Source organism: Streptomyces sp. NPDC052687 (assembly GCF_040678395.1).
GTDB lineage: Bacteria > Actinomycetota > Actinomycetes > Streptomycetales > Streptomycetaceae > Streptomyces.
In genome coordinates, this window is record NZ_JBFATR010000021.1 from 1 (window position 1) to 57554 (window position 57554).

Genomic DNA, 57554 nt, shown 5'->3' on the forward strand with positions numbered 1-57554 from the left:
GGCCGGGGCCTCGGCGGCGGGCGCCGGAGCCGGGGCCGGGGCGGCGGCCGGAGCGGCACCCGGGGCGCCGATGACGGCCAGCTTGGCGCCGACCTCCGCGGTCTCGTCCTCGCCGACGACGATCTCCAGCAGCACGCCGGAGGCCGGGGCGGGGATCTCGGTGTCGACCTTGTCGGTGGAGACCTCGAGCAGCGGCTCGTCGGCCTCGACGGTGTCGCCGACCGACTTCAGCCAGCGGGTGACGGTGCCCTCGGTGACGGACTCGCCGAGCGCGGGCAGCACCACGTCGGTGCCCTCGGCGGAGCCGCCGCCGGAGGCGGCCTCGGCGGTCGGGGCCGGGGCGGGGGCGGACTGCTCGGTGGACGGCTGAGCGGCCGGGGCCGGCTCGGGGGCCGGCGGGGCGACCTGCTCGGCGGCGGGCGCCTGCTCGGCGGCCGGAGCCGGAGCCTCGGCGGGGGCGCCGGTGCCGTCGTCGATGATCGCCAGCTCGGCGCCCACCTCGACGGTCTCGTCCTCGGCGACCTTGATGGAGGCCAGGACACCGGAGGCCGGGGCCGGGATCTCGGTGTCGACCTTGTCGGTGGAGACCTCGAGCAGCGGCTCGTCGGCCTCGACGCGCTCACCCTCGGCCTTCAGCCAGCGGGTGACAGTGCCCTCGGTGACGCTCTCGCCGAGCGCCGGAAGGGTTACGGAAACCGCCATGGTTTCGGTTGCTCCTAACGAATTGCGGAAGTCTGTGTCGTCGCGCCCAGTGACCGAGGGGGTCAGTCGTGGGAGTGCAGCGGCTTGCCGGCCAGGGCCAGGTGGGCCTCGCCGAGGGCCTCGTTCTGCGTCGGGTGGGCGTGGATGAGCTGGGCCACCTCGGCCGGCAGCGCCTCCCAGTTGTAGATCAGCTGGGCCTCGCCGACCTGCTCGCCCATCCGGTCGCCGACCATGTGGACGCCGACCACGGCACCGTCCTTGACCTGGACGAGCTTGATCTCGCCCGCGGTCTTCAGGATCTTGCTCTTGCCGTTGCCCGCCAGGTTGTACTTCAGAGCGACGACCTTGTCCGCGCCGTAGATCTCCTTCGCCTTGGCCTCGGTGAGACCGACGGAGGCGACCTCCGGGTGGCAGTACGTCACCCGCGGGACACCGTCGTAGTCGATCGGGACGACCTTCAGACCGGCCAGCCGCTCCGCCACCAGGATGCCCTCGGCGAAGCCGACGTGCGCGAGCTGGAGGGTCGGGACCAGGTCGCCGACCGCGGAGATGGTCGGGACGTTGGTCCGCATGTACTCGTCGACGAGGACGTAACCGCGGTCCATGGCGACCCCGGCCTCCTCGTAGCCCAGGCCCTGCGAGACCGGGCCGCGGCCGACGGCCACCAGCAGCACCTCGGCCTCGAACTCCTTGCCGTCGGCCAGGGTGACCTTCACACCGTCCTGGGTGTACTCGGCCTTCTCGAAGAAGGTGCCCAGGTTGAACTTGATGCCACGCTTGCGGAAGGCGCGCTCCAGCAGCTTGGAGCTGTTCTCGTCCTCGACCGGGACGAGGTGCTTCATGCCCTCGATGATCGTGACGTCCGAGCCGAAGGACTTCCACGCGGAGGCGAACTCGACGCCGATGACGCCGCCGCCCAGGATGATCGCGGACTTCGGCACGCGGTCCAGGACGAGGGCGTGGTCGGAGGAGATGATCCGGTTGCCGTCGATCTCCAGGCCCGGCAGCGACTTCGGCACGGAGCCGGTCGCCAGCAGCACGTGGCGGCCCTGGATCCGCTGACCGTTGACGTCCACGGAGGTGGGGGAGGACAGCCGGCCCTCGCCCTCGATGTACGTCACCTTGCGCGAGGCGACCAGACCCTGCAGGCCCTTGTACAGGCCCGAGATGACCTCGTCCTTGTACTTGTGCACGCCCGCGATGTCGATGCCCTCGAAGGAGGCCTTGACACCGAACTGCTCGCTCTCGCGGGCCTGGTCGGCGATCTCGCCCGCGTGCAGCAGGGCCTTGGTGGGAATGCAACCCCGGTGCAGGCAGGTGCCGCCGACCTTGTCCTTCTCGATCAGGGCGACGTCCAGGCCCAGCTGCGCCCCGCGCAGGGCCGCGGCGTAACCACCGCTACCACCGCCGAGGATCACTAGGTCGAAAACGGTGCTGGCGTCGTTCGCCACGTCACGTCCTCCATGCATGTGCGCCACGCCGGTCAGCGGTGACCGGTCGGCGGCTGGTGTCCGGCCGCTCGTTCTTCGGCCCTTAGGTGGGGGCCCTGTCCTGCCGTGCCCCATCTTCGCACTAGTCCGCCCTTGACGAGACGCGGGGCCGGGGTGTGAGACGTAGCACGTTCACGTCTGGACGGGGGGAGGGGACTGACCCCAGGGGCGCGGGGCCGTGTCGATATGCGGCTCCGCCGCGTGGGCGCGACCAGCCCCCCACGCCCCTGAGGCCGCCCTGCAACGGACGCACCCCACTCAGTGGGCGAACGTCACCCGAGATCACCCGCGGCCGTCAGCTCCGCGAGCCGCACCAGCGTCCGCACACCGGACCCGGTGCCGCCCTTCGGCGTGTACCCGAAGGGTCCGCCCTCGTTGAACGCCGGCCCGGCGATGTCCAGGTGCGCCCAGGTGATCCCCTCGCCGACGAACTCGCGCAGGAACAGACCGGCGACCAGCCCGCCGCCCATCCGCTCACCCATGTTGGCGATGTCCGCGACCGGCGAGTCCATGCCCTTGCGCAGGTGCTCCGGCAGCGGCATCGGCCACGACTCCTCGCCGACCTCCTGAGCGGCCTCCACGATCGCCGCGCGGAACGCGTCGTCGTTGGCCATCACACCGAAGGTGCGGTTGCCCAGGGCCAGCACCATCGCGCCGGTCAGCGTCGCCACGTCCACGATCGCGTCCGGCTTCTCCTCGGACGCGGCCCACAGCGCGTCGCCCAGCACCAGCCGGCCCTCGGCGTCGGTGTTGAGCACCTCCACCGTCTTGCCGCTGTACATGCGCAGCACGTCACCGGGGCGCACCGCGGAGCCCGACGGCATGTTCTCGGCGAGCGCCAGCCAGCCGGTGACGTTCACCTCCAGGCCGAGGCGCGCGGCGGCGACGACCGCGGCGAAGACCGCCGCCGCGCCGCTCATGTCGCACTTCATCGTCTCGTTGTGGCCGGCCGGCTTCAGCGAGATGCCGCCCGAGTCGTAGGTGATGCCCTTGCCGACGAAGGCGAGGTGCTTCTTCGCCTTGGAGTGCTTGTACGTCAGCTTCACCAGGCGCGGCGCGGACGCGGAGCCGCCGCCGACGCCGAGGATGCCGCCGTAGCCGCCCTTGGCGAGCGCCTTCTCGTCGAGCACCTGCACCTTGATGCCGTGCTCCTTGGCCGCGGCCTGGGCGACGGCGGCGAAGGCCTCCGGGTTGAGGTCGTTGGGCGGGGTGTTGACCAGGTCGCGGGCACGGTTCAGCTCCTCGACGACGGCGGTGGCGCGCTCCAGGGCGGCCTTGTACGCCTTGTCGCGGGGCTTGCCGCCGAGGATCGCGGCCTCGGCGAGCGGCGCCTTGCCGTCCTTGTCCTTGGCGGCGCCGCCCGCCTGGCGGCCGCTGTCCTTGTAGGCGTCGAAGGTGTACGCGCCGAGCAGCACGCCCTCGGCGACGGCGCCGAGCGCGGCGGCGTCGGCGACCGGCAGGGCGAAGGCGGCCTTCTTCGTGCCGGTCAGGGCGCGGGCGGCCACACCGGCGGCGCGGCGCAGCGCCTCGGCGTCGTACTCGCCGTCCTCGTCCGGCTGCGTGCCCAGGCCGACCGCCACCACGAGCGGCGCCTTGAAGCCGTCGGGTGCGGGCAGCTTGGTCACCTCGCCCTCGGCGCCCGAGGCGCCGAGGGTCTCCAGGAGGCCGGCGAGCCGGCCGTCGTAGGCCTGGTCCACGGCCTCGGCGCCCGGCGCGACGGCGAGCCCCTTTCCGCCCCTCGGGCTCTTGGCGACACCGATCACGAGGGCGTCGGCGCGCAGGCCGGCCGCCGCGGCGGTGCTGAGAGTGAGAGCAGTCACGGTGGTGATTTCTCGCTTCCGATGTGAAGTTGCCTTGGCCGAACAGGGTGGGTCGGCCGGGCCCGACAGCCGACCTTAGATCCGGCCCTGTGTGGTGGTCTCAACCGGGTCCGCGTCACTGCGGCGCGCACCTGGGACGAGAGACTACGCGCGCGGGTTCGTTCGCTCACGCCTGCGGGCGTTCACCTGTGAGTGGCGTCGTGGCCATTTCCCGATCCTCGCACTCCATGAACTGGGTCACACTCGTCGGGTTCCGGTGAGCCCCGTGCTCGCCGCTTTGCATGATTTCCACATGATCCTCCGTGGCCGGTTCACCGGAGAGCCGCACCTTCCGCGCGGCACCGAGGGCATGGAGGATCTTCTGGGGGGAGGAACCACCATGGCGCCACGCGCGCGCACAAGGAGAGAAACGGTCGCCGTGACGGCGGCCGCCGCACTGATGACGCTCGGGCTGGGGGCACCCGGCGCGTCGGCGGCCGGCGAGCCGCGGATCGACCTGCGGGTGCTGGTGGTGGACAACGGGGACAGCCCCGTCAGGGCCATCACCGCGCAGCTGCGGGCCACCGGCGTCCCGTACACCACGATCGACCTGACCGACCCGGGCCGGCCCACCGTCACCCCCGCGTTCCTCAGCGACACGGTGAACGGCACACCCCGCGCCAGGTTCCAGGGCGTCGTCCTGCCGAACGAGGCCCCGTTCGGCGCGGGCTCCGCCGAGCAGACCGCGCTGGAGAGCTACGAGCGGACGTACGGCATCCCGCAGGTCGACGCCTACACCTGGGCCCACCCCGGAGTCGGCCTCGACTACACCAGCGAGGGCGGCTGGGCGGGCGCCCTCGACGGGCGCGAGGCGACCGTCACCGCGGCCGGCAGGGCACGCTGGTTCGGCTACCTCGACGGCGCCCTCGCCTTCGAGGACAACGACCCGGCAGTCCAGGAGAGCTACGGATACGTGGCCCGGCCACGGGAGGGCTTCACCAGCTACGTCGACATCCCCGTGCCCGGCGCCACCGGCCGCGGCAGCCTCGTCGGCGAGTACGCCCACGACGGGCGGCGCGAACTGGTGGTGACGTTCGCCTACAACGCGCACCAGCGGCAGTTCCGGGTGCTGGCCCGCGGCGTCGTCGAATGGCTGACCCAGGGCGTCCACCTGGGCCGGGACCGCAACCACTTCGCGGTCCACGTGGACGACGTCTTCGCCCCCGACGCCCGCTGGGACACCGAGCGCAACTGCACCCCGGGCGACATCGACTGCGCGGGCGGCGGCGAGGACACCACCACGCCGATCCGGATGACCGCCGCCGACGCGGCCTACGCCGCCCAGTGGCAGCGCGAGCGCGGCTTCACCCTCGACATGGTCTACAACGCCGGCTCCGGCGAGCGGTGGAAGGCCGAGCACGGCGGCACCGACCCGCTCACCGACCGGCTGCTCGCCGACAGGGCGCAGTACCGCTGGATCAACCACACCTACACCCACCCCTTCCTGGGCTGTGTGCAGGACACCTCGACCGTGCCGTGGAGCTGCGCGAAGAACGCCGACGGCAGCACCCGGTACATGAGCCGCGCCGAGATCGCCGCGCAGATCCGCGACAACCACCAGTGGGCCCTGGCCAAGGGCCTCCCGGTCGACCGCACCGAGCTGGTCACCGGCGAGCACTCCGGCCTGAAGACCCTGCCGCAGCAGCCCGAGGACAACCCGAACCTGGCCGGCGCCCTCGCCGACACCGGCGTCAAGTGGATCGCCTCGGACAACTCCCGCGAGCCGGAACAGCGCCCGGTGGGCGCCGCGCAGACCGTCCCGCGCCACCCGATGAACGTTTACTACAACGTCGGCACCGAGGCCGAGATGACCGACGAGTACAACTGGGTCTACACCTCGAAGGCGGACGGCGGCAGCGGCGTCTGCGAGAACAACCCCACCTCCACCTGCCTCGACGAGCCGCTGGACGTCTCCACCGGCTACGACACCCACATCGTCCCGCAGGAGGCCCGTATCGCCCTGGGCCACGCCCTCGGCAACGACCCGCGCCCGCACTACGTGCACCAGTCCAACCTGGCCGAGGAACGCATCCTCTACCCCGTCCTGGACAAGGTCCTCGCCGACTACCGGGCCCTGTTCGCCGACAACACCCCGCTGGAGAACCCGCGGCACAGTGCGATCGGCACCGAACTGACGCGCCGCGCCGCCTGGCGGACGGCCATCGCGAACAACCAGGTCACCGCCTACCGCATCGGCGACACCGTGACCGTCAGGGCACCGTCCGGCACCCGGATCCCGGTGACCGCCCCCGAGGGCACGAGGAAGCAACTTCCCCTCGGCACCACACCGTTCGGCACCCCGTACGCGGGCGCCCGCTCGGCATGGACGGCACCCGAGGCCCTGCAATCCGCGGTCACGCTGAAACTGCCGTAAGAGGAATCTCCTAACGAGCGCGGGGAACTGCGCGACCGGACCGCGACGGCCCGCGGCCGGACGACGAGCAGCAGTTCCCCGCACGGATTCCGCACAACAGGGGGGAAGCCGCGCAGCGATGCGTACCGGACGTCACGTCACCATGCTCACCGAAGGCACCTACCCGCATGTCCACGGCGGCGTCAGCACCTGGTGCGACCAGCTCGTCAAGGGCATGCCCGAGGTCGACTTCCACCTCGTCTCGCTCACCGGCAGCGGCCGGGAACCCGTGACCTGGGAACTGCCGCCCAACGTCCGCCGGCACACCACCGTGCCGACCTGGGGCCCGCGCCCCGGCAGCCGCCGCCCGCCGCACGGCAGGGCCCGCCGCCGCTTCGTCGACGCCTACGAACAGCTCCTGCTGTCCTTCCTCGACCCGGAATCGCCCTGCGACTTCGGCGAGGCCCTCACCGAGCTGGCCCGCCTCGCCCGCGCCGGCCGCCTGTCCGCCGCGCTGCGCACCGAGACCGCGCTGCGCTCGCTGATGTGGATATGGACGATGCCGCACCTGCCGACCGCGGCCGCCCGCCCCACCGTGCACGACGCGCTCACCGCCACCGACCTGCTGGAACACGCGCTGCGCCCGCTGGGGACCCGGATCCAGGAGAACTCGGTGGCGCACGCCGTGAGCAGCGGCCTCGCCACCCTCCCCGCGCTCGCCGCCCGCCACCTCGACGGTGTGCCGTTCCTCCTCACCGAACACGGCATCTACCTGCGCGAGCGCTATCTCGGCTACCGCCAGGAGCCCCAGCGCTGGCCCGTGAAGGCCTTCATGCTCGGCTTCTGGCGCGCGCTCACCTCGCACGGCTACCGCTCCGCCGACCTGATCACCCCGTGCAACCAGTACAACCGCCGCTGGGAGGAGCGCGGCGGCGCCGACGCGGGCAAGATCCGCACCGTCTACAACGGCGTCGACCCGGCCGCCTTCCCGCACGCCGGACCCGAACCCGGCGTCCCCACCCTCACCTGGTGCGGCCGCGTCGACCCGATCAAGGACCTGGAGACCCTGATCCGCGCCTACGCCCTGGTCCGCGCCGAGATCCCGCGGACCAGGCTGCGCCTGTTCGGCCCGGTCCCGCCCGGCTGCGAGGACTACCGGACCGGGCTGGAGAAGCTCGCCGCCGAACTCGGCGTCAGCGACGGCCTCACCTTCGAAGGCCGCGTCAGCGAGGTCTGGCGCGCCTACGCCGCCGGTCACATCGTCATGCTGTCCTCCATCTCGGAGGGTTTCCCGTTCTCCCTCATCGAGGCCATGTCCTGCGGCCGCACGACCGTCTCCACGGACGTCGGCGGCGTCCGCGAGGCGGTCGGCGACACCGGGCTGGTGGTGCCGCCGCGCGAACCGGAGAAGATGGCCGCCGCCGCGCTCACCCTGCTCCACGACCACGAACGCCGCCGCCGCCTCGGCGAACTGGGCCGCCAGCGGGTCATCGACCGCTTCACCCTGCGCCGCTCCGTGGACAACTTCCGCACCGTCTACCGGGAACTGGCGGGCGCCCCCGAGGTGTACGAGCCGACGGTCGAGACGGTCGCCGACTGGACCCTGGAGCTGCGCGACCCCTGGTACGCCGCCGTCGCGACGGACGGGGCCGGCTGGTGAGCGGCAGCGTCTGGCTGCCCCCGGGCGCGCGCCCCGACAGCCTGCCCGCGGTCCCCCGGCAGCGCGCCATCCCCAGCTGGGCGGAGCCCGACCCGGTCGACGAACTCGCCGGACGCCTGGAGGACTTCATAGCGGCGGCCGTCCACCCCGACGAGATCGCCGCGCTGCTGGAGTCCGACGGCCTGTCCGACGACCGGATACGCGAGCGGTACGGCGTGAAGGACTCCTTCGCGCTCGCCGAGGAGCTGTACGCGCGCGTGGAGCGCGGCCACCCCGAACCCGACGGCCCCGCCCACGACCCCTGGCGGGCCGGCCTGGCGGGCTGTCTGCTGCGCGGCGTGGTCTTCGCCCTGCCGGGCCTCGCCTACGTCCTCGGCGGGCCCTTCCTCGCCGGCCCGGACGGCGACTTCGGGCTCCCGGCCGGCACGGTCCCGCTGCTCGCGGGCGCCCTCACCGGCTGGACGTGGAACCAGGGTCTCGCCCACCGCGCCTACTCCTGGCTCGGCCTCGGCGACCGCTCGGCCGCCCGCCGCTGCCTCCTGGTGGGCGCACCCCTCGGCGCGCTGCTCGGCGCGCTGACCGCGCTCGCCGTCGCGGGCACCGCGCACCCGGCCGCCGTCGGGTTCGCCGCGGGCCAGTCCTGCTATCTCGGCGCGGCCACCGCCCTGCTGGTCATGGGCCGCGAACGGGCCCTGCTCCTCGCGCTGCTGCCGATGGCGGCCGGAGCGGTGGCGGCCCTGGTCACCGAGGTTCCCGAGCCCACCCGGATCACCCTGCTGCTCGGCTCGCTCGGCGTGGTCGCGGCGCTCGGCCTGCTGGAGGTGGCGCCCGCGCTGCGCGAGCTGGGCGAGGGCAACTGGACGGCCGGCCTGACGGCGCTGCTCCCCTTCGGGCCGCTGGGCCCGCTCGAACACCGCGCCGGCGGCCCCCGGCTCACCGCGTCGCTGCCGTACGCCCTGTTCGGCCTCGGCAGCGGGGTCCTCGTGCTGTACGCGGCGCTCGGCGACGTACTGGCCGGCGAGGCGCACAGCGCGGTCGCCGCGCCCGCCGCGGTGGCGCTCACCCTCAGCATGGGCCCCGCCGAATGGCTGCTGTACCGCTTCCGCAGCGGCAGCCTCGCCGGACTGCGCTCCACCGGCACCCCGCGCGCCTTCCGGCGGGCGACCGCGCTGGTCGTCGCCCGCTGCCTGGCCGGCTATCTCGCCGCCCTGTCCGCCCTGGCCCTCACCGCCGCGGCCCTGTGGCCGCACCCCCAGGGCTCGCCCGGGTCCGCGGCCTTCCTCGACCAGGGCGGTGCCCTCCTCGGCGTCCGTCTGGCCGGGCTCCTGCTGCTCGGGGTGGTGCTGTGGACCGGGCTGCTGCTCCAGTCGTTCGGCGCGATCCACGGCGCGGCGGCGGTGTGCTGCGCGGCCGCCCTCGTCCAGACCCTCGCGCTGGTCACCCACACCGGTGCGCCGCACTGGGTCGCCGTGACCGTCCACGGCGTGGCCGCCGCCGTCCAGGCGGCGCTGGTCTGCGCCCTGCTGGGGAGGGCGACCGCGCACCGATGAGCACCCTGCTGGTCCCGTACTACGAGCACCCGTCCGTCCGGCCCGCCGAGTGGGACGCGATCGTCGCCGCCGCGCCCCGCCTGTACGGGGTGGTCCTCAACCCGGCCAGCGGCCCCGGCGAGGCGCCCGACCCGGCGTTCGCCGAGGTCGCCGCCCGGCTGCGGGCGGCCGGCACCCGGGTGCTCGGCTACGCCGACACCGACTACGGCCGCCGACCGCACGCCGACGTGGCCCGCGACCTCGGCCGCCACCGCGCCTGGTACGGCACGGACGGCGCCTTCCTCGACCAAGTGGCCGCCGGAGTCGAGGAGTTCGCCCACTACCGCCACCTGGCGAGCGCCGCCTGGGCGGCCGGGTACACCACGATCACCCTCAACCACGGCACCGAACCCCACCCCTGCTACGCCCGCGTCGCCGACCTCCTCGTCACCTTCGAGGGCGACTGGACGGCGTACCGCGCGGGGCCCCGGCGGCCCTGGCCCGGCACCGGCGCCCGCGTCTGCCACCTCGTCCACGGCGTCCCGGCGGGCGTCGACCTGGCCGCGACCGCCCGCGAGCGGGGCGCGAGCGTGCACTGCGCGGTGCCCGGCACGGGGGATCATCCCTGGGGAACACTGCCGCACACCCTGGAGCCCCGCCGGTGAGACGTCCGATCCTGCTGCTCGCCCTGCTGCTGCTCGTCGCGGGCTGCACCTCCGCCCCCGACGACAAACCGGACCGGCCGTCCGGGGAGCGCTGGCAGCCGCGCCCCGGCACCCCCTGGCAGTGGCAGCTCAGCGGCCGCCTCGACCCGACGGTCGACGTGCCGGTGTACGACATCGACGGCTTCGACCACGACGCGGACGCCGTCGCGGACCTGCACCGCCGGGGCCGCAAGGTGATCTGCTACCTGTCCACCGGCGCCTGGGAGGAGTTCCGCCCGGACGCAGACAAGTTCCCGAAGGCGGTGCTGGGCAAGGGCAACGGCTGGCCGGGCGAGCGCTGGCTCGACATCCGCCGCACCGACGTCCTGGAGCCGCTGATGGCGGCCCGGCTCGACATGTGCCGCGACAAGGGCTTCGACGCGGTCGAGCCGGACAACATGGACGGCTACCGCAACCGCACCGGCTTCCCCCTCACCGCCGCCGACCAGCTCCGCTACAACCGGCTCCTCGCCCGCCTCGCCCACGAGCGGGGCCTCGCGGTGGGCCTGAAGAACGACCTCGACCAGATCCCGGAGCTGGTCGGCGACTTCGACTTCGCGGTGAACGAGCAGTGCGCCCAGTACCGCGAGTGCGACGCCCTCACCCCGTTCATCGAGGCGGACAAGGCCGTCTTCCACGTGGAGTACGAGCTGTCCACGCGCAGCTTCTGCCCCGAGGCGCGGCGGCTGCGGCTCAGCTCGATGCTGAAGCGGTACGAGCTGGGGGTGTGGCGCCGGGCCTGCTGACCCCCGGTGTCAGCCGAGGGCGAGGACGACCAGCGCCGTCGTCGCCGCCGTCTCGGCGAGCCCGCCGAACACATCACCGGTCACCCCGCCGAACCGGCGCGTACAGTGCCGCAGCAGCAGCTCCGACGCGGCGACGGCCAGCACCACCGCCAGCACCGCGCGGCCGGCGTCGTACGCCCCGAGCAGCGCGCCGCCGCCCGCCGCCGCCCCGAGCACCAGCAGCGCGACGAGCGCGGCCCCCGCCCGCGGCACGACCCCGGCGACCGCCGCGCCCAGCCCTTCCGGGCGCGCGGCCGGCACCCCGGTGCGGGCGGCCAGGGTCAGCGCGAGCCGGGCGGCGGCCGCCGACACGACCGCGGCGAGCGCGCCGCGCGCCCACGAGCCGCCGTAGGCCTCGGCGAGCGCGGCCACCTGGGCGAGCAGCACGAAGAGGAGGGTGATCACGCCGAACGGCCCGATGTCCGACTGCTTCATGATCCGCAGCGCGTCCTCGGCGGGCTTGCCGCTGCCCAGCCCGTCCGCGGTGTCGGCCAGCCCGTCCAGGTGCAGCCCCCGGGTCAGCACGGCCGGTACGGCGGCGGAGGCCACGGCGGCGAGCAGGGGACCGGCGCCCAGCAGCAGGAGCGCCACCCCGGCCGCCGCGGCGAGGGCGCCGACGACCAGCCCGGCGACCGGCGCGCACAGCATCCCGCCCCGGGCGGCCGCCCGGTCCCAGCGGGTCACCCGCACCGGCAGGACGGTGAGCGTGCCGAAGGCGAAACGGAGGCCGTGCAGGGACGGAACCGGAGAGATCGAGGACACGCCGGAAGGCTACGCGACGGCCCGCACGGCATTCCGGGGCCCGGGCTTCCCCGGACGGCGCCCGAGGGAGAACCGGGTCAGACTGGGACGCATGGGGCAGTGGCTGCAACGGAACATCATCGAGCCCGGCAAGCTCCCCCTCCTGCTCGCCCTCGCCGCCTTCGTGCTGACCTTCCTGATCACCCGGCTGATCACCCGCCTGATCCGGGCGGGCAAGGGGCCCTTCGGCAACGTCCAGGGGGCGGGCGGCCTGCACATCCACCATGCCGTCCCCGGCGTCGTGCTCACGGTCGTCGGCGGCTTCGGCGCGGTGGCCAGCGGACGGGAGGGGCTCGGGCCGGTCCTGTGGGCGGTGACCTTCGGGGTCGGCGCGGGGCTGGTCCTCGACGAGTTCGCGCTGATCCTCCACCTCGACGACGTGTACTGGAGCGAGGCGGGCCGCAAGAGCGTCGAGGTCGTGGTGGTGACGGTGGCCCTCGTCGGCCTGGTCCTGTCCGGCTTCTCCCCGTTCGGGGTCGACGGCGTCGACGAGGAGGAACGCCAGGGCCGCGGCACCGTCATCTCCACCGTCGCCGGGAACTTCGTCTTCTCCCTGGTCGCCCTCTACAAGGGCAAGCTGCGCATGGCCCTGTTCGGCACGATCGTGCCGCTGCTCGCCCTGATCGGCGCGGTCCGCCTGGCCCGCCCCGGCTCCCCGTGGGCCCGCCGCTTCTACGCCCGCCGCCCGCGCGCCCGCGCGCGCTCCGCGCTGCGCGCCTACCGTCACGACCGCCGCTGGACGGGCCCCGCCCGCAAGGTGCAGGACTGGATCGGCGGCGCGCCCGACGAGCCCGTCCGCGCCCTCGACCACCGCTGACGTCCCGCCTCCAGCGCGCACAGCGCCGACACCGCCGCGATCGCCGCGAGATGCTCCTTGCCGGCCAGGTTCTCCTTCACGATCACCTCCGCCACCATCGCCGCGGTCACCGCGCCCGCCGTCGCGTACGCGCGGTACCGGCAGCCCACGTACACCGCGAGCCCCACCACCGCCGCCGACGGCCCGGTGTCCACGACCCACGCGTCCGACGCGGGCAGCCCCACCGGGGTGTGCGGGCCGAGCGCGATGCCCAGCCGGGCGTACAGCGTCCCGGCGAGCGTCGCGGCGTAGGCCAGCGCGAGCGTGCGGCGGCGGCCGAGACAGATCTCCGCGACACCGAAGACGACCAGGATCTGCGCCAGCGCGCCCCACACCGGCAGGTCGAGGGCCGGGACGAAGAGGGACAGGGGCGTGCGCAGCAGCGCGAGCCACAGCGGATCCGCGGCGCGCACGGTGCCGGTGGCCTGCACGAAGCCGTAGCCCGACGAGGTGCCGTGCACGGCGTGCAGGACGGCGGTCAGGCAGACCGCACCGGCGGTCAGCGGGACGGCCGCGAACCGCCGCCGCGGCAGCGGTTCGCGCAGGGCCGCGCAGAGCGGTCCCCATTCGGCGCGGGCGAGGCGGGCGAGCGTGTTCATCGCCCGGGAAGACCGCGCCGACGGGGAAGACGTTGCGCGAAACCGACGTGAGCCGGGTCCCTCACTCCGCGGCGGCTTCGGCCTTCTGCCTCGCGGCTGCCTCGGCCGCTCGCTGTCCGGCCTTCACTGTGCGGCGGCCTCGGCGTCCTGCCTCGCGGCGGCCTCGGCCGCTGGCTGTCCGGTTTTCACTCCGCGGCGGCTTCGGCGTCGTCCCTCGCGGTGGCCTCGGCCGCTGGCTGTCCGGTTTTCACTCCGCAGCGGCTTCGGCGTCGTCCCTCGTGGCTGCTTCGGCCGCTCGCTGTCCGGCCTTCACTGTGCGGCGGCCTCGGCGTCCTGCCTCGCGGCGGCCTCGGCCGCTGGCTGTCCGGCCTTCTCCGCGCTCGCCTCGGCGGCCTCGGCCTCCTGCTGCCCCGTCTTCACTCCGCGGCGGCCTCGGCGTCCTCCTTCTCGGCGGCCCCGGCCGCTGGCTGCCCGGTCTTCTCCGTGCCCGTCTCGGCGGGCTCGGCCTCCTGCTGCCCGGCCTTCTCGGCGGGCTTCTCGGGCAGCTCGGCCGCCAGCGCCGCCGCGGCCTGCACCAGCGGCAGCGCGAGCACACCGCCCGCGCCCTCGCCGACCGTCAGCCCGTGGCTCAGCAGCGGCTCCAGCGCCATCCGGTCCAGCGCCTTCGCCTGCCCCGGCTCCCCGCTGTCGTGCGCGGCCAGCCACCAGTCCGGCGCCCGGAACGCGACCCGCTGACCCACCAGGGCGCACGCGGCGGCCACCACCCCGTCCAGGACGACCGGCAGCTTCCGTACGGCGCTCTGCAGCAGGAACCCGGTCATCGCGGCCAGGTCCGCGCCGCCGACCGTCGCCAAGAGCTTGAGCTGGTCCCCGAGCACCGGCCGGGCGCGGCGCAGCGCGTCCCGGATCGCGGCGCACTTGCGCATCCACGCCAGGTCGTCGATGGCGAGGCCGCCGCGCCCGGTGACCACCGAGGCGTCGGTGCCGCACAGCGCGGCCACGAGCACCGCCGCGGCCGTGGTGCCGCCGACGCTGACGTCGCCGAGGACCACCAGGTCCGTCCCCGAGTCGGCCTCCTCGTCGGCCACCGCCACCCCGGCGCGGAACGCGGCCTCCGCCTCCTCGGTGGTGAGCGCGTCCTCGATGTCGATCCGCCCGCTGCCGCGCCGCACCCGGTGCCGCACCACGTCCTCGGGGAACAGCCCCGGGTCGCAGTCCAGCGCCATGTCCACCACCCGCACCGGCACCCCGAGCCGCCGGGCCAGCACCGCCACCGGGCGGGCGCCCTCCAGCACCTCGCGGACCAGCTCGTGCGCGCTGCCCGCGGGCCGCGCCGAGACGCCCAGCGCGGCGACCCCGTGGTCACCGGCGAACAGCACCACCCGCGGCCGTTCGACCGGCCGTACCACCGCGGTTCCCTGCGCCGCGGCCAGCCACTCACCCAGGTCGTCGAGGCGGCCCAGCGATCCGGGCGGCACGATCCGGCGCTCCCGGCGCGCCTCGGCGTCCCGGCGCAGCCCACCGTCGGGGCGCTCGATCAGATCGGTGAAGTCGTCGAGATTAAGCGAGCTCATTCGCCGAACAGTACCGGCACCGGCCGAACGGGGCGGGGCCGCCGGGGCACCACGCGGTCACCACGTCGTTGCACCCTAGATCGCCATCCCATACGTTCCCTTTGCCTGTGTACACGCATGTGTCCGGGTATGCATGCGTGCGTACGTGTATGTACCTGTGATGCCCGCGTCCATGTACCTGGATGCCCGCGTCCGTCCCGGGAGCCGCCGATGCCGTCCACGCCCTCCGCCCCGCACGTGGGCGCCCGCCGCCGGGCCGCCTGCCTCGCCGAACTCGCCCATGGCACCGAACGGTTCCACGAACCGCGCCGCGAGGACTGCCCCTGGTGCGGGTCCCGTGACCTGCGGACCCGGTTCACCGCCTCCGACCCCCTGCAGGGCAGACCCGGCACCTTCACCGTCGACCGGTGCGAGGCGTGCGGGCACGTCTTCCAGAACCCCCGCCTCACCCCCGAGGGCATGGCGTTCCACTTCCGCTACGCGCAGCCCGGCCCCGCCCGCGTCCGCCGTACCCGGCGCCGGCTGCGGGCCACCGCCCGCGTGATGCTGCCGTACGGCGAACCGGAGGGCTGGCTCGACGTCGGCACCGGCAACGCCGACTTCCCGGCGGCGGCCCGCGCGTTCTTCCCGTACACCGCGTTCGACGGGCTCGACCCCAGCCCGCGCGTCCTGAAGGCCGCCGAGGCGGAACGCCTGGACGAGGCCTACGTCGGCCGGCTGACCACCCGCGCCGTGACCGGCCGGCTGCGCGCCCGCTACGACGTCGTCAGCCTCCTGCACCAGCTGCACCGCAGCCCCGACCCGCGCGCCGACCTGCACGCGGCCCTCGGCCTGCTCCGCCCCGGCGGCCGGATCCTGATCGAGCTGCCCGACCCGACCAGCCTCTTCGCCCCCTTCCTCGGCCGCTGGTGGCTGCCCCACACCCAGCCCCGCCACCTGCACCTCATCCCCCCGGCCAACCTCCGCGCGGAACTGGAGCAGCACGGCTGCCGGATCCTGCGCACCGACCGCCTGCACGCCCCCTACGACCTGTCCGTGGCGACGACCCTGCTCCTCGCCCACCTGCTGCCGTGCCCCGACGCCCCGTGGCGCCCCCTCCCTCCGACCGAGGCCCAGCGCGCGCTGCGCGCCGCCCTGTCCGCGGCGACGGCCCCGATGACCGTGGCGGCCGCCGCGGCGGACCACGCGCTGGCCCCGCTGCTCCGCCACACGGGCTTCTCCAACACCTACCGGGTGATCGCCCAGGCCCCGTACCGGCCACGGACCTGAGCCCCACGGGCCTGAGCCCCCACGGGCCTGAGCCCCCACGGGCCTGAGCCGCGGTCCCCGGGGGGCGGTCCCGGGGCACGGGTGGCGCCCGGCCGCACGCGTCACCCCGCCGCACGCGTCACGCCGCGTCCGCGCTCAGCCGCGCAGCACCAGGGCCTGCCCCGCCACCACCAGCAGCACCTGCTCGCACTCGGCGGCCACCGCCGCGTTCAGCCGCCCCAGCTCGTCCCGGTACCGCCGCCCCGACGCGGTCGCCGGCACGATCCCCGACCCGACCTCGTTCGACACCGCGACCACCACCCGCCGTGCCTCCCGCACCGCCCCGGCCAGCTCCCGCACCCGCTCCCGCAGCGCCCGCTCGCCCCCGCCGGCCCACTCCGCGTCGTCCCACGCCCCGACCGCGTCCATCGCGTCGGTCAGCCACAGCGACAGACAGTCGACCAGCAGCGGCGGCCCGTCGTCCTTCAGCAGCGGCACCAGGTCGCACGTCTCCACCGTCCGCCACGACCCCGGCCGCCGCTCCCGGTGCGCCGCCACCCGCGCCGCCCACTCACCGTCCCCGCCGCGCGTCCCGCCCGTGGCGACGTACACGACGTCCGGGAACGCCTCCAGCCGCCGCTCCGCCTCCACCGACTTCCCGGACCGCGCCCCGCCCAGCACCAGGGTCCGCCGCGGCACGTCGGGCACGTCCTCGTACGCCCCCACGATCAGCGTCGTCCCGTCCGGCACCGCCCGCGCCCCCGCCGCCGCCAGCCGGCGCGCCAGCTCGGCCCCCGGCGGCACATCGTGGTCGAGGTGGACGGCGACCACGTCCGTCGTCGGCCCCACCGCCCCGACCGCCCGCAGCCGCGCCAGCGCGTCCGGCCGCCCCACCACATCCGCCAGCACCATGTCGTACGGCTCCGCGTGCGCGGTGCCCTCCTCCAGACCGGCCGGCGCGCCCCCGGGCGGCAGATACAGCAGCCGGTGCCCGTCCGGCCCGGTCACCGCGTAACCGGTGCCCGGCGCGTCCAGCGCCACCGCCCGCACCCGATGCCCCGTCAGCAGCGCCAACTCCCGCCCGTCCGGCACCCGGCCGGGCTGCGGCAGCCCCGCCGGCACCTCTATGGCGGGCCCGTCGTGCGGATGGGAGAGCAGCACCTGCCGCACCCCGCCCAGCGACCGGCCCGCCCGCGCCGCCGCGAACGCCGCCCCCGGCGTCAGGTCCAGCAGCAGCGCCCCGTCCAGGAGCAGCGCGGTCGCCGCCCGCGCGTCGGGCCCCAGCGCGGTCGCGCAGACCGCGCAGGGACAGTCGGGGCGGGGCAGTCCCGCGGGGGCACCGGTGCCGAGCAGAGTGAGTTCCACGGACCCGATTTTCCCGGCTCCCCGCAGGTCTTGCGCGTCCGGCTAGGCTCAGGGCAGGAGCCGGACCAAGATCCGGGCCCACTGCTCAGCTGGTGCCGACACCTGGGAGGCGTACATGGCGGCATGGACGTGGCGGTTCGAGAAGGCCGACGGGACGGAGGTCCAGCCCGCGGTGCAGCCCGAGGAGTTCACCACGCAGGGCGACGCCGAGTCGTGGATCGGGGAGCACTGGAAGGACCTGCTCGACGGGGGAGCGGACCAGGTACGGCTGTTCGAGGACGGCGCGGAGATCTACGGCCCGATGAGCCTGCACGCCGAAGAGGCCGCGCAGGAGTCGTAGCCGCGGGCCATCGCGCCAGAGGCGGGCGGGGCGGTCCGCGCCGGGCCGCCCGTCTCACTGCTCGCCCAGCGTCACGTCCACCGTCTTCTCGGCCCCGTCGCGGCTGTACGTCACGGTGGTCCGCTCGCCCGGCCGCAGCTCGGCCAGGGCCTCCTGCAGCGAGGTGATGGTGGTGATGTCCGCGTCGCCCAGCCGTACGATGACGTCCGAGGGCCGCAGGCCCGCCCGGTCGGCCGCCCCGCCGTCGCGCACCTCCACGATGGCCACCCCGACCGGCCGATAGGCGCGGTTGACGACGGTGCGCCCGGTGATGCCGAGCGCCGCCCGCCCCGAGTCGGTGACCCGGCCCTCCCGGACGATCTGGTCGGCGACCGTGCGCACCATCGACGACGGGATCGCGAACCCGATGCCGGGCGCGGCGCCCTCGCCGAGGCCGGGATCGGTCGCGGCGAGCGTCGGGATGCCGATGACCTGCCCGTCGAGGTCGACCAGCGCGCCGCCGCTGTTGCCCGGGTTGATCGCCGCCGACGTCTGCACCATGTTCGCGAGGGTCGCGCCGGTGCCGCCGCCGTCGCCGGGCTCGGTGACGGTCCGTCCGGTCGCCGACACGATGCCCTGCGTCACGCTCGACGACAGCCCGAGCGGCGACCCCATCGCCAGCACGATCTGGCCCACCTCCACCTCGGCGGAGTCCCCGAAGACCGCCGGGCGCAGCCCCTGCGGGGGCCGGTCCAGCTTCACCACGGCCAGGTCCTGCTCGGGATAGGAGAAGACCAGCCGGGCGGCGAGCCGCTCCTCGCTGTTGGCGGTGGTCACCTGGAAGTCGCGCTGGTCACCGACGACATGCGCGTTCGTGACGATGTGGCCGTCGTCGTCGTAGACCACCCCGGAGCCCAGGTCCTCGCGGCCCTGGATCTGCACGACCGACGGCAGGACGTCGCGGATCACCCGCTGGTAGTCGTTCTGCAGATCGCCCGCGGCGGCCGGCGCCGCGGCCCGCGCGGTCGTCCGCCCGGCCGTTCCCCCGGCCCGGACGGCCGCCCCGCCGTCACCGGTGCATCCGGCGAGCAGGACCCCGACCACGCCGACGACACCGACGACCCGGCCGAGACCGACGACCCGGCCGAGACCGACGACCCGGTCAACGCCGACGACCCGGTCAACCCCGACGACCCGGTCAACCCCGAGACCACCGAGCACACCGAGCGGTCCGCGCGGCGGGCCCGCGGCCCGGCGCGGCGCCCGCAGAGGATCAGCTTCCATGCCCCGAGTCTGGCGCCGGGGCCGGGGCAGCGGCCCGCGCTGTACGCCCGAACGGGCTCAGCCGCGCACGCCGCACAGATGCAGCAGCGCCGCGACCCCCCGGTACGGGTCCGTCCGGCCCGCGCGTTCCTCCACCGCCAGGAGTGTCTCCAGATCGGCCGGCGCCTGCGCGCCGTCGGCCGCCGTGTCCGTGAACACCCGCACCCCGTACCAGGCGTGCAGCGGCGCCCCGATCCCGGCGAGCGTGTCGGTCAGCGTGCTCAGCCGGTCGGCCCGCACGTCGAGCCCCAGCCGGTTGCGGTAGGCGGTGGTGTCGAAGGCGGCCAGCGCACCCGCCCAGTCCCCGGACAGCCCCGGCCGCATCGCCAGCGCGTCCCCGTTGCGCACCAGCAGCGACAGCAGCCCGCCCGGCGCCAGCACCCGGGCCAGCCCCGCCAGCAGCGGATCCGGCTCCTCGACGTACATCAGCACCCCGTGGCAGAGCACCACGTCGAAGCTGCCCGGCACGAAGTGGACGCCCGTGTCCCGGCCGTCGCCCTGGATGATCCGCATCCGCTCCCGGATGCCCTCGGGCTCGCCGGCCAGCGCCTCACGCGCCGCGGCGATCATCGTCGGGTCCTGCTCCAGGCCGGTGATCTGGTGCCCGGCGCGGGCCAGCCGCAGCGCCTGGGTGCCCTGGCCCATCCCCACGTCGAGCACCCGCAGCCGCTGCCCGACCGGGAACCGCCCGGCTATCTGCTCCTCGAGCTGCCGGGCGACCAGCTCCTGTCGTACGACATCACGCAGGCCGCCCACCTTGCTGAGCCAGGCGTCGGCCGCACCCCCGGTGAACGGCGCAGCGCTCAGGGTCGCTCCCCGCGCTTGACCTGCGGCTTCGGCAGCCGAAGCCGGCGCATCTGGAGGGAGCGCATCAGCGCGTAGGCGACGGCGCCGCGCTTGTTGTCGTCCGGGAAGCGCTCGGCGAGCCGCTTCTTCAGGCGGAAGCCGGTGACGAACGAGTCCAGCACGATCAGCACGATCACCACGAGCCACAGCAGCAGCGCGATGTTCTGCAGCGCCGCCACCCGCACCATGCTCAGCACCAGGATGACCACGGCCATCGGCAGGAAGAACTCCGCGATGTTGAACCGCGCGTCGATAAAGTCGCGGGCGAAGCGGCGGACCGGGCCCTTGTCACGGGCCGGCAGATACCGCTCGTCACCGCCGGCCAGCGCCTGGCGCTGCCGCTCCAGCGCGGCACGGCGCTCCTCGCGGGCCCGCTTGGCGGCCTCCTTGCGCGTCAACGACGTGTTGGCCACACTGCGGCGCTGCGACTGGGCCTCGCTGCGCTTGGGCGTGGGGCGGCCCTTGGGGGCCTGCGGGTCACGGGGCTGCTTGGAGACGGTCACCTGCGCCTTGTCGGCGACGGTGGCCTTCTCTTCCTTGGCACGGCTACGGAACACAAAAGCCAAGGGTACGGGGTGCCCGGGGTTGGACCCCAGCCCCACGGGGAACGATCCGGCAACACCGGACGTCTGTAAGGGGACAGAGGGGACGATGCGTACGCCTCGGAACCCTGAGGGACCCCTGGGGCGCATCCGGGGATCACCTCCTCCCTACGCCGGAGCGGGTGGCTCCTCAGTCGTCCTCGGGGATGAGCGCATCCGCGCCCGAACAGTGCGGTAATGGAAGCAGGGCCCGTACTGTGGGTTCTGTCGCAGAGCTGGAGCCGGAGTCGGTCAGAAGGGGGCGCGCGAAGCCCATGAGCGGTGTCATGAAGCGTATGGGGATGATCTTCCGCGCGAAGGCGAACAAGGCCCTGGACCGGGCCGAGGACCCGCGCGAGACCCTCGATTACTCGTACCAGAAGCAGCTGGAGCTGCTCCAGAAGGTCCGCCGCGGCGTCGCGGACGTGGCCACCTCCCGCAAGCGCCTGGAACTCCAGCTGAACCAGCTGCAGCAGCAGTCCGCCAAGCTGGAGGACCAGGGCCGCAAGGCGCTCGCGCTGGGCCGCGAGGACCTGGCCCGCGAGGCGCTCTCCCGCCGCGCCGCGCTCCAGCAGCAGGTCACCGACCTGGAGACGCAGCACGCCACCCTCCAGGGCGAGGAGGAGAAACTCACTCTGGCGGCCCAGCGGCTCCAGGCCAAGGTCGACGCCTTCCGCACCAAGAAGGAGACGATCAAGGCGACGTACACCGCGGCCCAGGCGCAGACCCGGATCGGCGAGGCGTTCACCGGCATCTCCGAGGAGATGGGCGACGTCGGCCTGGCCATCCAGCGCGCCGAGGACAAGACCGCCCAGCTCCAGGCCCGCGCCGGTGCCATCGACGAACTGCTCGCCTCCGGCGCCCTCGACGACCCCACCGGCATGGCCAAGGACGACATCCAGGCCGAGCTGGACCGGCTCTCCGGTGGTACGGATGTAGAGCTGGAGCTGCAGCGCATGAAGGCCGAGCTGGCCGGAGGCACGTCGGGTGACCGGCAGGCCATCGAGGGCGGCGACGCCCAGCAGCAGCCCCGGCAGCAGCCGCAGGACACCCCGCGGTTCGACAAGCAGTAGGGGCCCACGCCGAGGAGGGCGTCATGATCGTACGGATCATGGGGGAGGGGCAGGTGGAGCTGGCCGACAGCCACCTCGCCGAGCTGAACGGGCTGGACGAGGAGCTGCTGGCCGAGATGCAGCAGGGCGACGGCCCCGGCTTCCGCCGCACTCTGCACGCCCTCCTGGACCGCGTCCGGGAACTGGGGACGCCCCTGCCCGACGACTCCCTCGAACCGTCCCAGCTGATCCTGCCGTCCCCCGACGCGACCCTGGACGACGTCCGCGAACTCCTCTCCGAGGACGGCCTCATCCCCTAGGGGGTGTCTCGCCGATCATGCCGGATCAGCGAGACACCCCTAGTGACCCGCCGGGCCGGGACGGCAGCCCCGGCGTCCGGCCCGGCTCGGGAGGGTCGCGGGACGGCAGCCCCGGCGTCCGGACCGGCTCGGGAGGGTCGCGGGACGGCCGGCCCGGCCGGATCCGGGCCGTGCCCGGCTACCGTGGACCACCGTGAGCACCCTGGAGCGCGTCCGGCACGGACTCAAGGCCCACCCCATGGCGCTGGACGCCATCCTGGCCGCCGGAGTGCTGGCCTGCATGGTGGCAGGGTCCTTCGTGGACCCGCACGGCAAGGACGGCGTCACCTGGGGACTGCGCTCCCCGGACGCGCTGAGCCTGCTCCTGATGGCCCTCGGCGCCGCCGCGCTGGTGCTGCGCCGCCGCCTCCCCCGCACCGTCCTCGCCCTCACCGGCTGCGTCTCCCTCGTCGAGTCCGTCACCGGCGACCCCCGCGCGCCCGTCGCGATGTCCGCCGTGATCGCCCTCTACACCGTCGCCTCCACCACCGACCGCCCCACCACCTGGCGCATCGGCCTGCTCACCATGACCGTGCTCACCGGCGCCGCCATGCTCGCCGGCCCGCTGCCCTGGTACGCCCAGGAGAACCTGGCGATCTTCGCCTGGACCGGCATCGGCGCCACCGCGGGTGACGCCGTCCGCAGCCGCCGCGCCTTCGTCCAGGCCATCCGGGAACGCGCCGAGCGCGCCGAACGCACCCGCGAGGAGGAGGCCCGTCGCCGGGTCGCCGAGGAACGCCTGCGCATCGCCCGCGACCTGCACGACGTCGTCGCCCACCACATCGCCCTGGTCAACGTGCAGGCCGGAGTCGCCGCCCACGTCATGGACAAGCGCCCCGACCAGGCCAAGGAAGCCCTCGCCCACGTCCGCGAGGCCAGCCGCTCCGCCCTGAACGAGCTGCGCGCCACCGTCGGCCTGCTCCGCCAGTCCGGCGACCCCGAGGCCCCCACCGAACCCGCCCCCGGCCTCGACCGGCTCGACGAACTCGTCGGCACCTTCCGCAACGCCGGGCTGCGCGTCGAGGTCGCCCGCGCCGACCACGGCACCACCCTGCCCGCCGCCGTCGACCTCGCCGCCTACCGGCTCATCCAGGAAGCCCTCACCAACGTCCGCAAACACGCCGGTACGGAGGCGAAGGCCGAGGTCAGCGTGGTGCGGGTGGGCCCGCGCATCGAGATCACCGTCCTCGACGACGGGGCCGGCGAACACCCCCCGCCGGAAGGCGGCGGCCACGGCCTGCTCGGCATGCGCGAACGCGTCACCGCGCTGCGCGGCACCCTCACCACCGGTCCCCGCTACGGCGGCGGCTTCCGCGTCCATGCGATCCTGCCGGTCGACAACCGCTCCGGCACCGAGGGGGAGGCCGGATGACCCGCGCCGACCGGCGCGGGCCCAGCGCCGAGGGGGAGCCCGTATGACCGTCCGCGTCCTGCTCGCCGACGACCAGGCCCTGCTGCGCAGCGCCTTCCGCGTGCTCGTCGACTCCGAGCCGGACATGGAGGTGGTCGGCGAGGCCTCCGACGGGGCCGAGGCGGTGCGGCTGGCCCGGGAGCACCGCCCGGACGTCGTGCTGATGGACATCCGTATGCCCGGCACCGACGGGCTGGCCGCCACCCGCCTGATCACCGCGGACCCGGCGCTCGCCCACGTCCGGATCGTCATCCTGACGACCTTCGAGGTCGACGACTACGTCGTGCGGTCCCTGCGGGCCGGCGCCTCCGGCTTCCTCGGCAAGGGCAGCGAGCCGGAGGAACTGCTGAACGCGATCCGCGTCGCGGCCGGCGGCGAGGCCCTGCTCTCCCCGGCCGCCACCAAGGGCCTGATCGCCCGCTTCCTCGCCCAGGGCGGCGACGGCGCCGACGGCGACCCGGACCCGGCCCGCTCCGACCGGCTCGACGCGCTCACCGTCCGCGAGCGCGAGGTGCTCGTCCAGGTCGCCGGCGGCCACTCCAACGACGAGATCGCCGAACGCCTGCAGGTCAGCCCGCTCACCGTGAAGACCCACGTCAACCGGGCCATGGCCAAGCTGGGCGCCCGCGACCGGGCCCAGCTCGTGGTGATCGCCTACGAGTCCGGTCTGGTCCGTCCAAGGGTGGACTGACCGCCGTACGGCGCTACTCCAGCCGCAGTATGCGCGGGATAAGGAAATGGACCTGGGGGCGACGGCCGGGCCGCCGGCCATGGACCAGGGTGGTGGCGTGGGCGCTCGCATGCGCCCACTGCTCCGCTCAGGCCACGGAAGAGAGACGCTGACCCATGTCCTGGCTGTCCAGATTCAGCCTCGCGCAACGGGCCCTGACAGGGCTGATGTCGATCATCGCGCTCGCCTTCGGGGCGATAGCGATCCCGCAGCTCAAGCAGCAGCTGCTGCCCACCATCGAACTGCCCATGGTGTCGGTGATCGCGCCGTACCAGGGCGCGTCCCCGGACGTGGTCGAGAAGCAGGTCGTCGAACCGATCGAGAGCAACCTCGAGGCGGTCGACGGCATCACCGGCGTCACCTCCACCGCCGGCGAGGGCAACGCCGTGATCATGGCGTCCTTCGACTACGGCAACGACACCGACCAGCTCGTCGCGGGTGTCCAGCAGGCCGTCAACCGGGCCCGCGTCCAGCTCCCCGACGACGTCGACCCGCAGGTCGTCGCCGGGTCCACGGACGACATCCCGACCGTCGTGCTCGCCGTCACCTCCGACCGCGACCAGCAGGCCCTCGCCGACCAGCTCGACAGGACCGTCGTACCCGCCCTCAAGGACATCGACGGCGTCGGCCAGGTCACCGTGGACGGCGTCCGCGACCTCCAGGTCACCGTCACCCCCGACGACGCGAAGCTCGCCAAGGCGGGCCTTACCACCCAGTCCCTCGCCCAGGCGCTCCAGGCGGGCGGCGCGACCGTCCCGGCCGGCTCCTTCGACGAGGACGGCGCCAACCGCACCGTGCAGGTCGGCGGCGGCTTCACCTCGCTGCGGCAGATCGAGGACCTGATGATCACCGGGGAGGGCGTCGAGCGCCCGGTCCGCCTCGGTGCCGTCGCCGAGGTCGCGCAGCAGCCCGCCCGCGCCGACTCCCTCACCCGCACCAACGGCGAGCCCAGCCTCGCCGTGATGGTCACCATGGACCGCGACGGCAGCGCGGTCGCCATCTCCGACGCCGTCCGCGACAAGCTGCCCGAGATGCGCGCCGACCTCGGAGCCGGCGCCACCGTCACGGTCGTCAGCGACCAGGGCCCGGCCGTGTCGAAGTCCATCGAGGGCCTGACGACGGAGGGCGCCCTCGGCCTCCTCTTCGCCGTCCTCGTCATCCTCGTCTTCCTGGCCTCGCTGCGCTCCACGCTGGTCACGGCGGTCTCCATCCCCCTGTCGGTGGTCCTCGCCCTGATCGTCCTGTGGACCCGCGACCTCTCCCTGAACGTCCTCACCCTCGGCGCGCTCACCATCGCCATCGGCCGCGTCGTCGACGACTCGATCGTCGTCCTGGAGAACATCAAGCGGCACCTCGGCTACGGCGAGGAGCGCCAGGAGGCGATCCTCAAGGCGGTGCGCGAGGTCGCGGGCGCGGTGACGTCCTCCACGCTCACCACGGTCGCCGTGTTCCTGCCGATCGGCCTGGTCGGCGGCATGGTGGGCGAGCTGTTCGGCTCGTTCTCGCTGACGGTGACCGCCGCCCTGCTGGCGTCCCTACTGGTCTCCCTGACGGTCGTCCCGGTCCTCTCCTACTGGTTCCTGCGCCCCCCGAAGGGCACCCCCGAGGACGCCGGCGAGGCCCGCCGCCTCGCCGAGGAGAAGGAGGCGAGGAGCAGGCTCCAGCGCCTCTACGTCCCGGTCCTGCGCTTCGCCACGCGCCGCCGCCTGACCAGCGTGGCCATCGCGGTGGTGGTCCTGATCGGCACCTTCGGCATGGCCCCCCTCCTGAAGACCAACTTCTTCGACCAGGGCGAGCAGGAAGTCCTCACCGTCAAGCAGGAGCTGGAGCCCGGCACCAGCCTCGCGGCGACCGACGCCCAGGCGAAGAAGATCGAGAAGATGCTCGACGGCATCGAGGGCGTCAAGGACTACCAGGTCACCGTCGGCTCCTCCGGCTTCATGGCCGCCTTCGGCGGCGGCACGGACACCAACCAGGCGTCGTACTCGGTGATGCTGGAGGACTCCGCGTCCTACGAGGACGTCGAGCACCGCATCGAGCAGGGCCTGGCGAAGCTGGACGGCATCGGCACGACGACGATCGCCGCCGGCGACGGCTTCGGCAGCCAGGACCTCTCCGTGGTCGTGAAGGCGGCCGACGCGAAGGTGCTGCGCGACGCCGCGGAGGAGGTCCGTAAGGCCGTGGCCGGCCTGGACGACGTCACCGACGTCACCAGCGACCTCGCCCAGAGCGTCCCGCGGATCTCCGTCGAGGCCAACGAGAAGGCCGCCGCGGCCGGCTTCACCGACCAGACGCTCGGCGCGGCCGTCGCCCAGGCGGTCCGCGGCACGACCGCCGCCAAGGCCACCCTCGACGACACCGAACGCGACGTCGTCATCCGCTCGGCGCGCCCCGCCGACACGCTCGCGGAACTGAGGCGGCTGCCGCTCGGCCCGGTGAAGCTCGGCGACATCGCGGAGGTGAAGCTGGTCGACGGCCCGGTCTCCATGACCCGCATCGACGGCCAGCGCGCCGCCACCATCACCGCCAAGCCGACCGGTGACAACACCGGCGCGGTCAGCGCCGACCTCCAGTCGAAGATCAACTCGCTCGACCTCCCGGCCGGCGCGACCGCCGAGATCGGCGGTGTCTCCGAGGACCAGGACGAGGCGTTCGCCAACCTCGGCCTCGCCATGCTGGCGGCCATCGCGATCGTCTTCATGCTGCTGGTCGCGACCTTCCGCTCGCTGGTCCAGCCGCTGATCCTGCTGGTCTCCATCCCCTTCGCGGCCACCGGCGCGATCGGCCTGCTGGTCGCCACCGGCACCCCCATGGGCGTCCCCGCGATGATCGGCATGCTGATGCTCATCGGCATCGTGGTGACGAACGCGATCGTCCTGATCGACCTCATCAACCAGTACCGGGCGCAGGGCTACGGCGTCGTGGAAGCCGTCGTCGAGGGCGGCCGCCACCGCCTGCGCCCCATCCTGATGACCGCCCTGGCGACCATCTTCGCCCTCCTGCCGATGGCCCTGGGCATCACCGGCGAGGGCGGCTTCATCGCCCAGCCCCTGGCGGTGGTCGTCATCGGCGGCCTGGTCACCTCCACCCTGCTGACCCTCCTCCTCGTCCCGACCCTCTACGCGATGCTCGAACTGCGCAAGGAGCGCCGCGCGAAGAAGCGCGCGGCGAAGCGGGCGGCGAAGGCCGGAGCGGAGAAGACGCCGGAGCCGGCGAGCGCGTGACGCGCCTGCCCTGACAACGGCCGGGTCTCCCCGCGGGACCCGGCCGTTGCGCTCGCGCGCGCCGTCGGGGAAACCGGCGGAGGGGAGCGGACCGCACCGGGCCGCGACCGCCCGGTTACGTATCCTGTGCCCGCTAACTGCTCAACGGGGGAAGGGAAACGGGCGGTGCCACTGCACAGGGACGATCCGCGGTCGCTCGGCGGGTACAGGCTGCTGGACCGGCTCGGGGCCGGCGGCATGGGGGTCGTCTACCGGGGCAGATCCCGGTCCGGGCGCGAGGTCGCCGTGAAGGTGGTGCACGCGCAGTACGCGCAGGACCCCGTCTTCCGCACCCGGTTCCGGCAGGAGATCGAGGCCGTCCGCAAGGTCAGCGGCGCGTTCACCGCACCGGTCGTGGACGCCGACCCGGAGGCGGACCGGCCGTGGATGGCCACCCAGTACGTGCCCGGCCGCTCCCTCGCCGAGCGGATCCGCGAGCAGGGACCGCTGCGCGGCGCCGCGTTGCGGCGCCTCGCGCTGGGACTGGTGGAGGCGCTGCGGGACATCCACCGGGCCGGGGTCGTGCACCGGGACCTGAAACCGGCCAATGTGCTGATGGCCGAGGACGGACCCCGCGTCATCGACTTCGGCATCTCCCGCGCCACCGAGAACCTCACCCTGACCGAGACCGGGCAGATGATCGGCACCCCGCCGTTCATGTCCCCCGAGCAGTTCACCGACGCCCGCTCGGTGGGCCCGGCCTCCGACGTCTTCTCCCTCGGCGCGCTGCTCGCGTACGCCACCACGGGACGCGGCCCGTTCGACGCGGAGAGCCCCTACCTGACGGCGTACCGGGTCATCAACGACCCACCCGTCCTCGACGGGGTGCCGCAGCAACTGCGGGCCATCCTGGAGCGCTGCCTGACGAAGGAACGGGACGGGCGGCCCGACCTCGGCACACTGGCCGGCGAGTTCGCCGGGGCCCTGCCCGAACCGGACCCCGGCGATCCGCCCACGGTCACGCTGCGCCTCGGCCCTCCCGACCGGACGGCCACCCATCCCGGCACGGTCACCGACCGGGAGACGGAGCGGTCCGCCCGCCGCCGCGGCCGGATCCGGCCCCTGCTGCTCGTCACGGGCACGGTCGGCGCGCTGGTGCTCGGCCTGACCGCGTACCTGCTGGGACCGGGCGCGTCCGCGGACCGCCCGGACTCCCGCTGGGGTGCCCCGCCCGACGGGTGGCGGCCCTGGCAGACGACTCTGCCGCACACCGAGTCGCTGATCGCCGTCGGCGGAAGCGGCTCCATGAGCGAGTCGGGCCGGTGCGCGAGGTACGAGGCCGCCGTCTACTGCGCGGGCCAGTCGGCGCCGCCGGTGCGGGTGGACGCGGTCACGGGAGAGATCGTCTGGCGGGCCGGCCTGCTGCCGAAGGGGAGTCCCCGGGACCGGTCCGCGTACGGTGAGATCCTCGGGGTGGACGAGGAGAGGGTGCTGGTGCGCCGGACCGTCTCCGACGCCTCGCTCGAGAACGAGACGATCAGCGTCGTCGCGCTGGACGCCGGTTCGGGGCGTCAGGTGTGGAGCCGTACGGTCGACGAGGAGAGCACCTTCGCGTTCTTCGCCCGCGGCCTGGTGCTGGCCCCGGAGGGCGAGGGCGGCCGCACGCTGACCGCCCGCTCCGTGCGCACCGGGGCGAAGGAGTGGGCCGCGAAGCTGCCCGAGCAGTACTCCTGCACGTTCCTGACCGAGTCCGGGCCGGACATCTACGCGGACTGCCTCCACGACGACTCCGGGAAGTCCTTCCTGCTGGCCGTCGATCCGTCCGACGGCTCCACCCGCCGGCTCACCGCGTCCGAGGGCGGGTTCGCGGGCGCCCTGGACGGCCGGCTGCTCTTCCTGGAGTGGGCGGCGGAGCCCTCCGGCGAGGACGAGCTGTACCACGCGGTGGTCCTGATGGACCCCGGCACCGGCCGGCGCGAGCGGGTGTCCCTGGCGAAGACGCTGCGCGGAAGGATCGTGCTGGCGGACGGCACGCTGTGGTCGGCCAGCTCCAACGGCGTCGTCCAGGCGGTCTCGCCGAGGACGGGCAAGGAGCTGTGGCGCACGCAGACCACGCTGGAACAGCCGGGCGCGCCCGTGCTGCACAAGGCGGGCGGCACCGTGTTCGTGGCCAGCCCCAGCGGCCGGGTGGCGGCCCTGGACGCCGGCGACGGGACGACGCTGTGGGAGACCAGCCCGCGCGCCCGGGAGGTGCTGGACGACGGCTGGTCCCGGTCGGAGCTGTTCCTGCACCAGGGCTCCGTGATCGTGTCGACCCCGGACGGCACCCTCTTCGGCATCGACCCCGCCCACCCCGACAGGAAGCCCGCGTCGGGGTGAGCGGGGGGGACGGCCAGGGGCTACGGCAGCGCCAGCATCCGCTCCAGCGCCAGCTTCGCGAACGCCTCGGTCTCCTTGTCGACCTCGATGCGGTTGACGAGCTTGCCCTCGGCCAGGGACTCCAGGGCCCAGACGAGGTGGGGCAGGTCGATGCGGTTCATGGTGGAGCAGAAGCAGACCGTCTTGTCGAGGAAGACGATCTCCTTGCCCTCGGGAGCGAAACGGTTCGCCAGGCGGCGGACCAGGTTCAGCTCCGTGCCGATGGCCCACTTGGAACCGGCCGGGGCCGCCTCCAGCATCTTGATGATGTACTCGGTGGAGCCGACGTAGTCCGCCGCCGCCACGACCTCGTGCCGGCACTCGGGGTGGACGAGCACGTTCACATCCGGGATGCGCTCGCGGACGTCGTTCACCGAGTCCAGGCTGAAGCGGCCGTGCACCGAGCAGTGGCCGCGCCACAGGATCATCTTCGCGCCGCGCAGCTCCTCGGCGGTCAGACCGCCGTTCGGCTTGTGCGGGTTGTAGACCACGCAGTCGTCCAGGGACATGCCCATGTCGCGCACGGCGGTGTTGCGGCCCAGGTGCTGGTCGGGCAGGAAGAGGACCTTCTCGCCCTGCTCGAACGCCCAGTCCAGCGCCCGCTTGGCGTTGGAGGAGGTGCAGATCGTGCCGCCGTGCTTGCCGGTGAAGGCCTTGATGTCGGCGGACGAGTTCATGTACGAGACGGGCACGACCTGCTCGGCGATGCCGGCCTCGGTCAGCACGTCCCAGCACTCGGCGACCTGCTCGGCCGTCGCCATGTCGGCCATCGAGCAGCCGGCGGCGAGGTCGGGCAGGACGACCTTCTGGTCGTCGGAGGTCAGGATGTCGGCGGACTCCGCCATGAAGTGGACACCGCAGAAGACGATGTACTCGGCCTCGGGGCGGGCGGCCGCGTCGCGGGCCAGCTTGAAGGAGTCACCCGTGACGTCGGCGAACTGGATCACCTCGTCGCGCTGGTAGTGGTGGCCCAGCACGAAGACCTTGTCGCCCAGCTTCTCCTTGGCCGCGCGGGCGCGCTCGACCAGGTCCGGGTCGGACGGCGAGGGCAGGTCGCCGGGGCACTCCACGCCGCGCTCGCTCCTCGGGTCGGCCTCGCGGCCGAGGAGCAGCAGGGCGAGGGGCGTCGGCTGTACGTCGAGCTCCTGGGTCTGGGCGGTGGTCACGACACGCACCCTTTCTTTTCTGCGGCTCGCCGGTCCGAGGGGCCGGACCGGCGGGGTAGCGGGGGACAGCGTTTCGACCTTTTCGTCGAAATGACGCTATCTATCATAACCGCTTCATGTCACTTTGACGATGGCCATCGTGTCGATGTGACGTGAATCCCGATGTCCGGTACGTCACCTTGCCCGCACCCCGCACCCCGCACCCCGCACCCCGCACCCCGCACCCCGCACCCGGCACCCCGCACCCCGCACCCGCGGCCCTCTCGCCCACAGGGCGCTGTCCGCCCGCCCGCGCATGTGCGAGCATGAAAAACGAGCCGAGGAGAAAAGAGTCGGGCACGTCCCGGAATGAATCCGCGGTCCCGCCGGTTGCAACCGTCGGCAAGCAGTCTCCGTACAACCCGGGAGAGATGTAGATGTCCGTATCGGACGAGACCACCACCGTCACCGACGGCATCATCCTGACCGACGCCGCCGCGTCCAAGGTCAAGGCGCTGCTCGACCAGGAAGGCCGCGACGACCTCGCGCTGCGCGTCGCCGTCCAGCCCGGCGGCTGCTCCGGCCTGCGCTACCAGCTGTTCTTCGACGAGCGTTCCCTCGACGGCGACGTGGAGAAGGACTTCGGCGGGGTCAAGGTCGTCACCGACCGGATGAGCGCCCCGTACCTGGGCGGCGCGACCATCGACTTCGTGGACACGATCGAGAAGCAGGGCTTCACGATCGACAACCCGAACGCGACGGGCTCCTGCGCCTGCGGCGACTCCTTCAGCTGAGCCGCGAGCCGAGTGAAGTGAGAGGCGGCGGTCCCTCCTGACGAGGGCCGCCGCCTTTCGCGTACGCGCGTGCCTCAGCCCCGGGGCAGCCGCGCCCCCGGCTTCTCCAGCGGGATCGCCTCCCCGTCCGAGCCGACGACCTTCCGCTCGCCGAGCGGCTCGTCCAGCTCGACCGTGCGGTGGTGCGTCTTGGCGATCATGATGCAGACCTTGTCCGGCCAGGGCGTCTCGGTGACCGTGACCGTCACCTCGTCCGCGCTCTCCGACGCCTTTGCCTCGTAGTCCGCGCAGACCCCGCCGGTGAAGGCGACCGTCAGCTCCCTGCCCTCGGCGGTGTAGCCCTCCACCTTCACGTTCCGGCTCTCCGCGGGCGCGTCCGGTCCCGTCGGCCGCGGACTCGGGTTCCCGCTCGGCTCCCCGGAGGGCGCGGGCGACGTCAGATAGCGCGGGTCGACGGCCGGGTACGTCACCGTGAAGCCCTCCTTCGCACCCGGTGCCCGCACCTCGAACAGCCAGGACGGCACCAGTGTCGGCCGCGCCTGCACGAAGTGCGAGGCCAGCCCGAACACCGCGTCCTCCACCACGATCGTCTCCCGCGGAGCGACCGTCGCACCCGAGGTCTCGCACGGCGCCTGCTCCCGGCCCTCCTCCAGCGGCACCGGAGTGGCACAGCCGCCGATCCCGGCACGGTGGCCGGGCTCCTGCGCCGCGTTCAGCCGGTCCAGCGTCGCGCGCGCGTCCAGCACCGGATACGTGTGTCCCTTCACCGGCGTCTTCAGCTGCCCGCTGCCCGCGACCACGTCACCCCGCGCACCGACCGTCAGCCCGGTCGGCCAGCCGTACGTCGGCAGCCCGCCGATCACCGGATCGGCGTTCACCACCCGCTGCGCGCCCGTCACCTGCGAGGCGTCCGCCCGCGCGGCGTCCTGCCCGAGCGCCCTCAGCACCGGCGCCGCCGCCTCGCGCGCCGCCGCCTCGCTCACCGGGTCGCCGGACCCGGACGCGGGCGGCTTGGAGCAGACGGTGACGCTCTCGCAGTCGTCGGTGCCGGGCGCGTACCGGTGGAACGTCCACGTGCCGGGCGCCTGCCGGTTCACCTGGAGGCTCGGCCCCTGGCCGTCCTTGCCGGACCCGACCTTCCAGGCCTGACCCTCGGCCACCGGCGTCCCGTTCACCCCGAGCGCCGCCGCCAGCCGCGCGACCTCCGCCCGCGTGACCTCGCCCTTCGCCCAGTACACCGGCGCCGAGCCGGGGCCCTTCGGCAGATCGCCCGAGGCCCGGTAGGTCACCCCGTTCGGGTCGGGCTCGCCGGGCGCGATGCCGTTCCCGGCGCCCTCCGCGTAACCGTCCAGGGCCAGCGGCGGGGGAGTACCGCCCCCGGCCGGCGCACCGGCCCCGGACCCCCCGCCCGCGCCGCCCCCCGCGGAGCCCGCGAGATACGCCCCACCGCCCCCGGCCAGCAGCACGGCGGCGACCATGGCGGCGACGAGCACGGGGGAGCGCCGCCGGGAGGAACGCTCATCGCAGTCACGCCCGGCCCCGGACACGGCGGACGCGACCAACTCACCGTCACCCGCCCGCACCCCACCCGCCGCCGCGCCACCCGCGACCGCCTCCGACCGACCACCACCGTCCACTTCGGCGACCGCCTCCGGCGAGGCGTCAGCCGCTCCCGCAACTCCCGCGCCCTCGGCATGCCCGGCTGCCTCGGACCGACCGCCGTCCGCTCCGGCGGCCCCGGCGACGGCGTCCGGCCGGGCACCGGCCGCTCCCGCGGACGCACCCTCGGCCGACCCCGCGGACGCACCCTCGGCCGGCCCGGCGGGTCCCGCATGCTCAGCCCGCGCCGGCCCTTCGGACCCCGCCTCCCCGCCCGACCCAGCGGCCGCCGCACCCGCGTCAGGTCCGGCGGCAGCCGATCCCTCGGCAGCCGCCCCCGCGCCGACCGCCCCAGCGGAAGCGGCACCGCCCGAAGCGGTCCCAGCAGAAACGTCCCCGCCGGAAGCAGCCCCAGCGGAAGCGGCACCGCCCGAAGCGGTCCCAGCAGAAACGTCCCCGCCGGAAGCAGCCCCAGCGGAAGCAGCCCCAGCGGAAGCAGCTCCAGCGGAAGCGGCCCCAGCAGGAGCAGCCCCGACGGAAGCGTCCCCGCCGGACCCCGTCCCCGCATCCGCCTCCGCCTCCGCGCCCGGCGCACTCGCCCTCGCCGCTCCCGCAGCGCCGTCCGCGCGGGAGGGCAGGTCCTCGGAGCCGGCGTTCCTCTCGGCGGCGCCGGACTCGCCCACGACCTCGTCGTCGTTGTCGGGTCGCTCGGTGTTCACCGCATCGCTCCTTCGGCCGCACAGCTGTTACGGGGGACAGCGATGGGACGCGGCGGAGGAGCGCACGGTTCCCCGACTACGGCTCAGTCGCCGTAGTCGGACATCGCGTCCAGCAGCCGCGCGGAGGCGACCGGCACCGACACGCCGTGGATCAGGGAGGGGGAGACCGGCCGCGGCGCGTGCCGGTCGGGCACCGACCAGTGCGGCACCATCCGGGCGCAGTCGCCGCGCAGCGACGCCAGGTCGCCTTCGGGATCGGCCGGGGCCGGGGCGGGGGCGGACACCTTGAGGTTCGTCATAGCGGCACCGTAGGCATGGGGCGGCTCACGAAGAAAGATCTACTATCGGGTAGTTTTGTCGCCTTCAGGCCGGGCCCCGCACCGGGTAGCGTGAATTGTCATTACCCCTCCACTCAGGAGCGTCCACGCCGTGCGCATCGCAGTCACCGGCTCCATCGCCACCGACCACCTCATGACCTTCCCCGGCCGCTTCGCCGACCAGCTCGTCGCGGACCGGCTGCACACGGTCTCGCTCTCCTTCCTGGTCGACAACCTCGACGTCCGCCGCGGCGGCGTCGGCGCGAACATCGCCTTCGGCATGGGCCAGCTGGGCACGGAGCCGATCCTGGTCGGCGCGGCCGGCTTCGACTTCGACGAGTACCGCGCCTGGCTGGACCGGCACGGCGTCGACACCGGCTCGGTGCGGATCTCCGAGACCCTGCACACCGCCCGTTTCGTCTGCACCACCGACGCCGACCACAACCAGATCGGCTCCTTCTACACCGGCGCGATGAGCGAGGCCCGGCTGATCGAGCTGAAGACGGTCGCGGACCGCGTCGGCGGCCTCGACCTGGTGCTGATCGGCGCCGACGACCCGGAGGCGATGCTCCGCCACACCGAGGAGTGCCGCTCCCGGAACATCCCCTTCGCCGCCGACTTCTCCCAGCAGATCGCCCGGATGAACGGCGAGGAGATCCGGATACTGCTGGAGGGCGCCACGTACCTGTTCTCCAACGAGTACGAGAAGGGCCTCATCGAGACCAAGACCGGCTGGACCGACGAGGAGATCCTGGCCAGGGTCGGCCACCGCGTCACCACCCTCGGCTCGCGCGGCGTGCGGATCGAGCGGGCCGGCGAGGACCCGATCGAGGTCGGCTGCCCGGACGAGGAGCGCAAGGCCGACCCCACGGGCGTCGGCGACGCCTTCCGCGCCGGCTTCCTCTCCGGCCTCGCCTGGGGCGTCTCCCTTGAGCGCGCCGCCCAGGTCGGCTGCATGCTCGCGACGCTGGTCATCGAGACGGTCGGCACCCAGGAGTACCAGCTGCGCCGGGCGCACTTCATGGAGCGCTTCACCAAGGCGTACGGCGACGAGGCCGCGGCGGAGGTCCAGCAGCACCTGAGCTGATCCCCGCCCGCGGGCGAGAGGAGGGCCCCTCAGCCGGAGCGGCGCACCAGGTACGCCGCTCCCCGCTCCGCCGGCTCCTCGCCCACGTACTCCTGCCCGCGCATCTCGCACCACGCCGGGATGTCCAGGCGCGCGGCCTCGTCGTCCGACAGGACCCGGACGAGGCCGCCCACCGGCACCTCGCCGATGACCTTGGCCAGCTCGATGACCGGGATCGGGCAGCGCTTGCCGAGGGAGTCCACGACCAGGACGTCGTCGCGCACGGCGGTCTCGGCCACCGGCGCGCCCAGCTTCTCCCGCACCCCGGCCACGGCCCGCGGCAGCACCTCCAGGAACCCGTCGACGTCCTCGGAGACCGCCCCGAAGGGCAGCGACACCCGCACATTGCCCTCGCTCAGCACCCCCATCGCCTTCAGCACATGGCTGGGCGTCAGGGTGCTGCTGGTGCAGGACGACCCGGACGAGACCGAGAAGCCCTCCCGGTCCAGCTCGTGCAGCAGCGCCTCGCCGTCGACATAGAGACACGAGAAGGTGACGATCCCCGGCAGCCGCCGCTCCGGGTCGCCCACCACCTCGACATCCGGCACCAGTTCCGGCACCCGCGCCCGGATCCGGTGCGTCAGCTCCCGCAGCCGTACCGCCTCGGCGTCCGCCTCCGCCCGTACGGCCCGCAGCGAGGCCGCGGCGGCCACGATCGCGGGGATGTTCTCGAAGCCGGGGGCCCGGCCCGACTCCCGCTCGTCCGCCGGTCCCTGCGGCGCGAACCGCACGCCCTTGCGGACGACGAGCAGTCCGACCCCGGACGGCCCGCCCCACTTGTGGGCGCTCGCCGTCAGCACGGACCAGTCGCCCGCGACCGGGCCCCAGGCCAGCGACTGCGCCGCGTCCACCAGCAGCGGCACCCCGGCCGCCCGGCAGATCTCGGCCACCTCGGCCACCGGCTGCACGGTGCCCACCTCGTGGTTGGCCGACTGGAGACAGGCCAGCGCGGTGTCCGCGCGCAGGGCACCGGCGTACGCCGCGGGGCTGACGGCGCCGGTGCGGTCCACCGCGACCCGCGTGACCGTGCCGCCGTCCGCCTCGTGGGACTCCGCCGAATGCAGTACCGAGGAATGTTCGACGGCTGACACGATCAGGTGGCGCCCCACCCGCCGCCGGCCCGCCAACACGCCCGAGACGCCCGCGTGCACGGCGCGGGTGCCGGAGGAGGTGAACACCAGCTCGTCGGGCCGGCAGCCGACCGCCTCGGCGGCCGCATCCCGCGCCGCGTCCAGCAGCATCCGGGCCTTGCGCCCTTCCCGGTACAACCGGGCCGGATCCGCCCATCCCTCATCCAGGGAGGCCGCCAACGCCTGCCGGGCGACGGGGTGCAGGGGAGCGGCGGAAGCGGCATCGAAGTAGGCCATACGGCAACGCTAAACCCCCCGGCCGGCCATCACCCGCAAGGGGCACGGGGCCGGGCCTGCGGCGGCTCCGCCACGGGGTGCGACCAGCCCGGACGACCCCCCAGCCGCCAATCCAGCGAACCCACCGAGTGACTAGGCACCCCTCCCCGCGAAGCCCCGAAGAGGGTGGGCTAGGGTTTGGTCCGCATAAACATCCAAACCCCTGCCCGACGCAGGGCGGCGACCGACCAGCGAGAAGGCCAGGCCGCAGCCGATCCGCGCGGGCGAGACTCTCGGGAAGGCGCTACGTGAGTCCCAACGGCTCCGACCGCTCGCCGCGGCGCCCGATGCGGCGGAAGCTGCTGCAGGCACTGACCGCGGGCCTGGTCCTGGCGACCGCCACCGGTTGCACATGGGAGGACTTCCCCCGCCTTGGCATGCCCACCCCCACCACGGAAGAGGCGCCGATCGTCCTCTCCCTGTGGCAGGGCTCCTGGGCTGCCGCGCTCGCCGTCGGCGTGCTGGTGTGGGGCTTGATCCTCTGGAGTGCCATCTTCCACCGGCGCAGCCGCACCAAGGTGGAGATCCCTCCGCAGACCCGGTACAACGTGCCGATCGAGGCGCTGTACACGGTCGTACCGATCATCATCGTGTCGGTCCTCTTCTACTTCACGGCTCGCGACGAGTCGAAGCTGCTCTCCATGGACAAGAAGCCCGACGTCACGGTCAACGTGGTCGGCTTCCAGTGGAGCTGGTGCTTCAACTACATCGAGAACGTCGAGGGTTCCACCGGCGACGCCAAGACCGCCAAGGAACTGGACGCGGTCCCCGACCGCTACAAGAAGGACTTCCCGGCGAACGCCGGCGGCGTCTACACCTGCGGTGTCCCCGGTGACCGCAACCCGCAGACCGGCAACCCCGGCCCCACCCTGTGGCTGCCGAAGGGCAAGACGGTCCGCTTCGTCCTGACCTCCCGGGACGTCATCCACTCGTTCTGGGTGGTGCCGTTCCTGATGAAGCAGGACGTCATCCCGGGCCACCCGAACGCCTTCCAGGTGACCCCGAACCGTGAGGGCACGTTCCTGGGCAAGTGCGCCGAGCTGTGCGGCAACGACCACTCCCGGATGCTGTTCAACGTGAAGGTCGTCTCGCCGGAGCGTTACGAGCAGCACCTGAAGGAGCTGGCCGAGAAGGGCCAGACCGGTTACGTGCCCGCCGGTATCGAGCAGTCCGAGCACGCGAAGGACCGGGAGGCGAACGTCCTGTGAGTATCGTCAACGAACCCGCAGGTGCCCCCGAGGCAGGCACCTACGAGAACGAACTGCCGGTCCGGCGCAAGCAGCCCGGCAACATCGTGGTGAAGTGGCTGACGACCACCGACCACAAGACCATCGGAACGCTGTACCTGACGACGTCGTTCGCGTTCTTCTGCATCGGCGGCATCCTGGCGCTGTTCATGCGCGCCGAGCTGGCCCGTCCGGGTCTGCAGATGATGTCGAACGAGCAGTTCAACCAGGCGTTCACGATGCACGGCACGATCATGCTGCTGATGTTCGCGACGCCGCTGTTCGCAGGCTTCGCGAACTGGATCATGCCGCTGCAGATCGGCGCCCCCGACGTCGCGTTCCCGCGGCTGAACATGTTCGCCTACTGGCTCTACCTGTTCGGCTCGCTGATCGCGGTGGGCGGCTTCCTCACCCCGAACGGCGCCGCCAGCTTCGGCTGGTTCGCCTACACCCCGCTGTCCGACGCGGTCCGCTCGCCGGGCCTCGGCTCCGACATGTGGATCATGGGCCTGGCCTTCTCCGGCTTCGGCACCATCCTCGGCGCGGTCAACTTCATCACCACGATCATCTGCATGCGCGCCCCCGGCATGACGATGTTCCGCATGCCGATCTTCACCTGGAACGTCCTGCTGACCGGTGTCCTGGTCCTGCTGGCCTTCCCGGTCCTGGCCGCCGCGCTGTTCGCCCTGGAGGCGGACCGCAAGTTCGGGGCGCACATCTTCGACGCGGCCAACGGCGGCGCCTTGCTGTGGCAGCACCTCTTCTGGTTCTTCGGACACCCGGAGGTGTACATCATCGCCCTGCCGTTCTTCGGCATCATCAGCGAGGTCATCCCGGTCTTCTCCCGCAAGCCGATGTTCGGCTACTGGGGTCTGGTCGCGGCGACCATCGCGATCGCCGGTCTGTCCGTGACCGTGTGGGCGCACCACATGTACGTCACCGGCGGTGTGCTGCTGCCGTTCTTCTCCTTCATGACGTTCCTCATCGCCGTCCCGACCGGTGTGAAGTTCTTCAACTGGATCGGCACGATGTGGAAGGGCTCGCTGTCCTTCGAGACACCGATGCTCTGGGCGACCGGCTTCCTGATCACCTTCACCTTCGGTGGTCTGACCGGTGTCATCCTGGCCTCGCCGCCCATGGACTTCCACATCTCCGACTCGTACTTCGTGGTGGCCCACTTCCACTACGTGGTCTTCGGCACGGTCGTCTTCGCGATGTTCTCCGGCTTCCACTTCTGGTGGCCGAAGTTCACCGGCAAGATGCTCGACGAGCGTCTGGGCAAGATCACCTTCTGGACGCTGTTCGTCGGCTTCCACGGCACCTTCCTGGTGCAGCACTGGCTGGGCGCCGAGGGCATGCCGCGCCGGTACGCCGACTACCTGGCGGCCGACGGCTTCACCGCCCTGAACACGATCTCCACGATCAGCTCGTTCGTCCTGGGCGCGTCGATCCTGCCGTTCTTCTACAACGTCTGGAAGACCGCCAAGTACGGCAAGCCGGTCGGCGTGGACGACCCGTGGGGCTACGGCCGCTCCCTGGAGTGGGCGACCTCCTGCCCGCCGCCGCGGCACAACTTCATCACCCTGCCGCGGATCCGCAGCGAATCCCCGGCGTTCGACCTGCACCACCCCGACATCGCCGCCCTCGAGCAGCTCGAGAACGACGGCAAGCGGGACGCGCTCGTGGGCAGCAAGGAGGCCGGCAAGTGAAGATCCAGGGCAAGATGTTCATGTGGCTGAGCGTCTTCGTCCTCGCCATGGCGGTCGTCTATGGCGTGTGGTCGAAGGAGCCGGCCGGCACCACGGCCCTCTTCCTGGCCTTCGGCCTGTGCATCATGATCGGCTTCTACCTCGGCTTCACGGCCAAGCGGGTCGACGTCGGTGCGCAGGACAACCTGGAGGCGGACGTCGCGGACGACGCGGGCGAGCTGGGCTTCTTCAGCCCGCACAGCTGGCAGCCGCTGTCCCTGGCGATCGGCGGCGCCCTCGCCTTCCTCGGTGTCGCGGTCGGCTGGTGGCTGCTGTACTTCGCCTTCCCGGTCATCCTGATCGGCATCTTCGGCTGGGTCTTCGAGTACTACCGCGGTGAGAACCGCACCCAGTAGCACACGCCGAGCCCACGGGAGCCCGGACACTCCGAAAGGAGCGTCCGGGCTCCCGCGTTCGCAGCAACCGCCGTCCCCCGCCCGGCTCACCCAGCGCGCCCCGCCGCAGGGCGCTCCCTAGCGTGAGCTCATGAGCCACACACCGCGTTCCCGTACCGCCGTCACCGGCGCCCTGCTGCTGATATCCCTCGGCCCCGCCGTCGCCTCCTGCGGCGGCGACGGACACCCGCTGTCGGCCGCGCCGTACGACGCGACGGACCAGATCTCCTTCAGCGGACCCGTGGGCGAGGGGAAGAAGGCCGACCCGGACAAGCCCCTGGAAGTCACCGCCCAGGACTCCGACGGGCGCATCACGGACGTCACGGCCGTGGACGCGGCCGGCCGCCATCTGGCGGGCGAACTCTCCGCCGACGGGGCCCGCTGGCACTCCACGTCCCCGCTCGCCGCGAACGCCCGCTACACGGTCCGGGTGAGCACCGAGGACGAGGACGGCCGGCCGGGCCGCCGGGTCCTGGTCCTCGACACCGGCCGGCCCCTCGCCGAGAAGCGCCTGGACGTCACCTTCGGCCCCAAGGCGGGCACCTACGGCGTCGGCCAGCCCATCACCGCCGAACTCAGCCGCGAGGTGACGGACAGGGCTCAGCGGGCCGTCGTCGAACGCGCCCTCAAGGTGCGCTCCACGCCCGCCGTGGAGGGCTCCTGGCACTGGGTGGACGACAAGAAGCTCCACTACCGCCCCAAGGAGTACTGGCCCGCCCACGCCACCGTCCAGGTCAGCAGCAACCTGGAGGGCATCAAGATCAGCGACCGGCTGTGGGGCGGCACCGCGAAGCCGCTGAGGATCACCACGGGCGACGCGGTCGTCGCCGTCACGGACGCCTCGTCCCACCACATGACCGTCTACCGGAACGGCCAGGAGATCAACTCCATACCGGTCACCACCGGCAAGCCCGGCTTCGAGACCCGCAACGGCGTCAAGGTGGTGCTCGGCAAGGAGTACTTCGTACGGATGCGCAGTACCAGCATCGGCATCGCCGCCGGCTCGTCCGAGTCGTACGACCTGCCCGTCTACTACGCCACCAGGGTCACCTGGAGCGGCGAGTACGTGCACGCCGCCCCCTGGTCGGTGGGCTCCCAGGGCTACGCCAACGTCAGCCACGGCTGCACCGGCATGAGCACCGGCAACGCCGCCTGGTTCTTCCAGAACGTCCGCGAGGGCGACGTGGTACAGGTCGTCAACTCCTACGGCGCCACCATGGAGCCCTTCGGCAACGGCTTCGGCGACTGGAACCTCACCTGGAAGAAATGGCGAGAGGGCAGCGCCCTGACCGCCGGCCGGCCGGAAGCACCCGAACCGGAAGAAACAGCACGTCTGCGACCGGCCGCGGTGTAATGCGCCCCTCAGGGGCGCGGGGAACTGCGTGACCAGCCACAGCCGGCCCGCAGCCGCCCGACCGCCCCGGGCACCGCCTCCCTAGGCGCTCTGCAGCTTCCTCTGCCGCAGCAGAGACGCCAGCGCGGAGGCGAACTCCACCGGATCCACCGGCAGCGTCACCGCCGCCTCGGCCCGGCTCCACGTCGCCAGCCACGCGTCCTGCGGCCGCCCGATCAGCAGCAGCACCGGCGGGCACCGGAACACCTCGTCCTTGATCTGCCGGCACAGCCCCATACCGCCCATGGGCACGGCCTCTCCGTCCAGCACGCAGACGTCGATCCCGCCCTTGTCCAGCTCCCTGACGACGGCCGCCGGAGTCGCGCACTCCACGAACTCCACCAGGGGCGCGTCCGGAGCGGGCCGGCGCCCGGCCGCTAGCCGCACCTGCTCGCGGGTGTTGGAGTCGTCGCTGTAGACCAGCACCGTGGCGGTCGGCTGCATAGCTTCCTCCGTGACTTCGGCGTCGTACGGAAAGGCCCGTAGGCCCGGATGCTACTCCCCTGCACACCACGTCAGCACCGGTATCGCCCAGGGCAACACTCCGAACGGCACCCCCCGGAGTGAGGGCGAGATAAGCGACCGACATAATGTCGGTCGTGGCGACAGCAACGACAGTAGACACCGGGCACGCGCACCCGTCGGTCAACCGACCGAACCTCGTCAGCGTCGGAACCATCATTTGGCTGAGTTCCGAGCTGATGTTCTTCGCGGCCCTCTTCGCGATGTACTTCACCCTGCGATCGGTGACAGGACCCGAGTTCTGGAGTGAGAAGGCGGACGCCTTGAACTTCCCGTTCTCGGCGACGAACACCACGATCCTGGTGCTCTCCTCCCTCACCTGCCAGCTCGGCGTCTTCGCCGCCGAGCGCGGTGACGTGAAGAAGCTCCGGATGTGGTTCATCGTCACCTTCATCATGGGTGCGATCTTCATCGGCGGCCAGGTGTACGAGTACACCGAGCTGGTCAAGCACGAGGGCCTCTCGCTCTCCTCCGACCCCTACGGCTCGGCCTTCTACCTGACCACCGGCTTCCACGGCCTGCACGTGACGGGCGGTCTCATCGCCTTCCTGCTGGTCCTTGGCCGTACCTACGCGGCCCGTAGGTTCACCCACGAGCAGGCGACCGCCGCCATCGTCGTGTCCTACTACTGGCACTTCGTCGATGTCGTCTGGATCGGCCTCTTCGCCACGATCTACATGATCAAGTAGCCGGACCCGATCCCACGCGCGTTCCCGTAACACGCACATCCCAGAAGCATCGACGCAGAAGATCCTGACACCGGGGTAATCCGTGAAAAAGCTCTCCGCACGACGACGCCATCCGCTGGCGGCGGTCGTCGTCCTACTCCTCGCGCTGGCGGCTACCGGGGGGCTGTACGCCGCGTTCGCACCCGCGGGCAAGGCGCAGGCCGATGAAACCGCCCAGTCCCTTGCCATCGACGAGGGCAAGAAGCTCTACGCCGTAGGCTGCGCCAGCTGCCACGGCACCGGCGGTCAGGGCACCTCCGACGGTCCGAGCCTGGTCGGCGTGGGTGCGGCGGCCGTCGACTTCCAGGTCGGCACCGGCCGCATGCCGGCCGCCACCTCCCAGGGCGCCCAGGTGCCGCGGAAGAAGAACATCTACACCCAGGCCGAGATCGACCAGCTCGCCGCGTACATCTCCTCGCTGGGTGCCGGTCCCGCCGTCCCGACCGAGGAGCAGTACGGTCCGGAGGGCGCGGACATCGCCAAGGGTGGCGAGCTGTTCCGCAACAACTGCGCGCAGTGCCACAACTTCACCGGCAAGGGCGGTGCCCTCACCAAGGGCAAGTACGCGCCGTCCCTGGAAGGCGTGGACCCGAAGCACATCTACGAGGCCATGCAGACCGGCCCGCAGAACATGCCCTCCTTCCCCGACACCACCCTGTCGGAACAGAATAAGAAGGACATCATCGCGTACCTGAACGCGGTCAACAGCGACGAGACGGAGACCCCCGGCGGGATGGAGCTGGGCGGCATCGGCCCGGTCGCCGAAGGCCTCTTCGGCTGGATCTTCGGCCTCGGCACCCTTATCGCCATCGCCGTGTGGGTGGCCGCCCGGACCGCAAAGGCCAAGAAGTCATGAGCAGCCAAGACATTCCCGAAGAGAACCTGCCCGCGCCGCAGGACACCGCACACGGCGCGCTGGGCGTCGCGGACGAGAAGGACCCGTTCGCCGACCCGGGCCTGCCGCCGCACGAGCCCCGCGTCCAGGACATCGACGAGCGGGCCGCCAAGCGGTCCGAGCGCACGGTGGCCCTGCTGTTCACGGTGTCGATGCTGGCCACCATCGGCTTCATCGCCTCGTTCGTGGCGATCCCGCACGACAAGTCGATCTACGTCTTCACGCTCGGGCACATCAACGCGATGAACTTCGCGCTGGGCCTGACCCTGGGCGTGGCGCTGTTCTGCATCGGCGCGGGCGCGGTCCACTGGGGCCGCACCCTGATGTCCGACCACGAGCTGGTCGGGGAGCGGCACCCGGTCGAGGCCCCGGCCGACGTCCGTGCCCAGGTGCACGCCGACTTCCGGCAGGGCGCCGCCGAGTCCCAGCTGGGCCGGCGCAAGCTGATCCGCAACACCATGTTCGGCGCGATGGCCATGGTGCCGCTGTCCGGCGTGGTCCTGCTGCGCGACCTCGGTCCGCTGCCCGGGGACAAGCTGCGCCACACCCTGTGGTCCAGGGGCAAGCTGATCGTCAACATGAACACCAACGAGCCGCTGCGGCCGTCGGACGTCGCGGTGGGCTCGCTGACCTTCGCCAAGCCCGAGGGCCTGGAGGAGCACGACCACGGCTTCCAGAACGAGATCGCCAAGGCCGCCCTGATGCTCGTCCGGATCAGGCCGGAGGACATCAAGGACAAGCGCGAGCTCGAGTGGTCGCACGAGGGCATCGTGGCGTACTCCAAGATCTGCACGCACGTCGGTTGCCCGATCTCCCTGTACGAGCAGCAGACGCACCACGTGCTGTGCCCCTGCCACCAGTCCACCTTCGACCTCTCCGACGGTGCCCGGGTCATCTTCGGTCCCGCCGGTCACCCGCTGCCGCAGCTGCGCATCGGTGTGAACGACGAGGGTTACCTCGAAGCGCTCGGCGACTTCGAAGAGCCCGTCGGTCCTGCATTCTGGGAGCGCGGATGAGCACCAACGAACCCACCGAGTCCCGCTCTCGCGGGAAGGCACCGGCCGGCGAGCGCGTCGCCGACTGGGCCGACGGCCGGCTGGGGATCTACTCCCTGGCCAAGGCCAACATGCGGAAGATCTTCCCGGACCACTGGTCCTTCATGCTGGGCGAGGTCTGCCTCTACAGCTTCCTCATCATCATCCTCACGGGTGTGTACCTGACCCTGTTCTTCCACCCGTCGATGAACGAGGTGGAGTACCACGGCAGCTACATCCCGATGCAGGGCCAGCTGATGAGCGAGGCCTACAAGTCGACGCTGGACATCAGCTTCGACGTCCGCGGCGGTCTGCTGATCCGGCAGATCCACCACTGGGCGGCCATCGTCTTCCTCGCCGGCATGTTCGTGCACATGATGCGCGTCTTCTTCACCGGCGCGTTCCGCAAGCCGCGTGAGATCAACTGGCTGTTCGGCTTCCTGCTGTTCGTCCTCGGCATGTTCACCGGTTTCACCGGCTACTCGCTCCCGGACGACCTGCTCTCCGGCACCGGTGTCCGCTTCACGCAGGGCGCGATCCTGTCCGTGCCGATCGTCGGCACGTACATCTCGATGTTCCTGTTCGGCGGGGAGTTCCCCGGCGACGACTTCGTCGCCCGGTTCTACTCGATCCACATCCTGCTGCTGCCGGGCATCATGCTCGGTCTCGTGGTGGCCCACCTGATCCTGGTCTTCTACCACAAGCACACGCAGTTCGCGGGTCCCGGCAAGACCAACAACAACGTCGTCGGCATGCCGCTGCTGCCGGTCTACATGGCCAAGGCCGGAGGCTTCTTCTTCCTGGTCTTCGGTGTCATCGCGGTCCTCGCCGGCATCGCGACGGTGAACCCGATCTGGGCCCTGGGCCCGTACCGCCCGGACATGGTGTCCACCGGCGCCCAGCCCGACTGGTACATGGGCTTCGCCGAGGGTCTCGTCCGCGCCATGCCCGGCTGGGAGATCAACCTGTGGGGTCACACGCTGGTCCTCGGCGTGTTCGTCCCGCTGGTGCTGTTCGGTCTCTTCCTGGCGGCGATCGCGGTCTACCCGTTCATCGAGTCCTGGGTCACCGGCGACAAGCGCGAGCACCACATCCTGGACCGCCCGCGCAACGCCCCCACCCGCACCGCGCTCGGTGTCGCCTGGGTCACCGCGTACATGATCATGCTGATCGGTGGTGGCAACGACATCGTCGCCACGCACTTCCACCTGTCGATCAACGCGGTCACCTGGTTCGTCCGGATCGGCTTCTTCGTCGGCCCGGTCATCGCCTTCGTGGTCACCAAGCGGATCTGCCTCGGCCTGCAGCGCCGGGACAAGGACAAGGTGCTGCACGGTCGCGAGACCGGCACCATCAAGCGCCTGCCGCACGGTGAGTACATCGAGGTCCACGAGCCGCTCAGCCAGGCGGCCCTGTACAGCCTCACGGCGCACGACCAGTACCAGCCGGCCGAGATCGGCCCCACGGTCGACGAGAACGGTGTCGAGCGCAAGGTGAAGGGCTCCGAGAAGCTGCGCGCCAAGCTCAGCAAGGCGTACTTCGGCGAGGACAGCCAGGTCGCCAAGCCGACCGTCGAGGAGTACAAGGAGATCACGAGCGGCCACGGCCACCACTGATCGCTGCGTTCGCCACGCCACGGCCAAGGGCCCCCGTCCGGTGTTCGGACGGGGGCCCTTCGCCGTGCCCCGGGCTGGATAGGCTGGGATCACACCGGGTGGTGTGCCCTGTGCCCTACGACGATCAGGAGCGGCTGATGAGCGCTGTGACCCCCGCTGGAGGCGACACCGCGGCGGGCCGTTCCTGGCCCGCGGTGCTGAACGGTCTGCTGGAGGGCCGGGACCAGAGCGCCGAGGACACCGCCTGGGCGATGGACCGCATCATGCGCGGGGAGGCGACCGACGCGCAGATCGCCGGGTTCGTGGTGGCGCTGCGGGCCAAGGGCGAGACGGTCGAGGAGATCACCGGCCTGGTCCGGGCGATGTACGCGCACGCCAGGGTGATCCAGGTGCCCGGCGAGACCGTCGACATCGTCGGCACCGGCGGCGACGGCGCGAAGACGGTGAACATCTCCACCATGTCCTCCATCGTCGTGGCCGGCACCGGCGCGAAGGTGGTCAAGCACGGCAACCGCGCCGCGTCCTCCGCGTCCGGCGCCTCCGACGTGCTGGAGAAGCTCGGCGTCAATCTGGAGCTGACGCCGCAGCGGGTGGCGGAGGTCGCCGAGGAGGCGGGCATCACCTTCTGCTTCGCGGTGAAGTTCCACCCGGCGCTGCGCCATGTCGCCGCCGCCCGCGGCCAGCTGGGCATCCGCACCACGTTCAACGTCCTGGGCCCGCTGACCAACCCGGCGAAGGTGAGGGCCCAGGCGGTCGGCGTTGCCGATCCGCGGATGGCGCCGATCGTCGCCGGGGTGCTCGCCGAGCGCGGCAACTCGGCGCTGGTGTTCCGCGGCGACGACGGGCTCGACGAGCTGACGACCACCGCCACCTCCCGGGTGTGGATCGTCCGCGACGGCAAGGTCACCGAGGAGGCCTTCGACCCCCGCGACGTCGGCATCGAACTGGTCCCGGTGCAGGCGCTGCGCGGCGCGGACGCCTCCTACAACGCCGAGGTGGCCCGCCGGCTGCTGGACGGCGAGCGGGGCCCGGTCCGCGACGCGGTGCTGCTGAACTCGGCGGCGGCGCTGGTCGCCCTGCACCCGGGCGACGCCCCGCTGACCGAGCAGATCCGCGCCGGGATGGCGAAGGCGGCGGAGTCGATCGACTCGGGCGCGGCCCGGCGCACGCTGGACCGCTGGGTGGCCGCCAGCAACGCGTGACGTCAGAGGTGTGTCGTCCCGCGATCCGGACACGGGTTGCGGGGCGACGATCATTTCGTCTACGTTCCTGTACCAGGTCATGAGTGACAGTCATGAGGCCCCGGCCGACTGTCCGGCAACCCTCCGTCCGTGGCGGGGTGCCCCGGGTGAAGACCAGGCCGTACGGCAGCAAGGCCTACGGCAAGCGCGGACCCCTCGCACGCTTCTCCGCAAGTGTGGGGCCAGGGGTCCTGGTCGTTCGAGGGAGCCTTCCGTGAGCAAGCGAATGCCTTAGGGCCGCCGAGCCCCGCCTCCGCACACCCTTTTTCGCTTTCTTTTCCCCTTCGCCTCACGGGAGTTCGCCATGTCCGTCTCCACTGCTGCCGCCGACCGGTCCGTTTGTGCCCCGCTGCCCGTTCTGGGCCGTGATGTCACCGTGCCGCTCGTCACCGGCGGCGAGGTCACCTACGCAGCACTCGACTACGCCGCCAGCGCGCCCGCCCTCCAGCGGGTGTGGGACGACGTCGCCGCGTACGCCCCGTACTACGGCAGCGTGCACCGCGGCGCCGGATACCTCTCCCAGCTGTCCACGGACCTGTTCGAGAACGCTCGGACGACCGTCGCCGAGTTCCTGGACTGCCGGGACGGTGACCAGGTCGTCTTCACCCGGTCCACCACCGACTCGCTCAACCTGCTCGCCGCCGCGCTGCCCGCCGGCTGCCGGGTCTTCGTCTTCGAGACCGAGCACCACGCCTCCCTGCTGCCCTGGCGCGACGCCCAGGTCACCTACCTGGACGCGCCCCGCACCCCGGCCGAGGCGGTGGCCACCCTGGAGCGCGCCCTCGCCGACCGCGAGCCCTACGGGCCGGCCCTGGTCTGCGTCACCGGCGCCTCCAACGTCACCGGTGAGCTGTGGCCCGTACGGGAGCTGGCCGCCGCGGCGCACGCGCACGGCGCCCGGATCGTGCTGGACGCCGCCCAGCTCGCGCCCCACCACCCCGTTTCCGTACGGGAGTTGGACGTGGACTGGGTCGCCTTCTCCGGGCACAAGCTGTACGCCCCGTTCGGCTCCGGTGTCCTCGCGGGCCGCGCCGACTGGCTGCGCGAGGCCGAGCCGTATCTCGCGGGCGGCGGCGCGAGCCGCAAGGTGACCCGGCGCGAGGACGGCGGCGTGGACGTGGAGTGGCACGAGAGCGCCGCCCGGCACGAGGCGGGCTCCCCGAACGTGATCGGCGTCTACGCCATCGCCTCCGCCTGCAAGGCGCTCACCGAGGCCGGGTTCGACACCCTGGTCGCCCGCGAGCGCCACCTCATCGAGACGGTACGCGCCGGGCTCGCCGAGGTGCCCGAGGTGCGCGTGCTGTCCCTGTTCGGGGACGACGCCCCGCGCGTCGGCGTGATCTCCTTCGTCGTCGACGGCTGGAACAGCTCCCACTTCGCCGCCGCGCTGTCCGCCGAGTACGGCATCGGGGTGCGCGACGGCCTGTTCTGCGCCCACCCGCTGGTGCGCACCCTGCTCGGCAGCGACCCGCAGACGCAGGGCGAGTGCGGCGCCCCCGAGGCGGCGCCCGGCGAGAAGTCCCTCAACGCCATCCGGGTCAGCTTCGGCGCGGGCACGCCGGACGAGCACGTGGAGCGGTTCCTGCGCGCGGTCAAGGAGCTGGTGCGGGACGGCGCGCGGTGGAACTACCGCACCGAGGACGGGCGTTGCGTGCCGGACACCTCCGCGTGAGCCGGTAGCCGGGCGCCCAGCAGGATCATCCGCAGGGCGCGCTCGGTGGCGTCCGCGAGCAGTTCGCCCGCCCGCACCAGCGCCTCCCCGAGGGCCATCGGGGGGGGGGCAGGATGCCGCTGAACGCGTCCACGCCCGGCACCTCGTGCGCACCCTCGCCGAGCGCGCCGGCCTGGGCGAGCACCGGACGGCCGTACCGCTTCGCCCGGCGGGCCACCTCCGCCGGGACCTTGCCGCGCGGCGTCTGGTGGTCGAGGGCGCCCTCGGCGGTGACGACCAGGTCGGCGCGGGCGAGGCGGGCGTCCAGGTCGAGATGGTCCAGCAGGACGTCGAAGCGGGGCGGCAGCCGGGCGCCGAGCGCGGCGAGCCCCGCGCCGAGACCGCCGGAGGCGCCGGTGCCGGGCCCGGTGCGCAGATCGGTGCCCGACACCCCGAGGTCGCGGGTGAGGACGTACGCCCAGTTCTCCAGACCGGCCGACAACTGCTCGACCTGCGCGGGCGTCGCGCCCTTCTGCGGCCCGAACCCCCGGGCCACGCCGCGCTCCCCGCACAGCACGTTGTACGGGTTGCAGGCGACCAGGAGGTCCGTCGTGCGCAGGCGGGGGTCGAGGCCGGACGGGTCGACGCGGTGCAGTCGGATCAACTCCCGCCCGCCGGGCGGCAGTTAGAAGTGGGCGAACTCGCCGGCCTCCTGCGCGAGCAGATTGCCGATCCGCTGGTCGGTGTCGCGCAGCAGGATCGAGCGGGTGGTGGTCGCCACCGAGGCGAGCGCGACCGCCATCACCAGCAGCAGCCAGAGCAGGATGCGGACGCGGGCGGAGATCCGCCGGCGCGGCGGGTCAGCCGTCGTCGCCGGGTCCGTCGTCGTCTCCGGCGCCGCGGTCGTCGTCATCGTCATCACCGCCGGGGGCATCAGTGACCGGGGGCCGGGAGACGACCTGGTCGCTCGGCGCGGGCACGGGCGCCGGTGTCGCGCTCCGCGCGGTCCGGGACGGCGCGGGCGTGGGCGAGCCGCTGTCCAGCTCCACTCTCGCCGGGACCTTCGGCGGCTCGGGACTGTCCGTGAGGGCGAAACTGGTCGCGGCGATCCCGAGGGGGATCACCACGACGGCGGCGAGGGCCGCCATCCTGCGCGTGAAGACCATGCGGCCGGCCTGTCCCCCGGCGGTGCGCCGAGGATGAGCCGGAGGTGAGAAGGCCTTCATCCCGCCGCAGGGGGTGCCGCGACCGGGCGGGTGCGGGGCCGGTCGCGCGGTTCCCCGCGCCCCTTTCGGGCGCGTCCGCTGCCGTCGCTCAGTTGTCCAGGCCGATCGCGAACGCCGCCTCCAGGTCGTGCTGGGAGTAGGTGCGGAACGCCACGTGCGTGTCCGTCGCCTCCACGCCGGGGATCTTGCTGATGCGGCCCGGGATGACCTCGGCCAGGTCCTCGTGCTCCTTGACCCGGACCATGGCGATCAGGTCGTAGGTGCCGGTCACGGAGAAGACCTCGCTGACGTTGTCCAGCGCGGCGATCGACTCCGCGATCTCGGGGATCCGGTCCACGCTGGTCTTGATCAGGACGATCGCGGTGATCACGGCTGGTTCTCTCCCTCGGGTGCCGGAGCTGGGGCGGCCCTCACTCTAGTCGCAGGCCGGAACCGGGCCCACGCGAAGAGCAGGCCCAGCGCGAACCCCACCACGTGGGCCAGATAGGCCACGCCCGGCCCCTGCGAGGCCTGGCCCGCCGCCAGCCACTGGAGGGCCGCCCAGAAGGGCAGCACCAGCCAGGCGGGGAAGCGCAGCGGCAGGAAGAGCAGGAACGGCAGCAGGCTGGTCACGCGGGCCCGCGGGAACAGGAAGAGGAACGCGCCGAGCACCGCCGAGATCGCCCCGGACGCCCCGACCAGTGACTGTTCGGAGCCGGAGTTCGCGCACGCGTAGCCGAGCAGGGCGAGGTAGCCGCAGCCGAGGTAGAAGAGGATGAACTGCACCCGGCCCATCCGCTCCTCGGTCATGACCCCGAAGACGTAGAAGAAGAGCATGTTGCCGAGCAGGTGCACCCAGGTGCCGTGCACGAACAGCGCGGTGGCCGGGGTGAGGGCCGCCCGCGGGGACCCTTCGAACAGTTCTGCGGGGACCACGCCCCAGTGCCGGAAGTAGGCCCGCTGCGCGGCGAGCAGCTCGTCGCCGGTGCCGTACACCGGATTGAGACCCGAGGCGGGGCCCAGCAGGAAGATCCCGCAACACAGGGCCATCAGGACGTACGTCACCGGCGCCGACGGCCGGCGGCGGCCCGGCCACCTCGGCATGTTCCACTTGCTGATCACGAACACAGAGCATGACGTAACCGGACGCAACCGCACAGACCGCCTCGCCGCCGTGGACAGACGGGCGCCCGGCACCCGGCAGGCCGTAGGGTTACGAGCCACACGCCGCGGGAAGACCGGCGTGTCACGGACACTAGAAGGAAAGCGAACAGTCACGATGACGGTTCCCCTGCCGACCGCCACGACGCGGTGGCGCTGCACCCTGTGCGGCAACCTCACCCGCTTCGACGTGACGCGCTCGTCGAAGGTCGTCGAGTACGTCCACCTGGATCTGGCCGGAGAGCCGAAGGTGGAGGAGCGCGAGGTGGTCAGTGAGACCATCGAGTCCGTGCGCTGCCGCTGGTGCAACGCCGTGGACCAGGTGGAACTCGTGGACAGGCCGGGCGCCGGCTCCTGACGATGGGGGACGGCCCCGCAGGCGTGATCCCCGCCGGGGGATCCCGTAGAGGCATTGGGGTGTGACGGATGGCGGAGACACACGGCGGGGGGCCGGGCGACGGCGCCGCTGAGGTGCTCGACCGTCCGCTGCCCGAGGGAGTGCGCCGCCGGGTCGTGCAGATCGTCTCGGACGGCTTCGGCGGGCTGACCGTCGCGGAACTTCCCGCACAACTGCGGCAGTACGCCCGGTTCGCCCCGAACCGCCGGGCCAAGTTCGCGGGCAACGCGATGGCCGCGGCGCTGGAGACCGACCCGCTGTTCCGGCAGCGCATCGGCGAGAAGTTCCGCGAGAGCCAGCCCGAACTCGCCGGCGCCCTCGACGCCGGCTCGCCGCCCCCGGCCGCGGACCCGCTCGACGTGGCCGCCGCCGCCTACGTGCTGCGCCCGGCCGGCTGGGTGAAGCTGGTGACCGCCGCCGGCGAGGAGGCGCTGCGCGCCGACGCCGAACGCGCCGACGAGGAGAGCCGGGCCGAACTGGAGCGGCTGCGCGCCGAACTCGCCGCCGCCCGCGAGCACACCCGCGCCGAGACCGAGCGGCTGCGCGCCGAACTGGACGGCGCCCGCAAGGAGGCGGAATCGCTGCACCGCAAACTGCGCGCCGCGCTCAGCGACGTCAAGCGCGGCGAGGCGGCGCTGCGCAAGGTGCAGAGCGAGATCGAGGCCGTCCGCGCCGAGGGGCACGCCCAGGTGTCCGCCGCCGAGAGCGAGGTACGGCGGCTCAAGACGCGCCTCGGCGAGGCGGAGGCCGCCCTGGAGGCCACCCGCCGGGCCGCCCGCGAAGGCCGCAGCGTGGAGGACATGCGGGTCCGGCTGCTGCTGGACACCCTGCTCGACGCCACCCAGGGGCTGCGCCGCGAACTCGCCCTGCCGCCCGTGTCCGTGCGGCCGGCCGAGACCGTGGACGCCGTCGAACCGGGCCGGATGACCCCGAAGGACATCGCAGCGCGGGCACTGTCCGAGAACGACCCGGCGATCCTCGACCAGCTGCTGGCACTGCCGCAGGCGCATCTCGTCGTCGACGGCTACAACGTCACCAAGACCGGCTATCCCCAGATGCCGCTGGAGAAGCAGCGCCTGCGCCTGCTCGGCCAGCTCTCCCAGCTCGCCGCGCAGACCGGCGCCGAGGTCACCTGTGTCTTCGACGGGGCCGAGCTGGCCGCGCCGGTACTGCTCGCGCCGCCGCGCGGCGTGCGGGTGCTCTTCTCCAAGCCGGGCGTCACCGCCGACGAGCTGATCCGGCAGCTGGTGCGCGCCGAGCCGCCGGGGCGCCCGGTCATCGTCGCCTCCACCGACCGCGAGGTCGCCGACGGGGTGGCGCGGGCCGGTGCCCGGCCGGTGGCATCCGCGGTACTTCTGAAGCGACTGTCCTGAAAGCCCAACGTACGGCCGCAATGCCCGAATTGGCGGTTCCGTCGCGCAACGTAGCGTCAACCTGGCTCACAGCAGGTGACTTGTGGGTAAAGAATGCAGGGTGTGACGAGATTTTTCCCCTGGGAATTTGAACTGATCACAAGAACGTCACTAGGGTCTGGGCTCGTACCTCCGAGCGGGTGATCACTCAGAAGAAGGAGTTCACCTCCGTGGCGTCCCACCGTCGACCCAAGCAGCCCAGTCGCGCCCGTGTGACCGTGCTGACCACCGCAGCAGCCGCTGCCGTCGCCCTCGGCACCCAGGCCGCAAACGCGGCACCGGCCGAGAAGCCGAGCAAGGACGAGGTGAAGGCGAAGGTCGACAAGCTCTACGAACAGGCGGAGCAGGCCACCGAGAAGTACAACGGCGCCAAGGAGAAGCAGGAGAAGCTCCAGAAGGAGATCTCCACGATCCAGGACAACGTCGCCCGCGGCCAGGAAGAGGTCAACGAGCTGCGCGAGGGCCTGGGTTCGATGGCCAGCGCCCAGTACCGCTCCGGCGGCCTCGACCCCTCGCTCCAGCTGCTGCTCTCCGCCGACCCGGACGACTACCTCGACAAGGCCTCCACGCTCGACCAGCTGAGCGCCCAGCAGGTCGAGGCGCTCAAGGAGATCCAGGAGAAGCAGCGCGAGCTCGCCCAGCAGCGCGCCGAGGCCTCCGAGAAGCTCAAGGACCTCTCCTCCACCCGCACCGAACTGGGTGAGAAGAAGAAGGAAGTCCAGGCCAAGCTCGCCGAGGCGCAGAAGCTGCTGAACACCCTGACCGCCGCGGAGAAGGCGGCACTCCAGGAGGAGGAGGAGCGGGCCAGCCGCGACAGCGGCCGCCAGGCCCTCACCGACCCCGCCGCCTCCGCCTCGGCCTCGGCCTCGGGCCGGGCCGGCGCGGCCTACGCCGCCGCCCAGACCAAGATCGGCTCGCCGTACGTCTACGGCGCCACCGGCCCGTCCTCCTTCGACTGCTCGGGCCTGACCTCCTGGGCCTACGCCCAGGCCGGCGTCTCCATCCCGCGCACCTCCGAGGCGCAGGCCAACATCGGCACCCGTATCTACTCGCAGAGCGACCTCCAGGTCGGCGACCTCGTCTTCTTCTTCAACGACCTGCACCACGTCGGTCTCTACGCCGGCAACGGGCAGGTCCTCCACGCCCCGCGCACCGGTACGGTCGTCCGCTACGAGTCCTTCAGCACGATGGGCGGCCCCTTCATGTGGGGTGTCCGCGTCTGACGCGTTCCCGGACCGGGACACCACGCCCTCCGGACGGGCGAATCACCGGGACGGGTTCTGACCTCGCGCCCCGCCGCTGACCTGCGTCAGCGGCGGGGCGTCACTGTGTGTGGCCGCGAAGGTCTTTGGCCGTCACCGTGTCACGGCGTTACTGTCTGCCGCGTTTCCGTCACGCCGTTCCGTACCTGGCGTGGGGGTTTTCCTGTCCGTCAGTGGAAGGAGCGCGGCTTCCCGTGGGGTCACATCGCCGCCAGGCACCGTCGTCCGGTCTCGACCGCGGCGCTACCGTCGCGGTCTCTCTGCTCTCGGCCGCGGCGGCCGCGCTCGGCGCCGTCCCGGCCATGGCCGCGCCGCCTGACGACACCCGCGCCGAGGTCGACCGTCTCTACGCGGAGGCCGAGAAGGCCACCGAGGCGTACAACGAGGCCGACGAACGCGCCGACGAGCTGCGCGCCGAGGTCGGCCGCGCCCAGGACCGGATCGCCCGCCAGCAGGAGCGCGTCAACACCATGCGGGAGGCGCTGGGCTCGCTGGCCGGCGCCCAGTACCGCGCCGGCGGCGTAGACCCGTCGCTGGCCCTGCTGTTCTCCGAGGACCCGGAGGACTACCTCGACAAGGCCGCCGTCCTCGACCGGATCAGCGCCCGGCAGGCCGGCCGGCTCATGGACCTCCAGAACGCCCTGCGCGCCCTCGGCCAGCAGCGCGCCGAGGCCGCCGAGACCCTCGCCGAACTGGAGAAGAGCCGCAAGGCCGTCGCCTCCCGCAAACGCGCCGTGGAGCGCAAGCTCGCCAAGGCCCGCGCCCTGCTGAACTCCCTGCCCGACGAGGAACGCGCCGCCTACGACCGGGCCTCCCGCTCCGGCCGCGACGACATGCCCGGCCTCACCGGCATCGCCCCCGCCTCCGGCCGCGCCGCCGCCGCGGTCGCCGCCGCCCGCTCCGCGCTCGGCAAGCCGTACGTGTGGGGCGCCGCCGGGCCGGGCGGATTCGACTGCTCCGGCCTGATGCAGTGGTCGTACGCGCAGGCCGGGGTCTCGCTGCCGCGCACCTCGCAGGCGCAGCGGGCGGCCGGGCGGCAGGTCCCGCTCTCCCAGGCCCGGCCCGGCGACCTCGTCACCTACCGCTCCGACGCCAGCCATGTCGGCATGTACGTCGGCAACGGGCAGGTCATCCACGCGCCCTACCCCGGCGCGCCGGTGCGCTACGACCCGGTCGGGATGATGCCGATCTCGGCGGTCACCCGGGTCTGAACCGGCCCGGCTGACCGTACCCTCGGAGGATGGCTGGTCGACGGCGGGCGCGGGACTCCTGGGCGGTGACGCTGTGTCTGCTGCTCGTGGTCCTCGCCGGCTGCGGGCCTGGGTCCGCGGCCGACGGCGCGCGGGCCGAGGTGCAGAGGCTGCTCGACCGGCGCGCCGCCGCCGTCCTCGACCACGACGCAAGGGCCTACGGCGCGACCGGCAGCACCACCGGGTTCGACCGGCTGCGGGCGGTGCCCCTCGCGGCCTGGTCGTACCGCCTGACCTCCCTCGACCGCACCGGCGCCACCGCCACCGCACGGGCCGACCTGCGCTACCGGATCGCCGGGCACGACCCGGCCCCCGTCACCGCGGGCCGCACCCTCTCCCTCGCCCGGGACGCCGACGGGCGGTGGCGGGTCGTCTCCGACCGGCCCGCGCCCCGCTCCGCCCACCAGCTGTGGGACCAGGGCACGGTGACCGCCGTGCGCGGCGAGCACAGCCTGGTCCTCGGCGCCGGGCGGTCCCGGGACGAGCTGCGGGGGTTCGCCGCCCTCGCGGACCGCGCGGTGCCCGCCGTCTCCGACGCCTGGGGCACCGCGTGGGGCCGCCGCGTCGTCGTCCTCGTCCCCGAGTCGCTGGAGGACATGGCGGCGCTGCTCGGCTCGCCCGCCTCCTCCTACCGGGGCATCGCCGCCGTCACCACCGGCGAGACCGGCGCGGACCGCGCCCCCGCCGACCGGATCATCGTCAACCCGGACGCGTACGCCGTCCTCGGCCCCGTCGGCCGGCAGGTCGTGCTCACCCACGAGGCCACCCATGTCGCCACCCGCGCCCACACCAACGCGGCCACCCCACTGTGGCTCTCCGAGGGTTACGCGGACTGGGTCGGCTACCGCGGCACCGGGCGCCTGCCCGCGCAGGCCGCGCCCGAACTGGCCCGCGCGGCGGCCGAGGGGCGCCTCCCCGACCGGCTGCCCGCCGACCGCGACTTCGGCTTCACCGGCGACGCGACGGCCCTCGCTCAGGCCTACGAGAGCGGCTGGCTGGCCTGCCGGCTCATCGCGGACCGTTGGGGCGAGTCCCGGCTCGGCACGTTCTACCGCGCCGTCGGCGCGCACGGGGAACGGGAGGGCGCCGTGGAGGGGGCGATGGCCGAGGTGCTGGGCACCACACCGGAGGAGTTCACCGCGCTGTGGCGGGAGTACGTGCGCGACCAGCTGGGCGGCTGAAGCGGGGGGACGTGGCCGGTGTCAGGCGGAGGTCGTGGGCTGCTTGGCGCGGGTGGCCTGGGCGGGGACGGGGGACTGGCCGGGCGGGCGGGACGCCGTGGTGCGCCACAGGGCGCGGGCCGCGGTGACGGTCGCGGCGACCAGCAGGCCGTTGCGGACGACGAGCAGGGTGATCCCGGTGCCGTCGCTCGCCACGACGTGCGAGAACCAGACGGGGAACTCCAGCACCGTCACGAAGGACGCCGCGAGGACCAGACCGACCGGCAGCCGCATCGGGCTCGCCCGGAAGCACAGGCAGACCGCCCCCAGCCCGACCAGCCACACCAGGTACTGCGGGCTGATCACCCGGCTGGTGGTGGTGAAC

50 protein-coding genes, 2 pseudogenes and 1 riboswitch (1 of these 53 running past the window's edge) are annotated in these 57554 nt (G+C 72.7%); of the genes and pseudogenes, 31 read left to right on the forward strand and 21 right to left on the reverse strand.

The genetic code is table 11. The features are described from left to right. The 3 genes from AB0K92_RS18550 to AB0K92_RS18560 all read right to left on the reverse strand — a co-directional run. Positions 1 to 702 (reverse strand): biotin/lipoyl-containing protein (locus AB0K92_RS18550; protein ID WP_365924138.1); only part of this gene is annotated, 702 nt, incomplete at its 3' end. A 62-nt stretch (positions 703 to 764) separates the two neighbouring features. Beyond that, positions 765 to 2153 (reverse strand): dihydrolipoyl dehydrogenase, encoded by a 1389-nt coding sequence (gene lpdA, locus AB0K92_RS18555; RefSeq protein ID WP_365924140.1) that lies wholly within the window; start codon positions 2151 to 2153, stop codon positions 765 to 767. Positions 2154 to 2464: 311 nt separating this feature from the next. Continuing rightward, positions 2465 to 4012, reverse strand: a complete 1548-nt coding sequence (locus AB0K92_RS18560) for a leucyl aminopeptidase (protein WP_365924141.1) — start codon at positions 4010 to 4012, stop codon at positions 2465 to 2467. A gap of 439 nt (positions 4013 to 4451) precedes the next feature. Here AB0K92_RS18560 and AB0K92_RS18565 point away from each other — a divergent pair, with 439 nt between their 5' ends. From AB0K92_RS18565 to AB0K92_RS18585, 5 genes are all read left to right on the forward strand, one after another. Next, positions 4452 to 6425, forward strand: coding sequence for a hypothetical protein (locus tag AB0K92_RS18565; protein ID WP_365924269.1), 1974 nt, complete (start codon positions 4452 to 4454; stop codon positions 6423 to 6425). A gap of 118 nt (positions 6426 to 6543) precedes the next feature. Beyond that, positions 6544 to 8064 carry a GT4 family glycosyltransferase PelF gene (pelF, locus tag AB0K92_RS18570; protein ID WP_365924143.1) on the forward strand — a complete coding sequence of 507 codons (1521 nt, stop codon included), beginning with the start codon at positions 6544 to 6546 and terminating at the stop codon, positions 8062 to 8064. After that, on the forward strand, positions 8061 to 9614 hold the full coding sequence (locus AB0K92_RS18575; RefSeq protein ID WP_365924145.1) for a hypothetical protein: 1554 nt from the start codon (positions 8061 to 8063) through the stop codon (positions 9612 to 9614). Before pelF ends, AB0K92_RS18575 begins: the two co-directional genes overlap by 4 nt. Beyond that, positions 9611 to 10258 (forward strand): spherulation-specific family 4 protein, encoded by a 648-nt coding sequence (locus tag AB0K92_RS18580; RefSeq protein ID WP_365924147.1) that lies wholly within the window; start codon positions 9611 to 9613, stop codon positions 10256 to 10258. The genes AB0K92_RS18575 and AB0K92_RS18580 overlap by 4 nt, the downstream gene beginning before the upstream one ends. After that, complete coding sequence (locus AB0K92_RS18585) at positions 10255 to 11043, forward strand: endo alpha-1,4 polygalactosaminidase (protein WP_365924149.1); 789 nt, start codon at positions 10255 to 10257, stop codon at positions 11041 to 11043. Before AB0K92_RS18580 ends, AB0K92_RS18585 begins: the two co-directional genes overlap by 4 nt. A gap of 9 nt (positions 11044 to 11052) precedes the next feature. On the opposite strand, the gene AB0K92_RS18590 is transcribed toward AB0K92_RS18585, so the two are convergent. After that, on the reverse strand, positions 11053 to 11835 hold the full coding sequence (locus AB0K92_RS18590; protein ID WP_365924271.1) for an adenosylcobinamide-GDP ribazoletransferase: 783 nt from the start codon (positions 11833 to 11835) through the stop codon (positions 11053 to 11055). 100 nt (positions 11836 to 11935) lie between these two features. On the opposite strand from AB0K92_RS18590, the gene AB0K92_RS18595 reads away from it, so the two are divergent. Continuing rightward, positions 11936 to 12700: a hypothetical protein gene (locus AB0K92_RS18595; protein WP_365924151.1), complete on the forward strand. Its 765-nt coding sequence runs from the start codon at positions 11936 to 11938 to the stop codon at positions 12698 to 12700. Here the strand turns inward: AB0K92_RS18595 and AB0K92_RS18600 are convergent. Further along, positions 12607 to 13338, reverse strand: a complete 732-nt coding sequence (locus AB0K92_RS18600) for a hypothetical protein (protein ID WP_365924153.1) — start codon at positions 13336 to 13338, stop codon at positions 12607 to 12609. The genes AB0K92_RS18595 and AB0K92_RS18600 overlap by 94 nt on opposite strands. Positions 13339 to 13754: 416 nt before the next feature. Then, a complete protein-coding gene (gene cobT / locus AB0K92_RS18605) occupies positions 13755 to 14912 on the reverse strand; it encodes a nicotinate-nucleotide--dimethylbenzimidazole phosphoribosyltransferase (RefSeq protein WP_365924155.1) in 1158 nt (385 codons plus the stop codon). Positions 14913 to 15122: 210 nt separating this feature from the next. Between cobT and AB0K92_RS18610 the strand changes: the two genes are divergently transcribed. After that, positions 15123 to 16181, forward strand: coding sequence for a class I SAM-dependent methyltransferase (locus tag AB0K92_RS18610; RefSeq protein ID WP_365924157.1), 1059 nt, complete (start codon positions 15123 to 15125; stop codon positions 16179 to 16181). A gap of 135 nt (positions 16182 to 16316) precedes the next feature. Here AB0K92_RS18610 and AB0K92_RS18615 read toward each other — a convergent pair whose 3' ends face one another. Further along, positions 16317 to 17525, reverse strand: a complete 1209-nt coding sequence (locus AB0K92_RS18615; RefSeq protein ID WP_365924159.1) for a bifunctional adenosylcobinamide kinase/adenosylcobinamide-phosphate guanylyltransferase — start codon at positions 17523 to 17525, stop codon at positions 16317 to 16319. Positions 17526 to 17640: 115 nt separating this feature from the next. Between AB0K92_RS18615 and AB0K92_RS18620 the strand changes: the two genes are divergently transcribed. Next, positions 17641 to 17865 carry a hypothetical protein gene (locus tag AB0K92_RS18620; protein WP_365924161.1) on the forward strand — a complete coding sequence of 75 codons (225 nt, stop codon included), beginning with the start codon at positions 17641 to 17643 and terminating at the stop codon, positions 17863 to 17865. 54 nt (positions 17866 to 17919) lie between these two features. Here AB0K92_RS18620 and AB0K92_RS18625 read toward each other — a convergent pair whose 3' ends face one another. The 3 genes from AB0K92_RS18625 to AB0K92_RS18635 form a co-directional block, all read right to left on the reverse strand. Next, positions 17920 to 19128: a trypsin-like peptidase domain-containing protein gene (locus AB0K92_RS18625; protein WP_365924163.1), complete on the reverse strand. Its 1209-nt coding sequence runs from the start codon at positions 19126 to 19128 to the stop codon at positions 17920 to 17922. A 57-nt stretch (positions 19129 to 19185) separates the two neighbouring features. Continuing rightward, on the reverse strand, positions 19186 to 19890 hold the full coding sequence (locus AB0K92_RS18630; protein ID WP_365924273.1) for a methyltransferase domain-containing protein: 705 nt from the start codon (positions 19888 to 19890) through the stop codon (positions 19186 to 19188). Between the two features lie 80 nt (positions 19891 to 19970). Beyond that, entirely contained in the window at positions 19971 to 20615 is a 645-nt protein-coding gene (locus AB0K92_RS18635) for a DUF3043 domain-containing protein (protein WP_365924165.1), read from the reverse strand. Positions 20616 to 20890: 275 nt separating this feature from the next. On the opposite strand from AB0K92_RS18635, the gene AB0K92_RS18640 reads away from it, so the two are divergent. The 6 genes from AB0K92_RS18640 (at position 20891) to AB0K92_RS18665 (ending at position 29728) form a co-directional block, all read left to right on the forward strand. After that, complete coding sequence (locus AB0K92_RS18640; protein WP_166004787.1) at positions 20891 to 21667, forward strand: PspA/IM30 family protein; 777 nt, start codon at positions 20891 to 20893, stop codon at positions 21665 to 21667. Positions 21668 to 21690: 23 nt separating this feature from the next. After that, a complete protein-coding gene (locus AB0K92_RS18645; protein ID WP_365924167.1) occupies positions 21691 to 21966 on the forward strand; it encodes a hypothetical protein in 276 nt (91 codons plus the stop codon). A 193-nt stretch (positions 21967 to 22159) separates the two neighbouring features. Further along, positions 22160 to 23377 (forward strand): sensor histidine kinase, encoded by a 1218-nt coding sequence (locus tag AB0K92_RS18650; RefSeq protein ID WP_365924169.1) that lies wholly within the window; start codon positions 22160 to 22162, stop codon positions 23375 to 23377. 43 nt (positions 23378 to 23420) lie between these two features. Next, positions 23421 to 24107, forward strand: coding sequence for a response regulator transcription factor (locus AB0K92_RS18655; RefSeq protein ID WP_165998951.1), 687 nt, complete (start codon positions 23421 to 23423; stop codon positions 24105 to 24107). 155 nt (positions 24108 to 24262) lie between these two features. Beyond that, positions 24263 to 27370, forward strand: a complete 3108-nt coding sequence (locus AB0K92_RS18660) for an efflux RND transporter permease subunit (RefSeq protein WP_365924171.1) — start codon at positions 24263 to 24265, stop codon at positions 27368 to 27370. 165 nt (positions 27371 to 27535) lie between these two features. Continuing rightward, complete coding sequence (locus AB0K92_RS18665) at positions 27536 to 29728, forward strand: PQQ-binding-like beta-propeller repeat protein (RefSeq protein ID WP_365924173.1); 2193 nt, start codon at positions 27536 to 27538, stop codon at positions 29726 to 29728. Positions 29729 to 29748: 20 nt separating this feature from the next. Here AB0K92_RS18665 and nadA read toward each other — a convergent pair whose 3' ends face one another. After that, complete coding sequence (gene nadA / locus AB0K92_RS18670; RefSeq protein ID WP_365924175.1) at positions 29749 to 30933, reverse strand: quinolinate synthase NadA; 1185 nt, start codon at positions 30931 to 30933, stop codon at positions 29749 to 29751. A gap of 416 nt (positions 30934 to 31349) precedes the next feature. Here nadA and AB0K92_RS18675 point away from each other — a divergent pair, with 416 nt between their 5' ends. Continuing rightward, positions 31350 to 31706, forward strand: a complete 357-nt coding sequence (locus AB0K92_RS18675) for an iron-sulfur cluster assembly accessory protein (protein ID WP_006135694.1) — start codon at positions 31350 to 31352, stop codon at positions 31704 to 31706. Positions 31707 to 31780: 74 nt separating this feature from the next. On the opposite strand, the gene AB0K92_RS18680 is transcribed toward AB0K92_RS18675, so the two are convergent. Beyond that, positions 31781 to 33268, reverse strand: a complete 1488-nt coding sequence (locus tag AB0K92_RS18680) for a hypothetical protein (protein WP_365924177.1) — start codon at positions 33266 to 33268, stop codon at positions 31781 to 31783. 839 nt (positions 33269 to 34107) lie between these two features. Next, positions 34108 to 34323: a hypothetical protein gene (locus AB0K92_RS18685; protein ID WP_165998960.1), complete on the reverse strand. Its 216-nt coding sequence runs from the start codon at positions 34321 to 34323 to the stop codon at positions 34108 to 34110. Positions 34324 to 34453: 130 nt separating this feature from the next. On the opposite strand from AB0K92_RS18685, the gene AB0K92_RS18690 reads away from it, so the two are divergent. Further along, positions 34454 to 35428, forward strand: a complete 975-nt coding sequence (locus tag AB0K92_RS18690; RefSeq protein ID WP_365924179.1) for a carbohydrate kinase family protein — start codon at positions 34454 to 34456, stop codon at positions 35426 to 35428. A 29-nt stretch (positions 35429 to 35457) separates the two neighbouring features. Here AB0K92_RS18690 and AB0K92_RS18695 read toward each other — a convergent pair whose 3' ends face one another. Next, the gene (locus AB0K92_RS18695) at positions 35458 to 36834 is read right to left on the reverse strand and encodes an aminotransferase class V-fold PLP-dependent enzyme (RefSeq protein WP_365924181.1); all 1377 of its coding nucleotides are present in this window, start codon (positions 36832 to 36834) and stop codon (positions 35458 to 35460) included. A gap of 287 nt (positions 36835 to 37121) precedes the next feature. Between AB0K92_RS18695 and coxB the strand changes: the two genes are divergently transcribed. The 4 genes from coxB to AB0K92_RS18715 all read left to right on the forward strand — a co-directional run bounded on the left by coxB (position 37122) and on the right by AB0K92_RS18715 (position 41596). Beyond that, positions 37122 to 38081 carry a cytochrome c oxidase subunit II gene (gene coxB, locus AB0K92_RS18700; protein ID WP_165998966.1) on the forward strand — a complete coding sequence of 320 codons (960 nt, stop codon included), beginning with the start codon at positions 37122 to 37124 and terminating at the stop codon, positions 38079 to 38081. Further along, entirely contained in the window at positions 38078 to 39808 is a 1731-nt protein-coding gene (ctaD, locus tag AB0K92_RS18705; protein ID WP_165998968.1) for a cytochrome c oxidase subunit I, read from the forward strand. Before coxB ends, ctaD begins: the two co-directional genes overlap by 4 nt. Beyond that, on the forward strand, positions 39805 to 40203 hold the full coding sequence (locus tag AB0K92_RS18710) for a cytochrome c oxidase subunit 4 (RefSeq protein ID WP_165998970.1): 399 nt from the start codon (positions 39805 to 39807) through the stop codon (positions 40201 to 40203). The genes ctaD and AB0K92_RS18710 overlap by 4 nt, the downstream gene beginning before the upstream one ends. Before the next feature lie 130 nt (positions 40204 to 40333). After that, positions 40334 to 41596, forward strand: a complete 1263-nt coding sequence (locus tag AB0K92_RS18715; protein ID WP_365924183.1) for an Ig-like domain-containing protein — start codon at positions 40334 to 40336, stop codon at positions 41594 to 41596. 81 nt (positions 41597 to 41677) lie between these two features. Here AB0K92_RS18715 and AB0K92_RS18720 read toward each other — a convergent pair whose 3' ends face one another. Beyond that, a complete protein-coding gene (locus AB0K92_RS18720; protein ID WP_365924185.1) occupies positions 41678 to 42079 on the reverse strand; it encodes a hypothetical protein in 402 nt (133 codons plus the stop codon). A 146-nt stretch (positions 42080 to 42225) separates the two neighbouring features. On the opposite strand from AB0K92_RS18720, the gene AB0K92_RS18725 reads away from it, so the two are divergent. The 6 genes from AB0K92_RS18725 (at position 42226) to AB0K92_RS18750 (ending at position 49343) form a co-directional block, all read left to right on the forward strand. After that, positions 42226 to 42846: a heme-copper oxidase subunit III gene (locus tag AB0K92_RS18725; RefSeq protein ID WP_165998976.1), complete on the forward strand. Its 621-nt coding sequence runs from the start codon at positions 42226 to 42228 to the stop codon at positions 42844 to 42846. A gap of 82 nt (positions 42847 to 42928) precedes the next feature. Further along, positions 42929 to 43741: a c-type cytochrome gene (locus AB0K92_RS18730; protein ID WP_165998978.1), complete on the forward strand. Its 813-nt coding sequence runs from the start codon at positions 42929 to 42931 to the stop codon at positions 43739 to 43741. After that, positions 43738 to 44796, forward strand: a complete 1059-nt coding sequence (locus AB0K92_RS18735; RefSeq protein ID WP_365924188.1) for a Rieske 2Fe-2S domain-containing protein — start codon at positions 43738 to 43740, stop codon at positions 44794 to 44796. Before AB0K92_RS18730 ends, AB0K92_RS18735 begins: the two co-directional genes overlap by 4 nt. Continuing rightward, positions 44793 to 46430, forward strand: coding sequence for a cytochrome bc complex cytochrome b subunit (locus AB0K92_RS18740; protein ID WP_165998982.1), 1638 nt, complete (start codon positions 44793 to 44795; stop codon positions 46428 to 46430). Before AB0K92_RS18735 ends, AB0K92_RS18740 begins: the two co-directional genes overlap by 4 nt. 137 nt (positions 46431 to 46567) lie before the next feature. Continuing rightward, positions 46568 to 47632, forward strand: coding sequence for an anthranilate phosphoribosyltransferase (gene trpD / locus AB0K92_RS18745; protein ID WP_365924190.1), 1065 nt, complete (start codon positions 46568 to 46570; stop codon positions 47630 to 47632). Positions 47633 to 47707: 75 nt separating this feature from the next. Further along, positions 47708 to 47825, forward strand: a riboswitch (SAM riboswitch). Positions 47826 to 47975: 150 nt separating this feature from the next. Beyond that, the gene (locus AB0K92_RS18750) at positions 47976 to 49343 is read left to right on the forward strand and encodes an aminotransferase class V-fold PLP-dependent enzyme (protein WP_365924192.1); all 1368 of its coding nucleotides are present in this window, start codon (positions 47976 to 47978) and stop codon (positions 49341 to 49343) included. Here the strand turns inward: AB0K92_RS18750 and AB0K92_RS18755 are convergent. From AB0K92_RS18755 to AB0K92_RS18775, 5 genes and pseudogenes are all read right to left on the reverse strand, one after another. Further along, positions 49298 to 50007: pseudogene (locus AB0K92_RS18755) on the reverse strand (glycerate kinase); the annotation flags it as partial. The gene AB0K92_RS18750 and the pseudogene AB0K92_RS18755 sit on opposite strands and share 46 nt — an antisense overlap. 12 nt (positions 50008 to 50019) lie before the next feature. After that, positions 50020 to 50235 (reverse strand): annotated as a pseudogene (locus AB0K92_RS18760) (two-component sensor histidine kinase); the annotation flags it as partial. Next, on the reverse strand, positions 50183 to 50488 hold the full coding sequence (locus AB0K92_RS18765) for a small secreted hydrophilic protein (protein ID WP_365924194.1): 306 nt from the start codon (positions 50486 to 50488) through the stop codon (positions 50183 to 50185). The gene AB0K92_RS18765 and the pseudogene AB0K92_RS18760, both read right to left, overlap by 53 nt. Before the next feature lie 148 nt (positions 50489 to 50636). Next, positions 50637 to 50918, reverse strand: coding sequence for an Lrp/AsnC ligand binding domain-containing protein (locus AB0K92_RS18770; protein WP_165998991.1), 282 nt, complete (start codon positions 50916 to 50918; stop codon positions 50637 to 50639). Continuing rightward, positions 50915 to 51631 carry a rhomboid family intramembrane serine protease gene (locus AB0K92_RS18775; RefSeq protein ID WP_365924276.1) on the reverse strand — a complete coding sequence of 239 codons (717 nt, stop codon included), beginning with the start codon at positions 51629 to 51631 and terminating at the stop codon, positions 50915 to 50917. The genes AB0K92_RS18770 and AB0K92_RS18775 overlap by 4 nt, the downstream gene beginning before the upstream one ends. Positions 51632 to 51806: 175 nt before the next feature. Between AB0K92_RS18775 and AB0K92_RS18780 the strand changes: the two genes are divergently transcribed. The 5 genes from AB0K92_RS18780 to AB0K92_RS18800 all read left to right on the forward strand — a co-directional run bounded on the left by AB0K92_RS18780 (position 51807) and on the right by AB0K92_RS18800 (position 57190). Then, a complete protein-coding gene (locus AB0K92_RS18780) occupies positions 51807 to 52046 on the forward strand; it encodes a hypothetical protein (RefSeq protein WP_055541554.1) in 240 nt (79 codons plus the stop codon). Positions 52047 to 52114: 68 nt separating this feature from the next. Continuing rightward, complete coding sequence (locus AB0K92_RS18785) at positions 52115 to 53458, forward strand: NYN domain-containing protein (protein ID WP_365924196.1); 1344 nt, start codon at positions 52115 to 52117, stop codon at positions 53456 to 53458. 209 nt (positions 53459 to 53667) lie between these two features. Beyond that, a complete protein-coding gene (locus AB0K92_RS18790; RefSeq protein ID WP_166004913.1) occupies positions 53668 to 54720 on the forward strand; it encodes a C40 family peptidase in 1053 nt (350 codons plus the stop codon). Between the two features lie 233 nt (positions 54721 to 54953). Further along, entirely contained in the window at positions 54954 to 55970 is a 1017-nt protein-coding gene (locus AB0K92_RS18795) for an NlpC/P60 family protein (protein ID WP_365924198.1), read from the forward strand. Positions 55971 to 55999: 29 nt separating this feature from the next. Further along, positions 56000 to 57190, forward strand: a complete 1191-nt coding sequence (locus AB0K92_RS18800; RefSeq protein WP_365924200.1) for a hypothetical protein — start codon at positions 56000 to 56002, stop codon at positions 57188 to 57190. 21 nt (positions 57191 to 57211) lie between these two features. On the opposite strand, the gene AB0K92_RS18805 is transcribed toward AB0K92_RS18800, so the two are convergent. Beyond that, positions 57212 to 57554, reverse strand: partial view of a glycosyltransferase family 87 protein gene (locus tag AB0K92_RS18805; protein WP_365924202.1) — the 3' portion only. 896 nt of this gene lie beyond the right edge of the window; only the last 343 of its 1239 coding nucleotides appear in the window; the start codon falls outside the window, past its right edge; it ends in the stop codon at positions 57212 to 57214.

Coding starts and splice junctions, on each gene's coding strand:
- AB0K92_RS18720 (WP_365924185.1), bottom strand. CDS start 42,079: ATGCAGCCGACCGCCACGGTGCTGGTCTACAGCGACGACTCCAACACC.
- AB0K92_RS18625 (WP_365924163.1), bottom strand. CDS start 19,128: ATGGAAGCTGATCCTCTGCGGGCGCCGCGCCGGGCCGCGGGCCCGCCG.
- AB0K92_RS18675 (WP_006135694.1), top strand. CDS start 31,350: ATGTCCGTATCGGACGAGACCACCACCGTCACCGACGGCATCATCCTG.
- AB0K92_RS18775 (WP_365924276.1), bottom strand. CDS start 51,631: ATGCCGAGGTGGCCGGGCCGCCGCCGGCCGTCGGCGCCGGTGACGTAC.
- AB0K92_RS18660 (WP_365924171.1), top strand. CDS start 24,263: ATGTCCTGGCTGTCCAGATTCAGCCTCGCGCAACGGGCCCTGACAGGG.
- AB0K92_RS18645 (WP_365924167.1), top strand. CDS start 21,691: ATGATCGTACGGATCATGGGGGAGGGGCAGGTGGAGCTGGCCGACAGC.
- AB0K92_RS18620 (WP_365924161.1), top strand. CDS start 17,641: ATGGCGGCATGGACGTGGCGGTTCGAGAAGGCCGACGGGACGGAGGTC.
- AB0K92_RS18580 (WP_365924147.1), top strand. CDS start 9,611: ATGAGCACCCTGCTGGTCCCGTACTACGAGCACCCGTCCGTCCGGCCC.
- pelF (WP_365924143.1), top strand. CDS start 6,544: ATGCGTACCGGACGTCACGTCACCATGCTCACCGAAGGCACCTACCCG.
- AB0K92_RS18600 (WP_365924153.1), bottom strand. CDS start 13,338: ATGAACACGCTCGCCCGCCTCGCCCGCGCCGAATGGGGACCGCTCTGC.
- AB0K92_RS18715 (WP_365924183.1), top strand. CDS start 40,334: ATGAGCCACACACCGCGTTCCCGTACCGCCGTCACCGGCGCCCTGCTG.
- AB0K92_RS18655 (WP_165998951.1), top strand. CDS start 23,421: ATGACCGTCCGCGTCCTGCTCGCCGACGACCAGGCCCTGCTGCGCAGC.
- AB0K92_RS18640 (WP_166004787.1), top strand. CDS start 20,891: ATGGGGATGATCTTCCGCGCGAAGGCGAACAAGGCCCTGGACCGGGCC.
- AB0K92_RS18735 (WP_365924188.1), top strand. CDS start 43,738: ATGAGCAGCCAAGACATTCCCGAAGAGAACCTGCCCGCGCCGCAGGAC.
- cobT (WP_365924155.1), bottom strand. CDS start 14,912: ATGAGCTCGCTTAATCTCGACGACTTCACCGATCTGATCGAGCGCCCC.
- AB0K92_RS18765 (WP_365924194.1), bottom strand. CDS start 50,488: ATGGTCTTCACGCGCAGGATGGCGGCCCTCGCCGCCGTCGTGGTGATC.
- AB0K92_RS18750 (WP_365924192.1), top strand. CDS start 47,976: ATGTCCGTCTCCACTGCTGCCGCCGACCGGTCCGTTTGTGCCCCGCTG.
- AB0K92_RS18595 (WP_365924151.1), top strand. CDS start 11,936: ATGGGGCAGTGGCTGCAACGGAACATCATCGAGCCCGGCAAGCTCCCC.
- AB0K92_RS18800 (WP_365924200.1), top strand. CDS start 56,000: ATGGCTGGTCGACGGCGGGCGCGGGACTCCTGGGCGGTGACGCTGTGT.
- AB0K92_RS18685 (WP_165998960.1), bottom strand. CDS start 34,323: ATGACGAACCTCAAGGTGTCCGCCCCCGCCCCGGCCCCGGCCGATCCC.
- AB0K92_RS18780 (WP_055541554.1), top strand. CDS start 51,807: ATGACGGTTCCCCTGCCGACCGCCACGACGCGGTGGCGCTGCACCCTG.
- AB0K92_RS18785 (WP_365924196.1), top strand. CDS start 52,115: ATGGCGGAGACACACGGCGGGGGGCCGGGCGACGGCGCCGCTGAGGTG.
- trpD (WP_365924190.1), top strand. CDS start 46,568: ATGAGCGCTGTGACCCCCGCTGGAGGCGACACCGCGGCGGGCCGTTCC.
- AB0K92_RS18740 (WP_165998982.1), top strand. CDS start 44,793: ATGAGCACCAACGAACCCACCGAGTCCCGCTCTCGCGGGAAGGCACCG.
- AB0K92_RS18725 (WP_165998976.1), top strand. CDS start 42,226: ATGTCGGTCGTGGCGACAGCAACGACAGTAGACACCGGGCACGCGCAC.
- AB0K92_RS18565 (WP_365924269.1), top strand. CDS start 4,452: ATGACGCTCGGGCTGGGGGCACCCGGCGCGTCGGCGGCCGGCGAGCCG.
- AB0K92_RS18695 (WP_365924181.1), bottom strand. CDS start 36,834: ATGGCCTACTTCGATGCCGCTTCCGCCGCTCCCCTGCACCCCGTCGCC.
- AB0K92_RS18610 (WP_365924157.1), top strand. CDS start 15,123: ATGCCGTCCACGCCCTCCGCCCCGCACGTGGGCGCCCGCCGCCGGGCC.